Annotated in this window: 59 protein-coding genes and 1 tRNA gene (2 of these 60 running past the window's edge); 33 read left to right on the forward strand and 27 right to left on the reverse strand. The window is 64.8% G+C overall.

The window, feature by feature from the left end; genetic code table 11:
* The 11 genes from WBN46_RS07125 to WBN46_RS07175 all read left to right on the forward strand — a co-directional run.
* Positions 1 to 979, forward strand: the 3' portion of a protein-coding gene (locus WBN46_RS07125; protein ID WP_337730948.1) for a homoserine O-acetyltransferase. Its footprint begins 149 nt before the window's first position; the window shows 979 of its 1128 coding nt (coding positions 150-1128); the start codon falls outside the window, past its left edge; its stop codon occupies positions 977 to 979.
* Between the two features lie 241 nt (positions 980 to 1220).
* Complete coding sequence (locus tag WBN46_RS07130; RefSeq protein WP_192201358.1) at positions 1221 to 1808, forward strand: cysteine dioxygenase family protein; 588 nt, start codon at positions 1221 to 1223, stop codon at positions 1806 to 1808.
* 61 nt (positions 1809 to 1869) lie between these two features.
* Positions 1870 to 1955 (forward strand) — tRNA-Leu (locus tag WBN46_RS07135).
* Positions 1956 to 2040: 85 nt separating this feature from the next.
* Positions 2041 to 3108, forward strand: coding sequence for a site-specific integrase (locus WBN46_RS07140; protein ID WP_337730949.1), 1068 nt, complete (start codon positions 2041 to 2043; stop codon positions 3106 to 3108).
* 2 nt (positions 3109 to 3110) lie between these two features.
* A complete protein-coding gene (locus tag WBN46_RS07145; RefSeq protein ID WP_337730950.1) occupies positions 3111 to 3587 on the forward strand; it encodes a hypothetical protein in 477 nt (158 codons plus the stop codon).
* Positions 3588 to 3668: 81 nt separating this feature from the next.
* A complete protein-coding gene (locus WBN46_RS07150; RefSeq protein ID WP_337730951.1) occupies positions 3669 to 3869 on the forward strand; it encodes a DNA-binding protein in 201 nt (66 codons plus the stop codon).
* Positions 3866 to 4144, forward strand: coding sequence for a hypothetical protein (locus WBN46_RS07155; RefSeq protein WP_337730952.1), 279 nt, complete (start codon positions 3866 to 3868; stop codon positions 4142 to 4144). The genes WBN46_RS07150 and WBN46_RS07155 overlap by 4 nt, the downstream gene beginning before the upstream one ends.
* Positions 4145 to 4385: 241 nt before the next feature.
* Positions 4386 to 4649, forward strand: a complete 264-nt coding sequence (locus WBN46_RS07160; RefSeq protein WP_337730953.1) for a hypothetical protein — start codon at positions 4386 to 4388, stop codon at positions 4647 to 4649.
* A gap of 65 nt (positions 4650 to 4714) precedes the next feature.
* The gene (locus WBN46_RS07165; protein ID WP_337730954.1) at positions 4715 to 6337 is read left to right on the forward strand and encodes a primase-helicase family protein; all 1623 of its coding nucleotides are present in this window, start codon (positions 4715 to 4717) and stop codon (positions 6335 to 6337) included.
* 603 nt (positions 6338 to 6940) lie between these two features.
* Positions 6941 to 7171, forward strand: coding sequence for a hypothetical protein (locus WBN46_RS07170; protein ID WP_337730955.1), 231 nt, complete (start codon positions 6941 to 6943; stop codon positions 7169 to 7171).
* A gap of 17 nt (positions 7172 to 7188) precedes the next feature.
* Entirely contained in the window at positions 7189 to 7782 is a 594-nt protein-coding gene (locus WBN46_RS07175; protein ID WP_337730956.1) for a hypothetical protein, read from the forward strand.
* 46 nt (positions 7783 to 7828) lie between these two features.
* On the opposite strand, the gene WBN46_RS07180 is transcribed toward WBN46_RS07175, so the two are convergent.
* From WBN46_RS07180 to WBN46_RS07200, 5 genes are all read right to left on the reverse strand, one after another.
* Positions 7829 to 7972 carry a hypothetical protein gene (locus WBN46_RS07180; RefSeq protein WP_337730957.1) on the reverse strand — a complete coding sequence of 48 codons (144 nt, stop codon included), beginning with the start codon at positions 7970 to 7972 and terminating at the stop codon, positions 7829 to 7831.
* Between the two features lie 241 nt (positions 7973 to 8213).
* Positions 8214 to 8666 (reverse strand): terminase small subunit, encoded by a 453-nt coding sequence (locus tag WBN46_RS07185; protein WP_337730958.1) that lies wholly within the window; start codon positions 8664 to 8666, stop codon positions 8214 to 8216.
* 84 nt (positions 8667 to 8750) lie between these two features.
* Complete coding sequence (locus WBN46_RS07190; protein ID WP_337730959.1) at positions 8751 to 9926, reverse strand: phage portal protein; 1176 nt, start codon at positions 9924 to 9926, stop codon at positions 8751 to 8753.
* Positions 9923 to 10444 (reverse strand): HK97 family phage prohead protease, encoded by a 522-nt coding sequence (locus WBN46_RS07195; protein ID WP_337730960.1) that lies wholly within the window; start codon positions 10442 to 10444, stop codon positions 9923 to 9925. The genes WBN46_RS07190 and WBN46_RS07195 overlap by 4 nt, the downstream gene beginning before the upstream one ends.
* A gap of 53 nt (positions 10445 to 10497) precedes the next feature.
* The gene (locus tag WBN46_RS07200) at positions 10498 to 11745 is read right to left on the reverse strand and encodes a phage major capsid protein (RefSeq protein ID WP_337730961.1); all 1248 of its coding nucleotides are present in this window, start codon (positions 11743 to 11745) and stop codon (positions 10498 to 10500) included.
* A 156-nt stretch (positions 11746 to 11901) separates the two neighbouring features.
* On the opposite strand from WBN46_RS07200, the gene WBN46_RS07205 reads away from it, so the two are divergent.
* Complete coding sequence (locus tag WBN46_RS07205; RefSeq protein WP_337730962.1) at positions 11902 to 12882, forward strand: hypothetical protein; 981 nt, start codon at positions 11902 to 11904, stop codon at positions 12880 to 12882.
* 356 nt (positions 12883 to 13238) lie between these two features.
* Here the strand turns inward: WBN46_RS07205 and WBN46_RS07210 are convergent, their stop codons facing one another.
* The 3 genes from WBN46_RS07210 to WBN46_RS07220 all read right to left on the reverse strand — a co-directional run bounded on the left by WBN46_RS07210 (position 13239) and on the right by WBN46_RS07220 (position 15683).
* On the reverse strand, positions 13239 to 14042 hold the full coding sequence (locus WBN46_RS07210; RefSeq protein WP_337730963.1) for a hypothetical protein: 804 nt from the start codon (positions 14040 to 14042) through the stop codon (positions 13239 to 13241).
* Positions 14043 to 14337: 295 nt separating this feature from the next.
* The gene (locus WBN46_RS07215) at positions 14338 to 14835 is read right to left on the reverse strand and encodes a hypothetical protein (RefSeq protein WP_337730964.1); all 498 of its coding nucleotides are present in this window, start codon (positions 14833 to 14835) and stop codon (positions 14338 to 14340) included.
* Between the two features lie 575 nt (positions 14836 to 15410).
* The gene (locus tag WBN46_RS07220) at positions 15411 to 15683 is read right to left on the reverse strand and encodes a hypothetical protein (protein WP_337730965.1); all 273 of its coding nucleotides are present in this window, start codon (positions 15681 to 15683) and stop codon (positions 15411 to 15413) included.
* 71 nt (positions 15684 to 15754) lie between these two features.
* On the opposite strand from WBN46_RS07220, the gene WBN46_RS07225 reads away from it, so the two are divergent.
* The gene (locus tag WBN46_RS07225; protein ID WP_337730966.1) at positions 15755 to 16363 is read left to right on the forward strand and encodes a hypothetical protein; all 609 of its coding nucleotides are present in this window, start codon (positions 15755 to 15757) and stop codon (positions 16361 to 16363) included.
* Positions 16364 to 16480: 117 nt separating this feature from the next.
* Here WBN46_RS07225 and WBN46_RS07230 read toward each other — a convergent pair whose 3' ends face one another.
* A complete protein-coding gene (locus tag WBN46_RS07230; protein ID WP_337730967.1) occupies positions 16481 to 16867 on the reverse strand; it encodes a hypothetical protein in 387 nt (128 codons plus the stop codon).
* Between the two features lie 202 nt (positions 16868 to 17069).
* On the opposite strand from WBN46_RS07230, the gene arr reads away from it, so the two are divergent.
* A complete protein-coding gene (gene arr, locus WBN46_RS07235; protein ID WP_337730968.1) occupies positions 17070 to 17471 on the forward strand; it encodes an NAD(+)--rifampin ADP-ribosyltransferase in 402 nt (133 codons plus the stop codon).
* A gap of 156 nt (positions 17472 to 17627) precedes the next feature.
* On the opposite strand, the gene WBN46_RS07240 is transcribed toward arr, so the two are convergent.
* The 4 genes from WBN46_RS07240 to WBN46_RS07255 are packed head-to-tail and all read right to left on the reverse strand — an operon-like array spanning position 17628 to position 19112.
* On the reverse strand, positions 17628 to 17966 hold the full coding sequence (locus WBN46_RS07240; RefSeq protein ID WP_337730969.1) for a transcription initiation protein: 339 nt from the start codon (positions 17964 to 17966) through the stop codon (positions 17628 to 17630).
* 47 nt (positions 17967 to 18013) lie between these two features.
* Positions 18014 to 18232, reverse strand: a complete 219-nt coding sequence (locus WBN46_RS07245; RefSeq protein WP_192201365.1) for a hypothetical protein — start codon at positions 18230 to 18232, stop codon at positions 18014 to 18016.
* A gap of 38 nt (positions 18233 to 18270) precedes the next feature.
* Positions 18271 to 18687, reverse strand: coding sequence for a VOC family protein (locus WBN46_RS07250; protein ID WP_337730970.1), 417 nt, complete (start codon positions 18685 to 18687; stop codon positions 18271 to 18273).
* Complete coding sequence (locus tag WBN46_RS07255) at positions 18684 to 19112, reverse strand: helix-turn-helix transcriptional regulator (RefSeq protein WP_337731886.1); 429 nt, start codon at positions 19110 to 19112, stop codon at positions 18684 to 18686. The genes WBN46_RS07250 and WBN46_RS07255 overlap by 4 nt, the downstream gene beginning before the upstream one ends.
* Before the next feature lie 173 nt (positions 19113 to 19285).
* Between WBN46_RS07255 and WBN46_RS07260 the strand changes: the two genes are divergently transcribed.
* The 10 genes from WBN46_RS07260 (at position 19286) to WBN46_RS07305 (ending at position 29310) form a co-directional block, all read left to right on the forward strand.
* Positions 19286 to 19549 (forward strand): hypothetical protein, encoded by a 264-nt coding sequence (locus tag WBN46_RS07260; RefSeq protein ID WP_337730971.1) that lies wholly within the window; start codon positions 19286 to 19288, stop codon positions 19547 to 19549.
* A 262-nt stretch (positions 19550 to 19811) separates the two neighbouring features.
* Positions 19812 to 19964, forward strand: coding sequence for a hypothetical protein (locus tag WBN46_RS07265; protein ID WP_337730972.1), 153 nt, complete (start codon positions 19812 to 19814; stop codon positions 19962 to 19964).
* Between the two features lie 102 nt (positions 19965 to 20066).
* The gene (locus tag WBN46_RS07270) at positions 20067 to 21215 is read left to right on the forward strand and encodes an ATP-binding protein (protein WP_337731887.1); all 1149 of its coding nucleotides are present in this window, start codon (positions 20067 to 20069) and stop codon (positions 21213 to 21215) included.
* The gene (locus WBN46_RS07275; protein ID WP_192201371.1) at positions 21212 to 21571 is read left to right on the forward strand and encodes a response regulator; all 360 of its coding nucleotides are present in this window, start codon (positions 21212 to 21214) and stop codon (positions 21569 to 21571) included. The genes WBN46_RS07270 and WBN46_RS07275 overlap by 4 nt, the downstream gene beginning before the upstream one ends.
* A 167-nt stretch (positions 21572 to 21738) precedes the next feature.
* Positions 21739 to 21963 carry a hypothetical protein gene (locus WBN46_RS07280; RefSeq protein ID WP_277726553.1) on the forward strand — a complete coding sequence of 75 codons (225 nt, stop codon included), beginning with the start codon at positions 21739 to 21741 and terminating at the stop codon, positions 21961 to 21963.
* Entirely contained in the window at positions 21960 to 22475 is a 516-nt protein-coding gene (locus WBN46_RS07285; protein WP_337730973.1) for a nuclear transport factor 2 family protein, read from the forward strand. The genes WBN46_RS07280 and WBN46_RS07285 overlap by 4 nt, the downstream gene beginning before the upstream one ends.
* 179 nt (positions 22476 to 22654) lie before the next feature.
* Positions 22655 to 27106 carry a PAS domain S-box protein gene (locus tag WBN46_RS07290; RefSeq protein WP_337730974.1) on the forward strand — a complete coding sequence of 1484 codons (4452 nt, stop codon included), beginning with the start codon at positions 22655 to 22657 and terminating at the stop codon, positions 27104 to 27106.
* Between the two features lie 3 nt (positions 27107 to 27109).
* Positions 27110 to 28126 carry an HD domain-containing phosphohydrolase gene (locus WBN46_RS07295; protein ID WP_337730975.1) on the forward strand — a complete coding sequence of 339 codons (1017 nt, stop codon included), beginning with the start codon at positions 27110 to 27112 and terminating at the stop codon, positions 28124 to 28126.
* A 150-nt stretch (positions 28127 to 28276) separates the two neighbouring features.
* On the forward strand, positions 28277 to 28846 hold the full coding sequence (locus WBN46_RS07300; RefSeq protein ID WP_337730976.1) for a hypothetical protein: 570 nt from the start codon (positions 28277 to 28279) through the stop codon (positions 28844 to 28846).
* A complete protein-coding gene (locus WBN46_RS07305; protein WP_337730977.1) occupies positions 28843 to 29310 on the forward strand; it encodes a hypothetical protein in 468 nt (155 codons plus the stop codon). Before WBN46_RS07300 ends, WBN46_RS07305 begins: the two co-directional genes overlap by 4 nt.
* Here the strand turns inward: WBN46_RS07305 and WBN46_RS07310 are convergent.
* The 4 genes from WBN46_RS07310 to WBN46_RS07325 form a co-directional block, all read right to left on the reverse strand.
* The gene (locus WBN46_RS07310) at positions 29279 to 29713 is read right to left on the reverse strand and encodes a nuclear transport factor 2 family protein (protein WP_337730978.1); all 435 of its coding nucleotides are present in this window, start codon (positions 29711 to 29713) and stop codon (positions 29279 to 29281) included. The two genes, WBN46_RS07305 and WBN46_RS07310, sit on opposite strands and share 32 nt — an antisense overlap.
* Before the next feature lie 93 nt (positions 29714 to 29806).
* Positions 29807 to 30229: a GFA family protein gene (locus WBN46_RS07315; protein ID WP_337730979.1), complete on the reverse strand. Its 423-nt coding sequence runs from the start codon at positions 30227 to 30229 to the stop codon at positions 29807 to 29809.
* Positions 30230 to 30245: 16 nt separating this feature from the next.
* A complete protein-coding gene (locus WBN46_RS07320; protein ID WP_337730980.1) occupies positions 30246 to 30617 on the reverse strand; it encodes a YciI family protein in 372 nt (123 codons plus the stop codon).
* Between the two features lie 73 nt (positions 30618 to 30690).
* Positions 30691 to 31914, reverse strand: coding sequence for an HD-GYP domain-containing protein (locus tag WBN46_RS07325; protein ID WP_337730981.1), 1224 nt, complete (start codon positions 31912 to 31914; stop codon positions 30691 to 30693).
* A 104-nt stretch (positions 31915 to 32018) separates the two neighbouring features.
* On the opposite strand from WBN46_RS07325, the gene WBN46_RS07330 reads away from it, so the two are divergent.
* From WBN46_RS07330 to WBN46_RS07345, 4 genes are all read left to right on the forward strand, one after another.
* Complete coding sequence (locus WBN46_RS07330) at positions 32019 to 32423, forward strand: GFA family protein (protein ID WP_337730982.1); 405 nt, start codon at positions 32019 to 32021, stop codon at positions 32421 to 32423.
* Between the two features lie 439 nt (positions 32424 to 32862).
* Positions 32863 to 33555 (forward strand): TetR/AcrR family transcriptional regulator, encoded by a 693-nt coding sequence (locus tag WBN46_RS07335; RefSeq protein WP_298122995.1) that lies wholly within the window; start codon positions 32863 to 32865, stop codon positions 33553 to 33555.
* Positions 33556 to 33630: 75 nt separating this feature from the next.
* Positions 33631 to 34845 (forward strand): FAD-dependent oxidoreductase, encoded by a 1215-nt coding sequence (locus WBN46_RS07340; protein WP_337730983.1) that lies wholly within the window; start codon positions 33631 to 33633, stop codon positions 34843 to 34845.
* 97 nt (positions 34846 to 34942) lie between these two features.
* Positions 34943 to 35125, forward strand: coding sequence for a hypothetical protein (locus tag WBN46_RS07345; RefSeq protein ID WP_337731936.1), 183 nt, complete (start codon positions 34943 to 34945; stop codon positions 35123 to 35125).
* A 1-nt stretch (position 35126) separates the two neighbouring features.
* Here WBN46_RS07345 and WBN46_RS07350 read toward each other — a convergent pair whose 3' ends face one another.
* From WBN46_RS07350 to WBN46_RS07380, 7 genes are all read right to left on the reverse strand, one after another.
* The gene (locus WBN46_RS07350; RefSeq protein WP_337731888.1) at positions 35127 to 35561 is read right to left on the reverse strand and encodes a hypothetical protein; all 435 of its coding nucleotides are present in this window, start codon (positions 35559 to 35561) and stop codon (positions 35127 to 35129) included.
* Between the two features lie 15 nt (positions 35562 to 35576).
* The gene (locus tag WBN46_RS07355; RefSeq protein ID WP_192201385.1) at positions 35577 to 35783 is read right to left on the reverse strand and encodes a PspC domain-containing protein; all 207 of its coding nucleotides are present in this window, start codon (positions 35781 to 35783) and stop codon (positions 35577 to 35579) included.
* Positions 35784 to 35825: 42 nt separating this feature from the next.
* On the reverse strand, positions 35826 to 36203 hold the full coding sequence (locus WBN46_RS07360) for a DUF5329 domain-containing protein (protein WP_337730984.1): 378 nt from the start codon (positions 36201 to 36203) through the stop codon (positions 35826 to 35828).
* Between the two features lie 208 nt (positions 36204 to 36411).
* Positions 36412 to 37482, reverse strand: coding sequence for a class III poly(R)-hydroxyalkanoic acid synthase subunit PhaC (locus WBN46_RS07365; RefSeq protein WP_337730985.1), 1071 nt, complete (start codon positions 37480 to 37482; stop codon positions 36412 to 36414).
* Positions 37479 to 38870, reverse strand: coding sequence for a class III poly(R)-hydroxyalkanoic acid synthase subunit PhaE (gene phaE, locus WBN46_RS07370; RefSeq protein ID WP_337730986.1), 1392 nt, complete (start codon positions 38868 to 38870; stop codon positions 37479 to 37481). Before phaE ends, WBN46_RS07365 begins: the two co-directional genes overlap by 4 nt.
* A 69-nt stretch (positions 38871 to 38939) precedes the next feature.
* Positions 38940 to 39554, reverse strand: a complete 615-nt coding sequence (locus tag WBN46_RS07375; protein ID WP_192201389.1) for a CDP-alcohol phosphatidyltransferase family protein — start codon at positions 39552 to 39554, stop codon at positions 38940 to 38942.
* A 208-nt stretch (positions 39555 to 39762) separates the two neighbouring features.
* Entirely contained in the window at positions 39763 to 41580 is a 1818-nt protein-coding gene (locus WBN46_RS07380; RefSeq protein ID WP_337730987.1) for a 3-hydroxybutyrate oligomer hydrolase family protein, read from the reverse strand.
* 149 nt (positions 41581 to 41729) lie between these two features.
* Between WBN46_RS07380 and WBN46_RS07385 the strand changes: the two genes are divergently transcribed.
* Both WBN46_RS07385 and WBN46_RS07390 read left to right on the forward strand, forming a co-directional pair.
* The gene (locus WBN46_RS07385; RefSeq protein ID WP_337730988.1) at positions 41730 to 42497 is read left to right on the forward strand and encodes a 3-hydroxybutyrate dehydrogenase; all 768 of its coding nucleotides are present in this window, start codon (positions 41730 to 41732) and stop codon (positions 42495 to 42497) included.
* A gap of 121 nt (positions 42498 to 42618) precedes the next feature.
* Complete coding sequence (locus tag WBN46_RS07390; protein WP_192201391.1) at positions 42619 to 43281, forward strand: response regulator transcription factor; 663 nt, start codon at positions 42619 to 42621, stop codon at positions 43279 to 43281.
* Between the two features lie 999 nt (positions 43282 to 44280).
* Here the strand turns inward: WBN46_RS07390 and WBN46_RS07395 are convergent.
* From WBN46_RS07395 to WBN46_RS07405, 3 genes are all read right to left on the reverse strand, one after another.
* Complete coding sequence (locus tag WBN46_RS07395; protein ID WP_337730989.1) at positions 44281 to 44769, reverse strand: 8-oxo-dGTP diphosphatase; 489 nt, start codon at positions 44767 to 44769, stop codon at positions 44281 to 44283.
* 96 nt (positions 44770 to 44865) lie between these two features.
* On the reverse strand, positions 44866 to 48210 hold the full coding sequence (locus tag WBN46_RS07400; protein ID WP_337731889.1) for a PAS-domain containing protein: 3345 nt from the start codon (positions 48208 to 48210) through the stop codon (positions 44866 to 44868).
* Positions 48211 to 48466: 256 nt separating this feature from the next.
* The gene (locus WBN46_RS07405) at positions 48467 to 50713 is read right to left on the reverse strand and encodes a TonB-dependent receptor (protein ID WP_337730990.1); all 2247 of its coding nucleotides are present in this window, start codon (positions 50711 to 50713) and stop codon (positions 48467 to 48469) included.
* Positions 50714 to 50885: 172 nt separating this feature from the next.
* On the opposite strand from WBN46_RS07405, the gene WBN46_RS07410 reads away from it, so the two are divergent.
* The 3 genes from WBN46_RS07410 to WBN46_RS07420 form a co-directional block, all read left to right on the forward strand.
* Positions 50886 to 52289 (forward strand): GntP family permease, encoded by a 1404-nt coding sequence (locus WBN46_RS07410; RefSeq protein ID WP_337730991.1) that lies wholly within the window; start codon positions 50886 to 50888, stop codon positions 52287 to 52289.
* A 98-nt stretch (positions 52290 to 52387) separates the two neighbouring features.
* The gene (locus WBN46_RS07415) at positions 52388 to 54265 is read left to right on the forward strand and encodes a DUF1800 domain-containing protein (RefSeq protein ID WP_337730992.1); all 1878 of its coding nucleotides are present in this window, start codon (positions 52388 to 52390) and stop codon (positions 54263 to 54265) included.
* A 7-nt stretch (positions 54266 to 54272) separates the two neighbouring features.
* Positions 54273 to 54969 carry the beginning of a DUF1501 domain-containing protein gene (locus WBN46_RS07420; protein WP_337730993.1) on the forward strand. Its footprint extends 788 nt past the window's final position, so the window shows 697 of its 1485 coding nt (coding positions 1-697); the start codon lies at positions 54273 to 54275; the stop codon falls past the right edge of the window.

The raw sequence follows: 54969 nt of genomic DNA on the forward strand, positions 1-54969 counted from the left end.
CACCGGGCTGTCGCCGGACGCGCATGCGGCGCGCAATCCGGGCAACGAGGCTGAGGGCTGGTGGGAGGGGATGCTCGGCCCCGGCAAGCCGATCGACACCGACCGCTGGTTCGTGGTCTGCGTGAACTCGCTCGGCAGCTGCAAGGGCTCAACGGGCCCGGCATCGGTGAATCCGGATACAAGCGGCCTCTACCGCCTCGACTTCCCCGAGCTGTCGGTGGAAGACGGCGCCAACGCGGCCTTCGACGTGGTGCGCGGGCTGGGCATCGAGCAGTTGGCCTGCATCATCGGCAACTCGATGGGCGGGATGACGGCACTGGCCTACCTGCTGCTGCACCCGGGCGCGGCGCGGACGCACATCAACATCTCGGGCAGTGCGCAGGCGCTGCCGTTCTCCATCGCGATCCGTTCGCTGCAGCGCGAGGCGATCCGGCTGGATCCGCAATGGAACCATGGCCAGTACGACGACGAGACCTATCCGGAATCCGGCATGCGGATGGCGCGCAAGCTGGGCGTGATCACTTACCGTTCGGCGTTGGAGTGGGATGGCCGCTTCGGTCGCGTGCGACTCGAATCGGACCGTCCGGACGAGGAGCCGTTCGGGCTTGAGTTCCAGGTGGAGAGTTACCTGGAAGGCCATGCGCGCCGCTTCGTGCGCCGCTTCGATCCCAACTGCTATCTCTATCTCAGCCGGTCGATGGACTGGTTCGACCTGGCGGAATACGCAGGCGAGGACCGCGCGGACAGCGACGTGATGAAGGGGCTGGCCAGGATACGCGTGCAGCGTGCGCTGGCGATCGGGGCGGCCACCGACATCCTGTTCCCGCTGCAACAGCAGCAGCAGATCGCTGAGGGGCTGGCGGCCGGCGGCGCGCAGGCGGAGTTCCTGCCGCTGGAATCGCCGCAGGGGCATGACGCCTTCCTGGTGGATTTCGAGCGGTTCGGACCCGCAGTGGCAGGGTTTCTGGCGGAGATCTGAGCCCTCGCTGTTCCCTTCTCCCCGCGCAGCGGGGAGAAGGTGCCGAAGGCGGATGAGGGGCGAGCGCGGCAAACACTCGAGCGCACACCTGTCCGGTCTCCGTTCGCCCCTCACCCGCCCGCTGGGCACCCTCTCCCCGCTGGGCGGGGCGAGGGGGAACGGCCAACCCATCCCGCACCGCACGACGCCCTCCCCGCTCCACGCGGCTAAAATGGGCCCACACTTCCACCGGGCTCGCCCCATGACCCTCGATTTCCCCGGCGCCGACAAGCTGATCGCGTCGCTGGACGCCGCCGTCGCCCTCGGCGACGACCGTGCCGTCACCGATGCGCTGCGCAAGTCGCTGTGCGAACTGATCTGCGACGAGGACGTGCATCTGCCGTCCTGCGTGCTGGAGCCGATCTCCGACCATTACGCGCGCCGCGAGCTGTACACCAGCCCTGAGCATGGTTACAGCGTGATCGCGATGACGTGGGGCCCGGGCCAGGGCACGAAGATCCATGATCATTCGGGTATGTGGTGCGTGGAGGGCGTGTGGCGCGGGCGGCTGGAGATCACGCAGTACGAGCTGGCGGAGCACGATGATGTGCGTTATCGCTTCGTGCCGGCGGGCACCATCGAGGCCGGTACGGGCTCGGCGGGCAGCCTGATCCCGCCGCACGAGTACCACACCATCCGCAATCCGAGCGACAAGGCGATCGCGGTGAGCCTGCATGTGTACCAGCGCACGATGGTCCGCTGCGGGATCTTCACACCGGAGGAAGAGGCTGGCACGGACGGCTGGCAGCGTCGCGGCGAGCGGTTGCTGGGCACGGACCAGGTCAACTGAGACGGTCTGGGTCCGCGCCCCTGTCGGTGGGGCCCCGGGCTCGGCTATACTCCCCATCCGCGCCGAAGTGGCGGAATGGTAGACGCAGCGGACTCAAAATCCGCCGCCCTTAAAAGCGTGTGGGTTCGAGTCCCACCTTCGGCACCAATAAAATCAAGTAGTTACATCGCTTGAGTTGCAAGCTGGCGTGGCCCATGGGACAACTATGGGACACACCAGCCAACTCTAGCCAATGGCGACTATTGAAAAGCGCACCGCAGCGGACGGCTCCACCAGCTATCGGGTGAAGGTCCGACTACGCGGAGAACGCCCCAGGTCGCGCACCTTCAAGCGCATCACAGACGCGAAAGCATGGGCGGCTAAGGTTGAGTCTGACCTTGGTCACGGCGTCTACGTGCCCACGACGGCCGACCGGCGCACCACCCTCGCCGATCTCATCGACCGTTACGTGTCGGACTACCTGCCGATCAAGGCAAACAATCGCGATAGCGCCGGCCAGGAAACGATGCTGGCATGGTGGAAAGAGGCATACGGGTTCGTCACGCTCGACAAGCTGCAACCCGCCGTGTTCGCAGAAGCACGCGGCAAGCTGGCGAAGCGCACTAACCGATATGGCGACCCTCTTAGCGGCGCGACGATCAATCGCTATCTCGCTGCCATTAGCAGCGTCTGCAAGTGGGCTTGGAAGGAATTGCATGCACTGCAATCCAATCCTGTCCTAAGTGTCAGCAAAGCGGCAGAGAGCGAAGGTGTCATTCGCTTCCTCTCCGACGATGAGCGCAAGGCACTGTTCAAGGCGTGCAAGGCGCATCCCAATCTCAACATTCGCACGGCAGTCATCCTCACGCTGGCGACTGGCGCGCGCTATTCCAATATCCGCTACCTGAAGTGGGATGACGTGGACATGGCGAACTGGCGCTTGCGGTTCACCGACACGAAGAACGGTGAGCCTCGCTACATCCCTGTTGTTGGCGCTGCACAGAACGCACTTCAGGAACACTACGACGCCGACCCAACGGGAGAGGGATGGGTTTTCAAAGGACAGCGCGACTCGTCACCGGCCGACTTTGAGAAGCACTGGCGCGAGGTGCGCGACGCTGCTGGCCTTGAGAACTTCCGCTTTCACGATCTACGCCACACCACGGCAAGCTATCTCACGCAGAACGGCGCAGGACTCGCACAGGTTGCGGATGCACTGGGACACAAGACGCTTGCAATGGCTAAACGCTACTCGCACCAGTCCGGCGAGCATGTGCGTGCAACGCTCTCCACTATCGCCGACAAACTACTAGAGGACTGAGCATGCCCGCACGCCTGCAGTTCCTAGTATCGCCGGAAGACTATCGGGCAAACATTCGGCGACAGAAGACAATCGCACGTCTCATCTGGCTAAAAGAACAGCTGGAAGAGCCGCTCGAAGAATGGGAGCACGCCTTCCTTCGATTCCAACGAACGCAGCCCATCCCCAACGAGCCGGGTCGACGTGGACGACCAATGTCAGGCCGGAATCTTAGCGACGCGGATTACACGGTGCTTCGCACCAGCCGTCTATCGGAGAACGTGGAATATCTAAACCCTAGTGGCGACGGCGCACCACGAAAGCACGATAACGCAGCCATCGCCATGCATGTGCAGTCCATGATCCAGTTCAGAGGAATGAACATCACACGCGCCTGGGCCGACGCGCAACGCGTTTTCAAGATCACAAAGGAGCAGGCTCGGTATGCTTGGGAGAAGTGCGGCGAGGACGCGGCAAACTACTTCTTAGAGGTCAAATAAATAGGGTAGTTCCTACCCATACCCCTACATCCATAGCCTGTCCACACCGGCCAATAGCAACGGCCAAGTGAGGACAAGGCAATGAAACGCGAACTCAAAACCGTATCCGCCTTCGCGGACAGCGGCCCTTTCACCGAAGCGCAACTGCGCTGGTGGATCTTCAACGAAGCACACAACGGCATGCGCGACCACGGCGTTACGGTCCGCATTGGTCGTCGCGTCTATATTGACGTGGAAGCCTTCAGCCGTTGGGTTGACTCTCAACAGGTGGTGGCCGCATGAGCGCCAAACTGTTCCCGCCCAAGGTGGGGGCATTTGTTCAAGACATGTCGAACAGCCCCACGCACTGTCGGATGTTGCACATCGGCATGGTGCTCACCAAAGTAAGCGCGATGTTCCAAATATTGCCGGATGGTGATGCACCAGACGAGGCCAAAGCGGTTTTCTACCTATTGCTGGAAGGACTGGAGAGCGGAAGCGCTGCGGAGTACGCAAAGTTGGATTCGCGCGCTATGGCGATCTACCACGCGTGGCTTGCCAGTCGCGAGGTCCACTGACCATGAAGGACATGAAAGACCGTCTACTGTCCCTGAATCCCAGACTCCCACACTCCGAAGTGCAGCGAGCGATTGCCGGCGGAGAGGAGTACAGCCGGCAATTTGACCGCCTTCCGCAGCATGACAAGGAGACGGTCTCATTCTTCTTCGCTGCATATTCGCTTTCGGAGTCTCCGCACTACAAAATGCAGATTCGTCGTGGAATCGACTTCGTGCTTGCCCCATTCTATCCGGGGGCGAGATGACCACTTACACGCCCGACCCGAACCTAGTTGACACGCTCTGTAGGACCTACGGTGAACACCACAGACACGACATCGTTGCATGCCTGAAAAACGCCCACTTGGCGTGGCGCTACGTCAGCCAGGAAGCGATTGACACGGTTCCCATGCTCATCACGGCGCGCGCCTTTCGCGTGCGCTCGGTCTACGCCCGCACTCCCGAGGAACGGGCGTGGGCGAACTACTGCGAGTCCCTGATTTTGGAGCCATACAAAGTGCGCTAGCACTTGCCATTTCCGCGCCCTACACCTTGGCAGGCACACCCACGCGGACAACTCGGCAGGACTACATGGAACACCTCAGAACCGGCACCTCGCTGGCGACCGTCACTCATGCGCAGCGCATCTCTGACGAAACATACAGCCGTGTAAATGAGCTACTTGACTGGATCGCCGAATGCGGCGACGACCAGGAACTGCACAACACAGTGATCCCCTTGATTCAGCAAGCGAGTGTTCCCATCGCCCTGCAAGAAAGGATCGTTACCGCCATCCATCGCAAATTGAAGTTTTGGGACAACCCGCTGCCCATTGGCAGGCTACGCGCGCTGATATTTCCGCCAGCGCTACCGCGCTCGACCGTCGATCCCAGTGCCCTACCCGATTGGGCCAAGCCTTACTGCTTCGTTGCCAACGGCAATCGGTTCTATAACACCGACAACGGCAAGTCCATGGACATGATCGGCTTTCAGGCGATCTATGGCGAGAAGATGCCGGTGAACAGCACAGGCAGACGAGACAACGCCGCCGAACGCTGCCTGCACTTTTGGGGACTTCCGAAGGTGGATGAGGTCGGCTATCGACCCGACTGCGACCCGTACTATGAGTGGGATGGTGCGCAGTACGCCAACAGCTACAGCCCTAGCAGCCTGCCCGCATTGTCAACGCAGTACACCGCGCAAGGCTTAGCCGGCATCACCGCTTTCCAACATATGCTTTACGACATGTGCGGCCGGCGCGATGACGTGTACTTGAACCTCCTTTATTGGTACGCGCACAACGTGCAGCGACCAGGCGTCAAGATTCGCTGGGCACCCATCGTCAAGGGCATCCACGGCGACGGAAAAACGCTCGCCATCATGGTGTTACGTGCGGCCATGGGATTCCGCAACCTTTCCACAACCTCAAACTCCAATATCTCCAACAGCGGTGGTTTCACAGACTGGGGGGTGCGCGGAGCAGTCAACGTGATTGAAGAGATCATGCTGACGGGTAAAGCTAGGCACCAGCTCTACAACGCGATGAAGGAATTCATCTCCAATGACGTTGTGGACGTTAACCCCAAAGGTGCCAAGCCATTCCAGACTTGGAATTGCACGAACCACTATGCCAACACGAACCACAATGACGCGTTGCCGCTGGAGGCCACAGACCGTAGGTGGTTCGTGATTTTCACGCCGTGGCCGGATATGCCGGGGATGCTCGCCTACTGCGGCCTGGACGCCGCCGGCTGGAAGGCACGCACTGACGCCATCGACTATGCGAAGAACCACTGCGCGGGCGAGCTACGCGCTTGGCTGCTATCCATCACGATTCCGGACAGCTTCGACATTAGCGGCAGCGCAATGATGACGCCAGAGAAGCGCCGCATGATGGCGTCAAGCGAGGACGAGGCAGAGAGCGCGGCCAGGTCAATAATTGCAGACGGTGCCCACGGCGTTACGGCGCGCGTGTTCTCCAGCGCGCATCTGAGCCGGCTGCTAGAGGCGCGCTCACGCTTCGACAGCTTCGATATGCCCCAAGGCAAGGCGCTGCACCACATGTTCACGCGCATGGGCTTCAGCAACATGGCCGAACGCGTTAAGTGGAACGGGGAGACTTGCCGAATCTGGATCAAGAACGGCGTAGAACTCACCAACGATGAAATTAGGTGCCAGTTGGACCAATCGTCACCCCAACCGTCACCTCCGTAAACCATTGTCCTAGCTAGCTCTCAGGCCAACGGGTGACAGGTGACAGTTAAAAGTAAGCAGTAGTAAGGAAGGAATATAAGGTTTGAGTAGGTTTGAGTTCGGGACACATGTATGTCTCTCTAAGGGCCGGCCACCCTACTGTCACCCGTCACCTGTCACCCGTTGGCGGCTTCAACGCCTCTCCGTCATCTAGGTACTTCTTCCACCAGTCTTTGCGCCCCTTCCCCCGGCGGCGGTTGTACTCCCGCCGGGTTGTCTCTTCCTCTTCTTCCTTTGTGCGTGGCCTGCTGGTCGCTAGGTGCGCGAACGGACCAGGGGATCGTTTGTCGTCGGGAGTGTCCATGTACGCAGCATCAGACCGCCCCGTCTCCCGGAATGAGACACCCCAGAGAACTCCTACGCGTTGACGCGTCCAACGCTGATTCCGCCAACTGCCCGCCGTGGGCATCCTTTAACCACGGCAACGGACGCTCCCTAGGCAATCCACCGTCCGGGCCCCGTCAGGGATGGCGGGGCTGCCGCAAGGCTTGACTGCCCCACGCGACGTAGCAAACTAGGCCAACAGGGGACCTTCCGGCTACGTTACTCAGATGGGGAGCGCATATGCACGCGATTGCAAACAAGCAGTTCAATTTCCGAAATATCGAGATGGTCATCTGGCACGAAGAGGTGTCAAACGGCCTGAACCCCAATTCTGGAAAATTTGAAGATTTCTTCGGGTTTAGCATCCACTTGGTTAGTGGACGTATTGAGACTTTCTTGTTCTCGACCGATGAAGAGCGCAAAGAGAAGTGGGAGTCACTAATCGACTCGATGGAGAAGGCCGGCTTCTAACCGTCAAGGAGTGACGCATGGACTGGACGATTGATAGCGGGATCGCCGCGCTACTCGGCGCTCTTGTTGGCGGCATCACGTCGTGGCTCGCAACTTGGAGTATTGAAGCGCGACGGGACCGCCGACAAGCGAAGAGCCTCGCCTTAGCGGCAGCAAGTGAGATTGATGCAGTGCTCGCCATCGTCAACGCGAGGAAGTGGAGAGATGGCTTTGTAGAGGCCCTGGAGGAGGCAGAGCAGGGAAACGTCCAGCGCGTGACTGTCCACGTCCGCCAAGATTACTTTCCTCTGACTAGAGCAGCGATGGCCCATGCCGGCGTGATAAACCGCGACCTTTCGGTTCTCTTGGCGAGGTTTGTCATTCTTGCGGATGGAGTTACAGCGGATCTCAGACGCATCGCAGAGAACGATATCGGGACGGATGGATCCTTGTTCGATGACGCGGAGGGAGCAAAAGTTGCGTACGCCGAATTGATAGAAATTACAGATGCAGCATTCCACGTCGGGCGCGAAGCGGTAACGCTGGTTAGTCACATGTACCCAAGGAACCTTCTTGGCTATCTTTCGAGAATCAAACGCTCTTGGAATGTTCTGGTCTCCGGCGCTGCATAAAAACTGCGGCCCCATCCCTGAGACCGCAGCTACTTACGGACCACGGTTACTTCTTCTTTCCGCCTTTATCCGGACGTTGGGTCAGTGCCGAAGCGGCGGCCTTCTTGGCGTCAGCTGCGGTACCCGTGCCACGCAGGGTCTTGGAAGCGGAAGTTCCTGCTGCCTTACCGGTCTTTTCGTTCTTTGCCATGGTTTCTCTCCTGCAGCCGGAGGGCTCCGGCTCCAATAGGCTGCGCCGCCCTACCCCACCAAACAAGACTGTTGCAACTGGCTTTGCAGGTGCGAGAATGTTGACCCGGACAAAAAAAAGGCCCCGGTAGCACCTTGGCAGGCTACCGGGGCCTTTGCAGTTTCGCGGCTTCTGACACCACCTCTGCTGGTGTGGTTTTCTTGAACGCCGGCACTCACACCTAATCCGGCAGCACCGTGCGCTACCCGCTTTGCACCACCGTCAAGCGTGGCGGTGGTGCTTTGGTTGCGAACTTGCTACGCCCACGCGCGATGTCGCGGGCCTTTTCCTTTGCGGACTCTTTCTTGCCAGTCTCACCCATGCGAGCGTGCATGTACGGCATGAGCTTGAACGCAGCATCTGCCCGGACAGCGATGGGCAGGCCGTCCAAGTTCATCACGTCCAACAGGAACGACTTGGGGTCGTTGTATTTGCTACGCGGCATAGCTGGCGCGGAGGTCTTCGTATCCACGCCAGGGCCGGTCTTCGTGGCCGCTGCAATGGCCTTGCGGACAGCCGGATGCTTCGCCAGCCGATCACCGGCCTGCGCCGCGCTGCCAGGCGCGTAGCCTGCCGCGATGGCGGCATCCCGGTTTGTGCATCCCGCCACCTTGTGTGTCACGAACGCCTGCTGCTTTTTGGTCATTGCGGTCATGTTTGTTGAGCCTTCAAGGGGTTTTTAATCTGTCCGTGAGGGAGAGTCCGGTCTACGTGTCAACAGAACGCCAGTGATTTTTCGTCACGTCGCCTGCGGCACATTGGGAGCGTCAACGCGGCGCTGCGGCAGGTTCTCAAAGCGCCTGGCCTCATCCGCGTCCATCACTCCGCTTTCGATCATGGTCTTGTAGAACTCGGCACGTTCCGTAGCCGTGCCGCGCAGCAACGCGTCCACAGCGTGTTCCGCATAGAACCGTTGACGGGCGATGGGGCCTAGCATTTGCTGCGAGATTGCCGACTCCCACAGCGTGAGCCAACGCGTCAGACTGAACTTGACGAATTGTGCGCCCAGGCTTTCAACGTTGTTGTAGCTCGCCTGCTCCAACGTCTGCACAAGGATCGGCGGCACGCGATACATGCGGCACACTTCCGTGACGCTGAAGTTCATGGCCTCTAGCCACTGCGCGTCCTCGTTGGACAGCCCAATGTTTTCCAGCTTCAGACCACGAATACCCATGACGAGCGTCTTGCCTGCATTCACTGGCGAAGCGTAGCCATCCAGTACACCCCGGATTGCCGTCATCTGTTCGCTGTTTAAGTCGGTCTTGCCGTCGTTGTAGAGGACCGATGCTGGCCGTGCCCCACGCCCGAAGCTCGACGCGCCATGCGTGCGCAGTGACAACGCCAGGCCCAACGACTCACGGGCGATGGTCACGCGGGACTTACCCACGATGCTGCCGGGGTCGGTGCGGTCGCGTAGGTGCAACACCTCATCGGCCAGCATCCGCAACGGCCGACCCTTGTCGTCGGTGTAGTCGTACCGATGCCGGCCGCTATCCAGCTGGACAATGGAAACGCGGCCAGGATTGAGGGGATGCAAGGCGGTCATCTCGCCGGCACCGTTGAATTCCTTGCGGGCGTAGCCGTTGCCGTTCAACAGGACGCTAGCGGTCAGCGTCTCCCGGAACTCCATGCCCGACTGATAGTCGTTGGGCCTTTCCAGCACGCGAGACAGCCAATGCCCGTCCGCACGTTCGCGGCTGCCGTCTTCGTTGCGGCGGTAGGTATGCAGCGGCAGGCAGGCCGTGGATTCGCTCAGGGCCTGCACACAGGCGAACACGGTGGAGATGGACTCGGCAGACTTCGCGTCCACGTAGGAGCCGGACAGCGTGTTGTTGCCACCATTCGCCAGTGCGTTCCATGACGGGTCTTCAGCGCGGCGCTCAGTACGTCCACGCAGCATGTCCAGGATTTTCATTTGACAGTCTCCAGCCAGTAGCGCAACAGCGCGACTTGGCTTTGCGGTTGCAGGCTGCGCAGGTGAACTTCGGTGGCACCGTAGGCCGGTCGGCTCTGCACGATCGACACCTCATCCAGCACCACGTTGCGCAGTTCACGGGTGTTGCCCGACCAGCGATCCCCACCGGCCGGCACGTTGAAGGCGAAGGAACAGCCGCCCAGGTCACCACGTTGCGCCAACGCGGCAAGGTCACGCCCGGCCTGCGTGTCGGGCAGTTCCAGCGCGAACGCCAGCCCCGTGTCGTCCTCAGACAGCGTGAGCGTGCCGCTACGGGTCCGCCCCAGCACCCGGCTGGTGTCGTGGTCGGCCAGGGCCAGGATGTCCGCACCGGACGCCAGAGAGGCCGCAAAGGCTCCCCGCCGGATTACCTCGGTGAAGTCGCCAATGGTGGTGGGGCTGTCGAACTTGGCGATGTAGCCCGTCAGCTTGCGGCCGTTGGCGGTCACGCCGGTCGTAGCGCGTTTCTCGGTGGTCATGGGCGTCTCCAAAGACACAGCCCGCCACTAGGACGGGCTGCGCAGGCTGGCAGTTACAGGGTGATGTCGGAAGCGACGACGAACGCCTGCGGATGGCGTACGCCCACGTCCACAGTTGACATGGCGCGGACCAGCACGCCGCCGCGACCGTAGGCCGGCTGGGCGTAGGGGTTCACCAGGATGTCGATTTCCGACCAGATGCCGAGCAGCACCTGCGACCAGTCGCCCAGGATGGCGATGCCGGCATCCGGGTCGGGCGTGGCGTTGTTTGGCACCTGATTCGTGCTGTACGACTGGATGCCCGCCATGCGGCCGTCATCGCCCAGCAGATAGATGCCCGTACCGGTGGACTTCTCCGTGCCGGCGAACTTGGCCGCGACGCTGGGATTGAACAGCCAGGACGACGCGTCCACGTTGGCAAGCTCCGCCTTGGCCTTCATCGCCAGCACGTTCGCCCAATTGAGCGTTGCGAGGTTCGCCGTCTGGATGCCCACGGTGGAGAGGACACCCACGGGCTCATTGGTGCCGCCGCCCTTGATAAGCGCCGAGTCGATGGCCTGCGCCAGCACGGCCGCGAAGTCATCGCGCACCAGCTGTTCCACATCGGGGCTGGACTGCATGATGAGTTGCCGGGACAGTTCGGTGACTCCACCGGCATGACGCGGCGTCAGCGTGATGTTGGAGGGGTTCACGTCCGAATCCGGCACCGCGCCGTTCTCTGCCACCCAGCCAACGGACACGCCGGTACCGTGCTTGGGGATGGTGACGTTGCCATGCAGACCGGACAGCACCCGCACGCCCAGGCGACGCGCCAGCAGCTTGTTGCGCAGCGGCTGGATGTACAGGTCACCACGGTGGTCCGTGGGCACCAGTTCCGGCGCGCTGCCAGTGGTGTTGACGCGACGTTCCAGCGCGGACATCGGCACGAACGCGCCCTGCGCCTTGCGGCCGGTACGGCGTTCGGTCTCCTGCGCATACTCGGCTTCAGCGCCGGACAGCGCGCGGCCTTCCACGCCCGCCTGCAACACGCGCATGAGCGAGACACGCGATTCCAGCGCGGCGATGGTGTCAGCACCGTTGCCAGCGATGACGGTCACGCCAGCGGCGCGGCGCTCGGCATCGTCCAGGAACTGTTGCCGCTGTTCGGCCTGTTCCAGCGATTCGATGTCAACGCGGATGGTGTTGAAGTTCGCCGACTCTTCGGCGGTCAGTTGACGCTTCTCGCTTTCAGCCTTGGCGACGATGGCGCGGGCTTCAGCGGTGCGGACAGCTTTGCGCTGCCGGATTTCCTGCAAGGTCATGAGTGCTACTCCGGGTGTTGGGGAACGTTCCCGGAGGTCTAATTACGCGCACGCGCGCGCACCTCAAAACACTGCTATTGGCTGAAATTGAACAGAATTGATTCCTACTGAACTTCAGGCAAGAATGCGCAAAATCAAACGCTGGAGCGCTCGACAATGAGGAATTACGCAAGAGCCGCACTAACAGTCGTATTGCTTTCAGTGTCTCTGAGCTCAACTTCGCAAACCAATACACCAAACACAGTGCCTTCGCACAATCCTGCTCCTGCTCCTGCTCCTGCTCGCGCTATACCTGCGACTAATCAAGCATCAAACCTTTCTGCTGCAAGCCTAAGCGCAGAAGATTCCGCTCTTGAGAAGGCACACCCCAAAGCTGGCACAACCTCTTCGAGCATTCCGGACAGGGCGGCTCTTTATCAACTTCTGTACGAAAACCAGAAAGAAGCTAACAAGGACCTTAACCAGCTCATGCAATGGAGCATAGCTCTCGTAGCAACTTTTCTTGTCGGAATTGCCGGAAGCCAGATCTTCTTCAACTATCGATTGCGGAAATCGGACATAGAAAAAATTCGAAAAGCGAACGACGCTCAGATCAAGTCAGAAGTTGATAAAGCTCTCGATAAAACTACAGACCTGGTAAGGGCCATCGAGAGCAATGAGCGGAGTGCGCGCGATCAACTATCAAAATTTGTCTCGGGACGAATTGACACCATCGACGAGAACCTGAAATCCCTCAAACAGGATGTCGAGCCGCTTTTGAAACTACCTAAGCAATTGTCCTTGCTGGATGTCCGCTTGCACGACAATGAAGGGCAGGTATGGAAGTTGCGCGGCGTGGAATCTAATGCTCTAACAAGATTTATCAAGGCCGCTGAGCTGCTGTTAAAAGCAGATCAACCGGATCGCGTTAAGCACAGGCTTAGCGAAATAGAAAAGATTCTTAGCCAATCCAAAGACATCTATTCGCGTGACCTCGGCCGTTTGGAGAAGCTCATTGAAATGCTTCCTGATGCGTACGCAGAGCGACGCGACAAGATCGTCGAACTCTACAAGGACCTTCCGGTGTTTGACTTCCTTGATGACAAAGATCCAGACAACACTGACTGGCACTACATCAAGAATGCACCTGCCGAGTAGAGGACGCTCTTGGGACACTCATGGGACACAGCGGGCAAGAATGGCCCCCTCCACCCCACACCAGCCCATAGCTAAGCCATTGAGGCCATTGGAGCCAACAAGAGCCAGCAGCCGGCTCATGGGACTCAAAATCCGCCGCCCTTAAAAGCGTGTGGGTTCGAGTCCCACCTTCGGCACCAAGATTAGACCCCGGACCTCCGGGGTTTTTTCGTTTCCGGCGCCGAAACATCTACGTAGGATGGGTTGAGCTGCAGGCGATACCCATCAATCGCGGCATGCCGACATAGCGATGGGTATCGCTACGCTCAACCCATCCTACGTGCTGCGTTCTCCATTTAATGCCCTCCATGTAGAGACTAGGGTGGCGAGGGCACCGATACGGAAACGGAGTGCATTGTGGTTCCGTAAGTGCTCGATTGAAGCTGGTGAAGTAGGTAACCGCTGTCACGTAGGACGAATTCAACCTTCCTCTTGGAGGTGTCCAGCCGCGTGAAGCTGAAAGAAAGGCGTACGTCGTCGCGAGAGTCAGCGGAACCAAGTGGAATGGTGAGTTGGACTCTGCCGCCTTTGGGCCAGTGCGAAATTGTCCTGCCGCGAATCGTTCGGCCACCACCGGTTCCGGGAGTCATCCAAATGTGCGTTGCTTTCTGGTCTTCCCCGGTAAGAACGTCCAGGACATCACATCCGCCGTTGTCGATGAAGATCGTGATAAAGCTATCCGAAGCAAGCATTCCCTGAACTCTGTAAACGACAAAAACCGGCTCATACGTTGCGGTAGCTTGTGCTTCCAGAAGTTTCGTATGCGCAGTGAGTGCCGCGACCTGTGCAGCCATCTCATTCTTCTGTTCAAACTGCGCGTCGCTGTTTCGCTTTAGCTCCGCTCGGGTCAGTACAAGTTCGTCTCTTTGAAGTCTTAGCTGCTCTCTCTGAAGTCCCAGCTCTTCGCGCTGAGACAGAGAAGCGAAAATAAGCCAAAGAAACGCAAGAGGAGAGAAGACGCCAGCTAGCACCGTGCCCCACTCGTCGGGTTCCATATGCTCTCGACCCTCGCTGTCGAAGTAGCCGAGTAACAATGACCCTATCACTACAATTGCGATGTAGATCGTCGTATACGCCCAATACGTGCTTGCTTTAACTTTCTTCTCCGTGGCTTCGGTCATCGAAATCCCCTCCTTATTTGCCCCTTCCAGGAGTGTGAAGGGAACAGAACGGCAGTCAAGCCTTGAAGGCAGCCTCGCCATCCCTGACGAGACCCGGACGGTGGATAGCGAAAACAGGGGTCAGAGTGCAATTTTTTCTGAACTACCGGTGAAGCCCACCATCCCGCGCTTTCCGACATCCCGATGTTGAGCTTCGCAAGCTCACCCCAACCTATCTCGGATCGTGAAAGACAAAGGGGGCCAGTTCAAGACAGCCCCCTTTGCTACGCGCATACACAACACCTCACGGCCTCCCTTACGCCGATGCCTCACCCTCCACGGCTGGTTCTCCGTCCTCCGGCTCACCCCTCGCCCGCTTGCTCTTGAACCGCACCGACAACTGCTTGCGCGGCGTATCCAGGCCGCCGCTCTTGCCGGCCAGCTTGAGCAGCTGATAACCCTCCACGCTGTTCGACATGATGTCGCTGCCCAGGGCCATCTCGGTGTCCAGCATCCGCTGGTACAGGCGCATCACCATCACCGTGCGCGCCCGCAGTGCATCGAGTGCCACCACATCGCGCTGCAGGGCGGCCAGGTCGAAGGTCGGGGGCAGGATCTGCGGATTACTGGTCAGCACGTCGACCGCCAGCCGGCAGAACGCCTCTGACTTGTCGCCCATCTTGTGCAGCCGGCGCCGCTTGACCGGGTCCAGCGCCACCAGTCCGCCGAACTGTGCATTTAGTGTACCCAGCGCGCCGTCGATGTCCGCCAGCGTGGCCTCTTCGAACGTGATGTCTATGATGTTCTGACTCATGGTGCGTCCTTGTCTCCTTGTCGTTGAAATGCCCGCCCTCTGGCGGACACGTCGACTGTAGGACGCCACACGAAGAAAAACCTCTAACATTTCATCCGTCATGCACGCGCGACGCTTACATCATCTGTTGCGTGATACGCCGCGCATTCGTGCGACACCCCCTCTCCCCTGCACCGCCATACCAACCGGTATCACCACCGATACCAACCGGCTTCGTGCAACATATCGACGGATATCGTTCGTCATGTCGCGCGCCGTCCACGCCGATATGCGCTGCTATCGCGTGCCATGGCACTGCTCATGATGGTGCGTGTGACAGAAGGGATACGTGGATACCCTGCGATATCGCGCGCGCCATCCGTGGATATCGCTGTTCATACGCATGCTTGTCGTGCGCCACGTCACGCCCGGTCGCGAACCGGCTGCGGAGATATCGCGCGATATTTCCGCGGCATTCAACCGCGTTGCTATCGAAAACAGGGGTCAAATTGCAATTGCTTCTGGACAACCGGTGAAGCCCACCATCGCGCGCTTTCCGCTATCCCTATCTTTGGGCTTCGCAGGCTCACCCCAACCTATCTCGGATCTGAAAAACAAAGGGGGCCAAACGGCCCCTTTGCTATGCACTTACGCAACAACTGACGGCTTCCCTTATACCGCCGGCTCACCGTCCTCCGGCTCCCCCTCGCCCGCCTGTTCTTGAATCGCACCGACAACGGCTTGCGCAGCGAATCCAGGCTGCCGCTCTTGCCCGCCAGCTTGAGCAACTGATAACCCTCCACGCTGTTCGACATGATATCGCTGCCCAGCGCCACCTCGGTGGCCAGCATCCGCTGGTACAGGCGCATCACCAGTACCGTGCGTGCCCGAGGCGCCTCTGCCTGCTGGGCGTATGGCATCCCGAGTCCCCCCTTTCGAGATGCGCCACTTCGTACCGGGGCAGCGGCTGCGGGTTAAGTTCGCGAACATCGGGTTCATCGCCACGGGAGATATCGCGCCCATCGCCATAGGGAAATGGCCCCGCCACACGTCTACCGTAGTGGATGGGCGCTATTCGCGGCCCGTGCACTGTCGGACGATGATCAAAGACCACCCGAATCCGTACATCCAGGCCTCGCTCCATGAGCTATCCGCTGCCCTGCATCGGTGTGCAGGCCAACTGCAGACGGCGAATGGGACCGTAGATCGCCAGGACGTGGCACACCTGCTCCTCGCCGTCGCCAAGCGCCTCGCTCCCAAGGACAAGCGCCTGGGAGAGCCGGCCAATCGCGTGCGTGCGGGTGCAGACGTCCTTCCAGAGTTCTGGCCGCGCTACGAACTCGAGAAGCGCGCCATTCGCTGGCACCTGTTCCACCAAGCCGCCGAGGCCGCCGGACTCACGCTTGCGGACTTCGGTGCGTACTTCACACTGACAGGGCGGCCACTGACGGACCGCGTCCTGGAAAGCGAAGACGGCTACCGCGAAGCTCTGGATTGGATTGAAGAAGCCCGCCGTGCAGGTGACTGGGCCTCTCGCCAAGCTGAGTAGAACCCCAGGTTGGGCCAGGAAACTGGAGTCAGCGTGCAATTGCTTCCGGACGACCGGTGAACCTCGCGACGCCGTAGCACCGCGCAGGCCGGGTGTCAGTCATCAGCCAAGCGCCCTCTAAGGCTCGCCCTGGAACACCAGCGTCACCTTGGGCCTCGCCGGGTCACCCGCGCTGTACTGCGTCTGCGGAAAGTCGGGATAGTCCGGGTAGCTCGCATGCAACGTGTCGTTGGACCGCCAACGCAGCTTCAGCGGTGCGTGGTCGAAGGGGGCATCGAACCCGGCAACGCCGGTGGAGGCCATGCACTCGGCCTTGCGCGAAGACTCCAGCACCGTCACCTGCGTGCGCCGGTAGGTGGTCAGGCTGCAGCCGCAATGGCGCAGCTCGGCCTTCAGCGTACCGTCGGGAGATGGCAGCGTGTCGACGTATTCGTCCACACAACCGCAGGCGGTCAGGCCGCACAGCAACACACACGAAACCACGACGCGGGACAGCTGCTTCATGACTGACCGACTCCCAGGCGACACGACATTCCCGTCCCCATCCTGCCAGCCATTCGCGCCATCGCAAAGCGCACAAAAAAGGGAGACGCGCTGCGCCTCCCACCCTCAATTTATATAACGCCCGGGGGCTTGCGGCAAGGCCTGTCGCGGGCTGCAGTATCGCCGGCCTGTCGATACGGCAGGCCACCGGAACACCACTCCCATGCGCGATACCGAGATCTATTACCACGGCACCAAGGCGAAACTGGCTCCCGGCGACCTGATCGTCGCGGGCTGCACTTCAAACTTCGGAAAGCGCCGCATCGCCAGGTACGTCTACTTGACCGCGATGCTGAAAGCGGCCACATGGGGCGCAGAGCTCGCGGCCGGCGAAGGCCGCGGGCACATCTACATCGTCGACCCGACCGGCCCGTTCGAGGACGATCCCAACCTCACCAACCAGCGCTTCCCGGGCAATCCCACCCGGTCGTATCGCACACGCGATCCGCTGCGTGTGGTCGCCGAAGTGAAGGGCTGGATCGGCCACACCCCCGAGCAACTCACCACCATGCGCGATCGCCTGGCGGAACTGGATCGACAGGGCGTGGAAGCCATCGAGGACTGAGGGCGACTGCCTCCGCATAGTGCGCAGCTAGCGGAAAACACCCGCCATAGCCTGTGCTGAACGAAGTGAAGCCCAACATCGCGCATCGTCCGACGCTCCGATGTTGGGCTTCGCAAGCTCAGCCCAACCTGTCCCGCTGACCGCGCGCCCAACGCCTCACGACGCCGGATCGAACATGAACACCCGCAGCTCCTGCTCGCATCGGCACGCCTTCGCGATGCGCGCCGCCCAGGCGATGGCCTCCTCGCGGGATGGCAGTTCGAGTACGGTGAAGCCGCCGTTGAGCGGCGGCGCCCACGGGTATCCGCCTTCGGCGAAAGCGCCATCGCCCGACACGAGCACCGGCGCCACGCTCTCGTCGATGCCTCCGCCGAAGACGTACACCCCCGCAACTTTCGCCTGCTCGATCACCGCGCGCGAATCGCGGCCGGCCGCTTCAAGTTCGTCGCCGGATACGACCATCGCAGCACTGGGAAAGGAAATCAGATACTTCATCGGGCGTCCTCTGCTGGGCGAGGTGATGGAACCGGTCGCACGTCGATCTACCCGCTGCGTGCACCGCTGCGGCGCTTGCCGAGATACGGCAGCGCGAACAGATACAGGCCCGTGAGCAGCAGCAACGCCAACGGCAGCAACGTGAACAGGCCGACATACAGTGCGATCTTTTCCTGCCCCATGACCAGCAGGTTGGCGATGACGGCCAGGGTGAAGGTGATGGACAGCCAACGATGGAACTGACGAATCCAGGCGTTCCCGTTCATTGCGATCTCCTGTGCAAGCGACACGATGGCGTGGACGCTCAGTGCGCCGCGCGCCGGGACTCGATCATCTTCCAACCGTTCCCCGAGGGGTCGCGGAAGTTGGCATCGACATTGCCATAGCGCGCTTCCGGCGACTGGGTGAACTCCACGCCGTTGGCGCGCATGCGCTCGTACTCGGCGTGGCAGTCGTCCACGTTGAGCACCAGCGGCGGCATGGCGCCCTTGGCGACGATGGCGTTGACCGCCTGCGCGGTGGCGTCGTCCAGCACTGGCGGCTGCGCCTTGAACAGACCGAGCTGCACGGATGGCTGGTCGGGATGCTGCACGGTCAGCCAGCGGTAGTCGCCGTTGCGTACGTCGGTATGCACGCGGAACCCGACCTTGCCGACATAGAACGCCAGTGCTTCATCCTGATCGCGGACATACAGACCGACCACCCCGATACCCTGACTCATGGAACCTCCTGCCTGGTTGAGGGCGCTTTTGTATCACCGCCCTTCTGCCGCCGCTTCTCCGAAACTGCGGTGGTGAGGCCGGGCCGGTAGGCAGCGCTGATATAGCAGTGCGGAACGTATTCCAGCGCGTGACGGCTGGCCTGTTCGCGTGCTCGCAATTCACCCGGGCTTTCGCCGGTGATGTCGCGGAAGGTGCGGCCGAACGTGCCCAGGCTGTTCCAGCCGGTCTGCAGGGCGATGTCGAGGATGGGCGTATCGGTATCGCGCAGCAGCGCCTTGGCGCGCTCGATGCGGCGCGTCAGCAGGTAGCGGTGCGGTGGAATGCCGAAGGCTTCCTTGAACGAGCGCGCGAAGTGCGCTTCGGACACATGGCTCACGCGCGCGAGGCGTTGCACCGGCCACGTCTCGTGCGAGGCGGCATCCATCCGGTCCTTCGCGCGCAACAGGCGGCGCAGCAGATCGGGGTCCTGGCCCGTGCGGCCTTGTACCGGCGTGCTCACGTGTCGTATTCCATGGCTGGCGGTTCCCTTTCCGGCGTTTCCGGGCGCACGATACTCCACCCCGCGCCCTGCGCGCCCACCTGCCCAGGCGCCACGCCATGACCCGGCCCGCCACGCCCTACGCACCGATCAACTGCGAATTCCACGACGTACTGGAAGCCACGGCGACCCGGCGCAGCACGGCCTCGATCCGGTTCGTGGATGAAGACGGCGCGCAGCAGCAACGCAATGCACGGATCATCGCGCTGTATGCGAACGGGGGCAGCGAATACGCCGAACTCGACACCGGCGAACGCATCCGCCTGGACCGGCTGGTCTCGGTGGATGGCGAAGTGCTGGCGGACTACACGCCGCCGACGTGAGCGGGAGCGCGCGTTCAGGCGCGCGGGGCTCAGGTGAAGCCCGCGTTCCTGTGCGGTGCTGCGTGCTCTGCGGTGTGCGTCGTCACGCGTCAGGAACGCCATTCATGCGAGGGTGACGCACACCTGAGGGGAAATCACCGTGTCCACGCGCATATCAGCACCTTTGCCGGATGGCTTCTCGTGGCGAGTGGAGGATCAACGACGAACCCTCGTCTGCCACGGCCAACCCATCGTCGAGATCGGCCCCGAACGACAGGGATGGATGGCCAGGATCCTGATCTCCGGCAAGGGCATTTCGCAGGAGCAGGTCGCGGTACGCTCGCTGGATGCCGGTTCGGGCTGGGCCGCACGCTGGATGCTGGAACGCCAGACCGCCCTGCTCCGTGCGGTCGCGGAACTGCCCCCCGCGTCCTGACGCCAGTGCTCGCCGGCCATGCCCGACACGTCGAAATCCGCCGCCCGAACCGATCAGCGCGATGCTCCCGATTCCTATCGCGACTCCGCGCATATGGATCCCATGCCGGACAGCGGGACCGCTGACCAGCTTCCGGACATCGAAGAAAGGCAACTCAAGCGCCTGATCGATGGCGTCGTCGACTTCGCCATCTACATGCTGGACACCGAAGGGTATGTGCGCAGCTGGAATACCGGTGGCGAGCGCATCAAGGGCTACACCCGGGAGGAAGTCATCGGCACCCACTTCTCGCGCTTCTACACCCCGGATGACATCGCCAGTGGCGCACCCGCGCGGGGACTTCGCATCGCACGGGCGGAAGGACGCTTCACCGCGGAGGGCTGGCGCGTGCGCAAGGATGGCTCCGCGTTCCATGCCAGCGTGGTGATCGACCCCATCTGGCAGGACGACGTGCTGGTCGGCTACGCGAAGGTCACGCGCGACATCACCGACCGCCTCGAACACCAGGAACGGCTGGAGCAATCCCGCGACGCCCTCCTGCAGTCGCACAAGCTTGAAGCCATCGGCAAGCTGACGCTAGGTCTGGCGCATGACTTCAACAACCTGCTCAACATCATCATCAACAGCCTGGAACTCGTGGATCACTACACGATGCAACCCAAGGCGAAGAAGCATCTGCAGGGCGCGATGCGGGCGGCGGAGCGTGGCGCGCTGCTCACCCGGCAGTTGCTGACCTTCGGCACCGGACGCGTGCTGGTATCGGAACGGCATTCGGTGGCCACCGTCATCCACGATGCGATGGATACGTTGCGGCGCGCATGCCACGACGGCGTGACCCTGCATGCCCGCTTCGATGACGACCTGCCCGGGATCGATGTCGACCGCGAACAACTGGAAGCCGCCCTGCTCAACCTGGTGTCCAACAGCCGCGATGCGATGCCCGCCGGAGGTCACATCGCGATCACGGCGACGCTGCGAGACTGCGCGCTCCCGCACGCTGCGGATGCGCCACCCAGTCGCTTCATCTGCATCCAGGTCAGCGACAACGGCGAAGGCATTCCGGTGGAAGACCAGGCACGCGTGTTCGAGCCTTTCTACACCACGAAGGAGGTGGGCAAGGGCAGCGGGCTGGGCCTGAGCCAGGTGTTCGGGTTCGCGCGCCAGTCCGGCGGATTCGCGGAACTGAAAAGCGCTTCCGGCGAGGGCACCACCGTTTCCCTTTGCCTTCCCGTCCCACGAGATTCCGAATGACCGACGCCAGACGCCTGCTGCTGATCGACGACGAAGCCGACCTGCTCGACATCCTCTCGGATGCGTTCGAGATCGCCGGGTTCGAGGTCGTGACGGCCATCGATGGCCAGAAGGCCATGGCATGCCTGCATGACGGGACGCACTTCGATGTCGTGATCTCGGACGTGGCCATGCCGGGCCACATCTCCGGCATCGATGTGGCCCGGGAAGCCGCTGCCCTGCATCCCGATGCCCGCGTGATCCTTGCCTCGGGCCATCCGCGCGCGGAACTGCCGCCGCTGCCGGACCGCGTGCGCTACCTGCCCAAGCCCTACCGGGTCACCCAGCTGCTGCAGACGATCAACGCTGCGGACTGAACACCGGGTCGCGGAGGCGCGCCTGCACGCAGGCTTTCGTCCAACGTACGCCGGACTTGGTCGCCCGTGCCGTGCTTTCGTCGCGCGCGCATTGTCCGCCGCACCCTGCCCCGGCACGCTGTCCGCATGCCGCCCGTTGGTGGCGCGCCGACAGAAGGAGCCTCTCCATGAAGACCCTCATCGCCCTGCTCGCCTGGTGCCTGCTGTTCGTGCTGTGCTGGCCGCTCGCCCTGCTGGCGCTGGTGGCGTGGCCGCTGGTGTGGCTGCTGTCGCTGCCGTTCCGTCTGGTGGGCATCACCTTCTCCGCCCTGTTCTCGTTCCTGCACGCCGTGCTGATGCTGCCGGCGCGGCTGCTGGGCGGACGTCCGCGCGCACCGTTGGTGTCGGCATGAGCATCGTTCGGTCACGCATGGCGAAGGCCGCGCTGTCCGGCTCGATGGGCACCGTGCTGCTGTTCGGCGCGGTGGAATCCGCCGCTGCGGCCGAGCGCACGCCCGAACAGCTCACCCAGGTGATCGATGCACTGGATACGGCGGTGTTCGATACCTTCAATACCTGCGCCGACCCCGCGCAACTGGTGAAGCACGCCGGCTACTTCGACGAGGCGGTGGAGTTCTACCACGACAACGGCGGCGTCACCTGGACGCGCGAGGACATGATCGGCCGGACCCGCGACAACGTATGCGGCCACTATCGGCGCGAACGAGTGCCGGGCACGCTGGAGGTATTCCCGATCAAGGGCTTCGGCGCGATCGCACAAGGCACGCACCGGTTCTGCGCGCTGTCGTCCGGCACCTGCGAAGGCGAAGCCGACTTCGTGATGGTCTGGCGCGAACGCGACGGCCAATGGCAGGTCACCCGGGTGCTCAGCTATGCGCACCGTGCGACTGACGTGTCGCACTGAAGCCCACGCTGCGCGGTCGCCCCCTCCCCCCCCCGACCGGGTGCTTGTGACTCAAGTCACACTGCCCTAGAGTGCCCGGGTCGTGCTTGTCCGGGCCCGTACAGCATCCGCGGGTCCGCCCATGTCAGGGGACATGAGGTGGGTACATGCCAGAAGGAAGTGGAAGTCGCCCCGCGCTCATGCGGCCGATCGTTCGCCGCTGGGTCCTCTGTGGACTGCTGCTTGCCGTCATGGGCCTCGCCCTGCTGGCGGCGTGGGTCTGTCAGCGTGCGAACACCGAACGCCAGTCGCACCGTTTCCGACAAGTGGCAGACCAAGTGTCAGGCACATTGTTGGAGCGGATGGGCGCCTATGAGCATGGCCTGCGAGGTGCACGCGGTGCGGTGATCGCTGCCGGCCCGCAGCTCAGCCGTGCACGCTTCCTCGCCTACAGTCGTTCGCGGGATTACGCGCGCGAGTTTCCCGGGGTCCGCGGCTTTGGCTACATCCAGCGCGTCGCGCCCGGTGACGAGGCGGAATTCGTACAGCTGGCCCGCGAAGACGGTATGCCCGGCTTCGACATACACGCGCTCGTGCCGCATCAGGATGACCGGTTCATCATTCTGTACATCGAGCCGTCTGCTTCCAATCGCGCGGCGATCGGCTTCGACATTGCGTCCGAAAGCATGCGCAGGCAGTCGGCCATTCTTGCGGCGCGGACCGGAAAGGCCACGCTCACGCCACCGATCACCCTTGTCCAGCAGGAAGGCCTGGTCCGGCAGGGATTCCTGCTGTTGTTGCCGGTATACCGTGAAGACGCGCACCCCGCCAGCGACGATGAGCGCTGGGAAGCCACGCGAGGCTGGGCCTATGCCCCTTTGACGATCGATACGGTACTGGGGGAGCTTGGAAGCGAGGCGCAGCCGTACGCCCTCTCGATATCGGATCCGGGCGAAAGCGGCCAGTCACCGCCGTTTCTTTCGACGCACGGCTTCGATGCGCTCGCGGACTCCCCGCTTGCGGCCGAGCGCCGACTGGATGTCCATGGGCGCGAGTGGCGCCTGCAGGTGCGGGCACGACCGGGCTATCCGGCCAGCATGGCGTTCGCGCCACCATGGCTGGCAGGCGCGGTGACCGCCTTCTTTGGCCTGTTGACCGTTGCGCTGTGGTACATGGCGTCCCAGTCACGGGAGCGCCGCCGCACCGCCTTCCTCGACCATGCCAAGCTGTCGGCGCTCGTCTCCGGGTCAACGGACGGGATCATCGCGTGCGGTGCGGATGGCCGCATCACCCTCTGGAATGCGGCGGCGGAACGCATGCTGGGATATGCGGAATCCGAAGCGCTCGGCCAACCCTTGCAGGCGTTGCTGGTGGATGACCAGGCGCGCCCCGCGATTCCCGCGCTGACCGCGGAGGCGTCCAGTGCCCCGTGTCGCGTGCGCCACAAGGACGGGAGCGTGCTGGACACGGTGGTCAGCGTGTCGAAAGTACGGGATACCAGCGGCGACACCCACGGGTTGTCGCTGTTCCTCCACGACATCACGCGTCACGTCCGTGCGGAGGAGCAGTTCCGCCGCGTGGTGGAAGCCTCGCCCAGCGCGATCCTGATGGTCGACCACGCAGGAATGGTCCAGCTGGCCAACGCCAAGGCGGAGGAACTGTTCGGTTATCCGCGGGAAGCGCTGCTTGGACAGCCGATGGACCGCCTGTTGCCGAACGACGTGAAGCAGCACCATGCCGGTTACATCGAACGCTATTTCAACCTGCCGGAGGCCCGGCCCATGGGCGCCGGCCGCGATCTGTACGGGTTGCGCCGCGATGGCACGCGGGTACCGGTCGAGATCGGATTGAACCCGATCAACATGGCGGATGGGCGTTACGCACTCGCATTTATCATCGACATCACCGAACGCAAGCGGCAGGAAGAGAGCATCATGCGCCTCAATGCCACGCTGGAGCAGCAGGTGCTCGAGCGTACGGCGCAGATACGTACGTATTCGTCTCGACTCGGTGCGATTCTCGAACATGCCGGGTACGCGATCATCGCCATCGACCTGGAGGGAAGGATCACGCTGTTCAACCCCGCGGCCGAACGGATGCTGGGCCACGCCGCCGCCGATATGACTGGCGGCGCCGGCATCGATGGATTGCATGACGATGCCGAACTATGGTCGCGCTCGCTGGCCTTGTCGGCGCTGCTGGACCGGCATGTCCCCGCCTCGTTCGCGCAGATCGCCTCCATCGCGACACGTAGCGGCAGCGATATCGCGGAGTGGACCTATGTGAGGAGCGATGGCACGCACCTGCCGGTCGCGTTGAATGTCAGCGCCCTGCGCGACGAGCAAGGCGAGGCGTCGGGATTCCTGATCATGGCGTCAGATCTGACCGAGCAGAAACGGCGGGATTCCGAGCTCCACCAAGCGATAAGCGCAGCCGAGCAGGCCAATCGGTCCAAGAGCGACTTCCTGGCCAACATGAGCCACGAGATACGCACCCCCATGAATGCGATCCTGGGCATGCTCTATCTACTGGACAAGGTGGAACTTCCTGCGATGGCCATGGACATGGCCCGCAAGATCAACGTTGCCGCGCGCTCGCTGCTCAGCATCATCAATGATGTCCTGGATTTCTCGAAAATCGAGGCCGGGCGCATAGAGCTGGAGGAAGCGCCGTTCGATCTGGCGGAAGTGCTCGACAACGTCGCCGCCCTGATGGCGTCGGCGGTCGACATCAAGGCCGTGGAAATGCTGGTGTCGCCCGCGCCCGAGGGCGCACGCTATCTCCGGGGCGATGCCCTGCGCCTGGGCCAGGTACTGGTGAACCTGGTAAGCAATGCGATCAAGTTCACCGAGCGTGGGGAAGTCGCCCTGACGGTACATCGGCTGGCGCACGAGGACAGCGGTGTCGCGCGCCTGCACTTCACGGTCGTCGACACTGGCATCGGCATCCCCGCAGTGAAACGGAAGATGATCTTCTCTCCGTTCTCGCAGGTCGATTCCTCGACCACCCGCAAGTACGGCGGTACGGGCCTGGGCCTGAGCATCTGCCATCGACTCGTCCAGCTGATGGGCGGCACGCTGGTCGTCGACAGCGAGCAGGATGAAGGCAGCCGGTTCCATTTCGAGGTCGTCTTCCCCATCACCGACGTGCCCGGCACCGATACGGCGCCAAGGAACGCCTATCACGTGCTGGTCGTCGACGACCACGAGGTGGCGCGCGACAACCTGGGCCTGATCATCAAGGGCTTCGGATGGACGGCGGAAGCGGCGGACTCGGGCGAGCGTGCGCTGGCCATGATCGCTCACCCGGATGCGGTCGACTACGACGTGGTGCTGATGGACTGGCAGATGCCCGGCGTCGACGGACTGACGGCTGCGGCCGACATTCGACGCCGGCTGAGGACTTCGCGCCAGCCCATCATCATCATGGTCACTGCATTCGAGAGGAAGCTGGTGGATCACGAGGCGCATCGCGCATCCGTGGACGCCGTGCTCACCAAGCCCGTCACAGCCTCGGTGCTCTACAACGTGATCAACGAGGTGCTGGCACGCCGTGATCCGGGACTGGCCGTCCTGCGCGCGCCTGTGCCGGGCAGTCGGCGCTTGGCAGGCTACCGGCTGCTGGTGGTCGACGATAGCGAAATCAACCTGGAAGTGGCCCACCGTATCCTCGAAGGCGAAGGTGCGCTGGTGGAGCAGGCTTCCGATGGTCGCGAAGCGCTGGCGAGACTGCATGCCGACGCCGATCGCTTCGACGCGGTGCTGATGGATGTGCAGATGCCGGAGATGGACGGATACGAGGCGACCAGGCGCATTCGCGCCTCGTCCGCGCTGGCCGGACTGCCCGTGATCGCCTTGACTGCCGGCGCCTTCAAGCCACAGCAGGACGCCGCGCTCGACGCCGGCATGACCGCCTTCGTCGCCAAGCCTTTCGAGGTCGATGACCTGATCGCAACCATCGTGCGCTGCACGCCGGGGCGGTACGGCATGCAACCTGATGGCGAGGTGACCGTAGGCCCGACGACGCTTGTCGGGTCTGCGCCCGAGGGACTGGATCCGCAACTTCTGGATGTAGAGAAAGGCCTGGCTTACTGGCGCGACGAGACGCCGTACAAGCGATATCTCCTGCAGTTTTCCCGCCGCTACGGAGGAGCGGCAGATGCGCTGCAGGCAAGCCTGGAGCGGCACGACACGATGCAGGCATGCTCGGACATCCACCGCATGCGGGGTGCGGCGGCGTCGCTCGCCCTGCCCGGCCTGGTGGCGATCAGCGCGCAGATCGAGGAGCAGTTGCGCCAGGGCAGCGGCGTAGCTGACCTGCTGCCGAGCCTGCGACTGACCTTGAAGGAGACGCTGGAAGATGTCGCGCAATACGTCTCTCACGGCGGGAACGCCGGGGACATGGCGCCGGCCGGGCCGGATGTGGACCCGGTGGCCTCGTTGCACGACCTTCTCCGCAACCTCGACGGCGATGATCCCCAAGCCATCGAAGCATCGCTCGCCTGCCTCTCCGTCCGCCTGCCACCGCTCGAGCGCGAACGGCTGACGCTGCTTGTCGAAGAGTTCGACTATCGTGCGGCGGAACAGCATGCCCGCGTACTGCTGGAGGCCTGGCAGCGCGGCGACATCCCGCCGAACATGCCAGAGGAATGATGCATGCCCACCGGACCTATCCTGTGCGTCGACGACGAGCCGAACAATCTGGCGCTTTTCCGGCAGATCCTGGGCGAGGACCATCGCCTCGTGCTCGCCCGTGATGGCCTGCAGGCCCTGCGTGCAGCGGAAAAGCACTCGCCCAGCCTTATCCTGCTGGACGTCGAGATGCCTGGCATGGATGGGTACGAAGTCGCGTGGGCATTGAAGGCGCACAGCAGCACCGAGCACATCCCGATCATCTTCGTCACTGCGCTCGATCGGGAAGTGGATGAACGCACCGGCTTCGCCTCCGGCGGCGTGGACTACATCACCAAACCTGTGTCGCCTTTCATTCTGCGCGCACGCGTCAACACGCATCTCTCGCTGGTGCGCACCTCGGCATTGAACAGGAGTTACCAGGATGCGATACAGATGCTCGGCATCGCAGGCCACTACAACGATTCCGATACCGGCGTGCATATCTGGCGAATGGCGGCTTACGCCCGCGTGTTGGCCGAGACGGTAGGCTGGGACCCCGAGCGTGCCCGACTGCTTGAACAGGCCGCCCCGATGCACGATACCGGCAAGATCGGGATACCCGATGAGATCCTGAAGAAGCCGGGGAAGCTGAGCCCGCGTGAGTGGAACACCATGAAGCGACACACCGAGATTGGCTTCGAGATCCTGAGTCGCAGCAAGGCCCCGCTGTTCCAACTCGCGGCGGAGGTCGCACTGAACCACCACGAACGTTGGGACGGATCGGGTTATCCGCGCGGCCTGTCCGGCAGCCAGATCCCCGAGTCCGCACGCATCGTCGCTGTCGCGGATGTCTTCGATGCCCTCGCCACACGACGCCCTTACAAGGACCCCTGGCCGCTCGACGTCGTGATCTCCAAGATCACCGAGGACAGCGGCAGTCACTTCGAGCCGCAGATGGTCGACGCGTTCCTGGCATGCATGCCACGAATCCTCCAGGTCAAGACGCATTGGGACCAGCGGGAGGCACCCGATGGCGATGTGCTGCCCGAGACTCCCTGATCCCGCGGATCAGAAGACGACACCTCTTGCGCCGGCGTTTCGATGATCTGAATGTCGACTTCGCACTGGCTTCACACAGCCTCCGCCAGCTGCCCATCACCCGGGCCCAGCATGTCCCCGCGACCTCGACAGGGTCCGGGAGACATGACGATGACAAGCGACACCCTGCCTGACGCGACACACTGGATCCGCCTGCTGCGATCCCTGGCGTGGGGTGGTGCCGCTGCACTGTTGCTGCTGCCCTGGGTGGCGATGCAGTTCACCGCCGACGTCGTGTGGACGGCATTCGATTTCGCACTGTTCGGCGCCATGCTGCTGACCGCCTGCCTCGCCTTCGAAGCCATGGCGCGGGTCGCGCGCGTGCCGGCCTACCTGGCCGCGAGCGTGATCGCGATCGGTGCAGCGTTCCTGCTGGTGTGGGTGAACCTGGCCGTGGGCATCGTGGGTGAACCGGAGGACCCGGCGAACCTGCTGTTCATGGGAGTGCTGGTGATGGGGGGCGTGGGCGCTCTCCTGGTCCGCCTGCAGCCACGAAGGATGGCGCGCCTGTTGGCGGCCATGGCCCTGGCGCAGATGGCGGCGGGCGCCATCGCATTACTAACGCAGGCGCATGAGTCCGCAGTGTCCCTGCTGGCGGTTACCGGCCTCTGCACGGCCAACTGGCTACTGTCGTCCGCACTCTTCAGAAAGGCCGTGCGCTCGCCCATCGGCGCACCATGATCCCGGCCACCGGCATGGCGCGCGTGCTGATGGCCATTGCGATGATGGCATGCATGGGATGTGGTCGAGACTCCGCCTACATCGAGTACCACCCTGATGCGAATGGCGACAAGCCGGACATCTTCGAGTTGGGCCATGTGCAGGTCTGCACGCTTGAAGCACGCGACCTCCCTGCCCTCTTCGATCAGGTTGACGCGTTCGCGCGGAGCCGATCGATGTACCTGCACGGGATCGCGGCCCCGGATGACCGTGTCCTCCTGGTCTACACGCGGGGTACGCCCATGCGGATCCACCTGATGGTCGAACGGCTCACGCAGGAACACTACCGGGTGGGAATCTCTTCGCACCTGGGCGCCGGATGCGACGACGTCTGCCACCATGCCGTGCGGCACGATCTCTGTCCCTCCAACGCATCACCGCGCACGCCCGTCATCAGCGCGGCTTCGAATGCCACAGCGCATTGACGATGATCCAGCGTCCATCGAACCGGCCCATGTGGAAGTGGTCCACGAACCACGGGGTCTCCAGGCGCACGGCGGCCGTCTCGGCGGTGATGTCGAGCACGCGGCAGGTGCGGTTCCACGCATCCTTCGGCGTTTTCAGCACGCCCTGCCGGGTCAGGCTGACCAGTTCTTCCTTCGACATGCGGCGCAGGCCGAGGCGCTCGTCCGGCGTATCGCCGATCACGGCGCGCTTGGCCAGGTCCGGATGCAGCGCGCGCGCCACGCGCGCCGGATCGCCTTCCAGTTGGCCGTCGACGTAGTCGAAGCAGGTCGCCTCGATGGCGGCGAGCGTGGCGGGATCGGCTGCAGGCGCGGCCGGGGCGGAAGCACTGGCGGCAGCCAGGACGAGGGACAGCAGTGACATGGCGTTCGCCTTCGGTCGCGTCATCGATGGAAGGCGATCATGGGGGGAGTCTGCGCGCGGGACACGTGCCGGAAGTCCACGGCGGGCCGGCACTTACAGGTACGACGGCGATGCCGGCGGATGGTCCCAGTCGTCGTGGCGCCCATCCTCGTACTGCACGGGGATGGCAGCGAACCGTGCATCGTCCATTCCGTCCAGGGTGGCGACGTTGACCGCGTGGAACCAGCCGTTGAAGGGCGCCATCTCCAGGTATCCCCTGCTGAAACCGCGCACGCCGCAATGGCGGCAGAAGTAGTGGTGCACATGGCCGGCGGGCCATTCGGAAGTGTGGGCCTGGTAATCCGACAGGGCGTCGGCGCCGTGGAGCAGGCGGAAGCCCTCGCCGAGGGCGAACACCTTCCACATGCGCGTCTTCAGGCAGAAGCTGCAGTTGCAGCGACGCGTGCCGGCGGCGAGGTCGAGCTCGCACTCGAAGCGCACGGCGCCGCAATGGCAACTGCCGGTGTAGGTCTGCATGGGGCTTCTCCTCCGGTCAGCCGGCGATGAGGGCGTCGGCGGGCGGTTCCTCGATGGGGCGCACTTCGCACTCGATGTCCCATTCATCGCCATGCACGTCGAGGAAACGGCGGGTGTGGGCGATGGCGTCGTCGAGCGAATCGGCACGCAGGATGGCATAGCCGCCGATGACCTCCTTCGCCTCGGTGAACGGGCCGTCGGTGATCCGGATGTCGCCGAAGCGCGAGCGGACGCGGGCACCTTGCGCGGTGGGCAGCAGGCCTGCGGTGTCAAGCAGGATACCGGCGGCGGACATCTCGCCGATCAGCGCCATCATGTCGGTCATCAGCCGCTCGCTGGGCTGCTGGCCGGTGGTTTCGTCGATCCGGATCATCGAAAGGAATCGCATGGTCTGCCTCCCGGGGCATTGGACACTGACCTTGCGACGAACGGGCGCGGCCGGGATCGACAACGACAGGCGATCAGGGCAGCCAGAGTTTCTCCAGGTCGCGGAAACCCCACTTGGCGGGCGACTCCACGCCCACGATGCGCTCGCGCTCACCGGCCGTGGCCAGGTCCACGTCGACCCTCAGCAGGTGCGTGCGCGACTTGGCGGAATAGAACACCCGCACGCGCGGCGCCAGCAGCGTGGCCGGGTTCTGTTCCACCACCACCGCCAGCCGATCGCTGGACAACCGCACCAGGGCGCCGATCGGGTAGATGCCGATGCTGCGCACGAACGCCTTCATCAGCATCTCGTCGAAATGCCCCTGCCAGCTGGCCATGCGGCGCAGCGATTCGGCCGGGTCCCAGCCGGCCTTGTACGGGCGGTCGGAGGTGATGGCGTCGTAGACGTCGCAGATGGCGCTCATGCGGGTCAGCAGCGGCAGCTCCGCGCCGGACAGGCGTTGCGGATAGCCGCCGCCGTTGATCTTTTCGTGATGGTGGCGGGCGATATGCAGCACCGCTTCCTGGCTTACGCCGCCCTCGCGCAGCAGGCGTTCGCCGTGCACGGGGTGCTGGCGGACGATGTCGAACTCTTCGTCGGTCAGCTTGCCGGGCTTGTTCAGCACGTCCTGCGGCAGCATGGCCTTGCCCATGTCGTGCAGCAGCCCGCCCAGCGCCGCATCGCGCACCTGCTCCTCCGGCAACTGCAGCTGCCGCGCCAGCATGGCCATCAGCGCGCCGACGGCGACCGAGTGCAGGTAGGTGTAGCTGTCCGCGTCCTTCAGCCGCGCCACGCTGACCAGCGCCGTGGGGTGGCGATCAACGGAACCGGTGATCTCGTCCAGCAGCGGCAGCACGCGGCCGGCATCCACGCCGTTGCCCAGCCGCACTTCACGGAACATGGCCTCCACGGCCTCGCGCCCTTCGTCGCAGATGCGGCGTGCGCGGGCCAGCTCCGAGGCCAGACTGACGGTGCTGTCGTGCACGACGGGGCGGCGCCGCGCTTCCGCAGGTTCGGCGACGGGTGGGGCGTCGACGGTCCCGGGAACGGCCTCTTCTTCGCCTCCGTCCTCTCCGTCTCCCTGACTGCGCGACAGGTCGACCACCACCTGCTCCACGCCGCTGTCCTGCAGTTGCGCCAAGCGTGCCTCGTCCAGGACGAACGAGGTGCGCCAGAACGGGTGCTGCATCCACGGGCCGAGCAGCTTCTGCACGTACATGCCGGGCCGCAGCTCGGCAACGTCGACGGTTTGCAGCATGCACGGCTCCGGGAGTGGAGGGGTCCGGTATGCTCCCGCCCATCGGCCAGGCACGGCGGGGCGACCCCGTCAGCCCCCGGAACGATATCGGCACGGGAGGCCGCATGCTGAAGACCTATCGGGGAAGCTGCCATTGCGGCGCGGTCCGCTTCGAGGCGGACATTGACCTGACCCGGCCCACTTATCGCTGCAACTGCTCGGTGTGCCGGCGCAACCGGTTCTGGCCGGCCATCGTGATGCCGGACGCCTTCCGCCTGCTGGCGGGCGAAAGCGAGCTGGTCGAGTACCGGTTCAATGCGTTGCGCAACTCGCACCATTTCTGCCGCACCTGCGGCGTGCGGCCGTTCGGGATCGGCAACAACGTGCCGGACGGGCAGCGGATCTACGGCGTCAACCTGGGGTGCCTGGAAGACGCCACACCCGAGGAACTGGACGCCGCGCCGATCACCTACGTGGACGGGGCGCACGACAACTGGCAGCAGGCACCGGCGATCACGCGCTACCTCTGAGCCGAGCGCGGCTACTCGGCGGCTTCGTACTGGATCTCACCCGCGCGCATCACCCGCACCACGTAGGCCAGCGCCAGCACATCGGTCGCGGGGTCGTGCCCCGGCAGCACCAGGTCCGCATCCACGCCCGGCGCGATGCGGCCGTCGGGCTAAGCCACCTCGGTCGCCTGCTCGATCACCCAGGTCTGCGCCCGCGCCGGCTCCGTGGTCACGCAAATGCCCCACAGGCAGCCCAGCACCCATCCCGATATCGGCCGCATCTTCCCTCCCGTCTGTCGACCCGTCGGCCCCGGCACCCCGTCCAGGTCAAGCGCGCGAGGCGTCGCGCCCGCCGACGGGTGCCGGGATGCCATGCCGATGTCACGCGGTTGCAACAGTCGCATGACCTTTTTGCTAGGCTGCGAAGATCGTCGCAACCGGACGTGCGCAGGGAGTTCCCATGAGCATTTCTTCCGAATATCTGGAAAACGTTTTCAACGATGCATCCTCGACGGCTTCGCCGTTGCGTCCCCGCCCACAGGTGGACCTGTGCCGGCGTGGCGAGATCCGTGCGGAGAAGTTCCTCGACGCCGCCACCGAGGTCTTTGCCGAGAAGGGTTACCAGCATGCGCGACTGAGCGAGATCGTCGCCCGCGCCGGTGGCTCGCTGGCCACCCTGTACCGGATCTTCGGCGACAAGGAAGGCTTGGCCAGCGCGATCCTCGAGCGCCGGCTGGACATGCATATCCACCTGCTCAGCGACCTTAACCTGACCGAGCTGCCCCCCGAACAGGCGCTGCGCCGGGTGGCGATCCGCATGGCGCAGGTGATGGCGCGTACCGATTCGCAGGTGGTCTACCGCATCGTGATCGGCGAGGGACAATCCTTCCCCGCCCTGCGCGACTGGTTCCTGGACCACGCGGTGGCGTCCATCCGCGCCACGCTTGCGGACTATTTCGAACAGCAGGTGGCCGCCGGACGCATGCAACTGGCGTCGCCCAAGGCGGCGGCGGCGCAGTTCTACATGAGCCTGTTCGGCGACCAGATATTCCGGCTGGCGGCCGGCAGCCCGCAATTGCCGGATGTCGACACGCTGGAAGCCCAGGCGCTCGCGTCGGTGGAGCTGTTCCTGCAGGGCGCATTGCCGCGCTGACGGAACACCACGCCTTCACCGTTCCGTCCCGCCTTGCCTGCCAGCATGGCGTCGTCGTCACGGCGCGGGACAGGCATGGATCTCAAGAGCGGGTACCCCTTCTGGGCAGTCAGCAATGGCCTGATGCAGGCGTTCCCGCCGCTGGCGTCCGACCATCGCTGCGATGTCGCCGTGCTGGGTGGCGGCATCACCGGTGCGCTGATTGCGGATGAACTGGCGCAGCATGGTTTCGATGTCGCGGTGCTCGAGCAGCGGGACATCGGCTGGGGCAGCACGGCCGCCAGCACGGCGCTGCTGCAATACGAAATCGACACCCACATGGTCGACCTGGCCAAGCGCTATGGCGAGGACGATGCCGCCCTCGCCTACCTTGCCTGCGCCAAGGCCATCGACCAGCTGCGCGAGGTCGCCGCGCCGTGGCGCGATGTCGGCTTCGCGCGCAACAAGAGCCTCTACTACGCCAGCCGGCGTCGCGACGTGCGGCCGATGGAAGACGAGCATGCCCTGCGCCTGCGCCACGGACTGGAGGTGGAACTGCTGTCGGCGGACCGGGTGCGGGAAGACTACGGCTTCGAGGCGGCAGCGGCATTGCTGAGCACCCAGGCCGCGCAGGTGGATCCGTACCGCCTGACCCACCGGTTGCTGCAACGCCTGCATCGCCAGGGCACTGCGGTATTCGACCGCACGCGCGTGACCGACCTGCATGCGACGTCGCGCGGCGTGACGCTGCGCACGGTGACGGGTTTCAGCGTACGCGCCGCGCATCTCGTGGTCGCGGCCGGGTATGCCAGCCAGCACTGGTTGCGGCAGAACGTGGCGCGCAACCACAGCAGCTATGCGGTCATCAGCGACCCCTTGCCCGACGAGCAGCTCGGCTTCCTCCGGGACACGCTGCTGTGGGAAACCGCACGCCCCTATCTGTATGCGCGCAGCACCGCTGACGGTCGCCTGCTGCTGGGCGGCGAGGACGATGCCGTGGACATCCCGGCCAAACGCGATGCGCGCGTCGAGAAGAAGGCACGGACGCTGCTGAAGCGGCTGCACCATCTGTTCCCGGAGTGGGAGGTCACGCCGGCTTTCTCATGGGCCGGCACGTTCGCCGAGACCGCCGACGGCCTGCCCTTCTTCGGCCCGCACAAGCAATGGGGGCCGCGCGTGCACTTCGCCATGGCCTACGGTGGCAACGGCATCACCTACAGCATGCTCGGTGCCGGCCTGCTGCGCGCGCTGATCGAACGCCGCAAGCATCCGCTATGGCCTTTGTTTTCCTTCGAACGCCTGGAACGGTGACCCGGGGCAGCGATGTTGCGCACCGTTGACGTGGCCGTCATGCAGCGATTACGCGGGAAGCCGCACGCTGGCCATTCATCCACACAGGAGCACCGTCATGCCCCGTGGCGACAAATCCGCCTATACCGGCAAGCAGAAACGACAGGCGGAACACATCGAGGAAAGCGAACGCGAACGCGGCCGTTCAAAGGAAGATGCGGAACGCATCGCATGGGCCACCGTGAACAAGCAGGACGGTGGCGGCAAGAAGTCCGGTTCCGGTCGCGCGAAGCCCCACTGACCTAGGGAGAACGCGAAGGCCACCAGCCCTCGCCGGTCAGCGCGTAGCGGTCGGCGGCACGCTCGAAGGGATTGCGTACGCTGACGCCGCCGCACAGCAGGTACACCGGCAGGAACAGCGGGCCCAGCACCATGTACTGGTAGACGTGCGCGCGCTCGTGGTCGCCCAGGCGGATGGGCGGATGCTGCATGCGGCCGGCGCGGTGTTCGTAGGTGATGCATTCCGCCTCCAGCGTGTCACCGGTGTGCAGGATGCTGTTGCCGAAGGTGATGGCGCCCCCCGGGCCCCACGGCCAGCGGTGGAACACCAGCGCGAAATCACGCCGACTCCATTCGACACGTGCCCCGAATGCCATGCCGACAACGCCGGCAACGGTCCCGATGAGCGTGTTGGGAACGGCCCAGACGATGCCGAGCGCGCGCGCGACCCAGAGCATCGTCGAGGCCACGGTTCAGTCCTGTTCGTTGGGCATCAACAGCCAGAGGATCAGGTAGACCAGCATGCCCGGAAACGCCGCGGACGCGATCGACACGATCACGAAGATCACCCGCAACAGCGTGGGGCTCCATCCATAACGGTGCGCAATGCCCCCCATGACGCCCGCGATCATGCGATCGTTCAGCGAGCGCGCGAAGGGCTTGGAAGTGGTGTTGTTCATCGCCGGCAACTCCCCACGGTTGTTCGCGGCCAGTCTATCGCGTCAGCGGCCGGGGCCGCCTGAACCACGCAGCGCGTCCAGCTTCAGCCTGAACCACGTCGCCGCCGGTAGCGCCGGTTGTCCCGGACAACGCACCTGGTAGGCACGCCCGCTCATGCTGCTCTTGCTGGCGGCGCGCTCGATGAACTGCTCGGCGGTATCGACCAGGTCACGCTTCAGCAGGTAGTCGTACTTGCGCTGCAGGTGCTTGCGCGCTTCCTCGCGCCCATGCCACGCGCCATTGCGCTGGAATTCGCAGGACGAGGCCGACAGCGCATCCATCAATCCCTGGATCTCGCGCTTGGCGGTCGCCGAAGGCGCAGAGAGTGCCGGGCCGACGACGACGAGCAGAACGGCAGCGACGGTGAATCGTGACAGCATGTGGTTACCCTACCGCAAGACAAGTGAAGCGAGCACGCCGTTTTCTTTTGTGGGAGCAACGTAAGTTGCGACCGCACGGCCCGATGCCCCAGCATCCCATCGTTCGCCCACCGGGCGCGTTGCGACGCGTTCATCATCGCGACACCCGGGATCCATCGGGGCGCGGTCGCGACTTGCGTCGCTCCTGCGAAGAACGCAGCGCGCGCGGTCAACGCGCGCGCTGGCCGAGCCAGTGATGGATGGCCGAAGGCACTTCGCGTTGTGCACGACTGGACACGTAGATGCCGATGTGGCCACCCTTGAAGCTCAGTTCGGTGTAGTCGGCGGTGCCCACCACGTCCTTCAAGGCACGCGACGCATCCGGTGGCACCAGATGGTCCTGTTCGGCATAGATGTTCAGCACCGGCATGTCGACGAAGCCCAGGTCCACGGCCTCGCCACCGATCTCGATGCCGCCCTTGATGAAGCCGTTGCGCTGGTAGAACTGCTTGATGAACTGGCGGAAGGCCTCACCCGCCAGGTCAGGCGAATCGAAGATCCATTTTTCCATCCGCAGGAAATCCTCGATGGCGCGCTTGTCATCGAGGATGTCGACCAGTCCGACGTACTTCTGCAGGTTCAGCCGGAACGGTTTCAGCATCAGGTAGCAGGCATTCATCATGTCCGCCGGCACATTGCCCAGCGCATCCACGAACAGGTCCACGTCCAGCTCGCGCGTCCAGTGCGAAAGCATGTTGTCCGGCGTATGGAAGTCCACCGGCGTGACCATGGTGATCAGGTTCTTGACCTTGTCCGGGTGCAGCGAGGCATAGCACAGCGAGAAGGCCCCGCCCTGGCAGATGCCGAGCACGTTGACGGCATCGCGTCCGCTGCTGTCGCGCAGGTGGTCCACCGCACCGTCGATGAAGCGGTTGATGTAGTCGTCGAGTTCGAGATAGCGGTCCGAGCGGTCCGGATAGCCCCAGTCGATGACGTAGACATCCTCACCCTGCGCCAGCAGGCCCTTCACCAGCGAGCGGTCGTGCTGCAGGTCCACCATGTACGGCCGGTTGACCAGCGCGTAGACGATCAGCAGCGGGACCTTCGCGGTGGGGGCCTTCTCGCCTATGAAGCGGTACAGGACCACTTTGCCATCGCGCCAGACTTCCTGCTTCTGGGTGGCCCCGTAGTGCACATCCTCCACCTCCGGCAGCGTGTGCAGGCCGGCGGAGAGCTTCTGCGTCAGTGTGGTGGCTTCGTGGGCCAGGGCCTCGGCGGTGAAGTTGAGCGGTCCGTTCACTTGCGGCTACCCCGCTTGGTCTTCCTGCCGGTCTTGGGCGCGTCGACGGTCGCGTCCCGCGCGGCGTTGCGTGCCACCCAGTCCTTCATCGATACGACCGAGGTCGACGGTGGTTTCGCACGCGCCGTGGGGGCAGGTTTTTGGGGGGCAGGTTTCGCCGCGACCGTCCTCGGTGTTTTCCTGGCGGGCGCCTTCTTCGTCCTGGCTGGCGTCCGCGCGGCCGCCTTGGCCACCGCGGGTACGGGTTCCTTGCGGGTGGGGGCCGGCGCCGCCGCAGCGACGGCCCGGCGTGCGCGTTTCTTCGGCGCCGTCTTCTTGGCGACGACGCGTTTTTTCGGCGCGGCCTTCGCTGGCGTGCGGCGGGGAAGCGTGCGCGCCTTCGCGGCTTTCGGCTTTGCGGGCGCGGGCGCTGGGGCCGGTTCCGCGGTGACGGGGGCTTCGACCGGCGCAGGCACATGCCGTGCCTCGGCACGGCGCGCGGGCGAGACCTGCGCGCGCGTCAGCTTGCGCAGCGCGCGCTCGAGTTCGACGATCTTGCGATGCGCGGAATCGACTTCCGTCCGCGTCGGCATGCCGAACAGCGTGCAGACCTGCTCGACTTCGCGCTGCACGCCCAGTCGCAGGCGCGCCTGCGCATTCGCCAGTCCACCATAGACGTGGCGGAAATCATCGGACATCGCGACCTGCGCATAGGCCTCTTCGGCCGCATCGATCCAGAGGTCGAACAATGCGCGTGCATTCTGCAACTGGCGGCCGGGCTCGGCATGCTGCTCCAGCTTGCGCTCGAAGCGCACGAACGCATCCTGCGCCACCTTCAGCATCAGCTGGTCGTAATCGCGCAGTTGCTGCTGGTAGTCCTTCTGCGCCTGCGCCAGGTGCTGCCAGCGTTCCTGGTGCTCGCGCGCCAGGCCGAAGGTCGGCAGGTGCAGCCAGCGGTCGCCATCGCGCTGCAGGCCTTCCAGCCAGGGCTGCATCTGCTGCATCCAGCCATCCATGCCATGCGCGCCACCCTGCATGCTGCGGAAGATGTCCGCGAACGGATTGCCGGCAGGCGTGGGCGTGGCCATGCCCAGCGCCTCGCGCCAGGCACGGCCGATATCGGTAGCGTCGTGGTCGCGGCCGGTGAACTGCGCGGCCACCTGCTGCATCTGGCCGAACCACTGGCTGGCCTGCCGCTGGAAGCGGCCGACCGCTTCGTCCACCTGGGGCTGGCCACCCGGCACCAGTTTCGACCACCAGTCGACGGTCTGCTGCCAACCCGGCACGGCGCCCGGCATGGACATGGTCGGCGCACCGCCGGCCTGTCGCAGGGCATCACCCCAGAGACTCCAGTACTGCTGGGCCACCGACTCGAAGTCGCCCGGCCACGGTGGAACGGAATTCGTCATGTGCCCTCCCTTCCCGACCGATTCTAGCCGCGGCAGGCGGCGCGTGCATGACGCACCTTCACCTCACGATCAGGGCTTGGGGATCCGCAGCGTCTTGCTGATCATCAGCGTGCCGGAAATGGCGTACAGCAACACCAGCGGATGCAGCTGCCACGGACCGAGCTTCAGCGCACCCAGCCACAGGTCGGGCCCCACATGGCCCAGGTATGCCGCGACCGCCAGCACGATGACCAGCGCCAGGCTGGTGGGAATGGGCGTGCCCTCGAAGAACTTCACCTTGTCGCCACCATCGGCGAGCGTCTCGGCGGTGACGTTGTAGCGCGCGAGCCGGCTGACACCGCAGGCGACGAAGTACGACAGCACCAGCCAGTCCCAGCCACCCTGCATGCCGCAGGCATAGGCCAGCGCCGCCGGCGCCACGCCGAAGGAGATCACGTCGGCCAGCGAGTCCAGTTCACGCCCCAGCACCGAGGCCTGCTTGCGCCAGCGGGCCACGCGTCCATCGAGGGCATCGAAGATGAAGGCCAGCGGGATCAGCGCCATCCCGATCATCAGGTCGCGCAGGATGCCTTCCTGCAGGAAACGCATCGACGCGAACACCGCACCGGTGCCGCAGAAGGCATTGCCCAGCGTGAACCAGTCGGCCAGTTGGAAGTCGCGGATCATCGAGAAGTGTCGGGACATGGCGGCGTACGTGTCGGGCCAGTCTCAAGAGTAAGGCCAAGCGGGTGAAGGCGCCGCAGCATTCCCTCTCCCCGTGAACGGGGAGAGGGTGCCAAAGGCGGGTGAGGGGCGAACGGAGACCGGATGCGCGTGCGCCAGGATTGTTGCCGCGCTCGCCCCTCATCCCCCCTCCGGGTACCTTCTCCCCACATGCGGGGAGAAGGATTCATCAGCGCGGAATCGCCAGCTGACTGAGCTCGACGCTGCCCGCGCCCCGCGGATTGGCATTGATCAACGCATTCGCCGGCAACTCCCGGCTTCCATCCAGCGTGGCGTTGACCTGGTCCAGCGCGGCATAGACGTAGGGCAGCAGCGGCACGTAGCGAGTGCCGTAAGCCGGCAGCGCCAGGAAACCGTCGAAGTGCTGCGCATGCCGCACCTGCCAGTAGCGCACGTCGGGATTGGCGGCACGCGCGGCTTCCACATACGGCGCGCTGGAGAACGCCGGCGGCACCAGCCCGTCGTCCAGTCCATGGATCACCACCACCGGACGGCGCGTGCGCGGGAAGCGCGCGGCGGTCTGCGCGATGCCGGCCTGCACGCGATGCGCATCCTCGCCGGTACCGGTCTGCAGCGCACGCAGGCATTGCAGCCCCGGCAGAGTGAAGTCCGGCGCGGCCAGCTTCGTGTCGACGATGCCCACCCCGGCACCCGGTGGAATGCCGCTGCCATCGGACCACCACGCGGCCCGCTCGGCGGCGCTGGCCGTGCGCGCCATGAAGTCGGCGTTCTGCGCGGAGAACGCGAAACCGCACGGATGCTCGGCCACGCCATAACGGCCGTACGCGGAGGCATACGTCACCGCCACCGCCCGCCACAGGTCGAAGCCCACGCTGAGCGCGCCGGCCAGCAGCGCCTCGTCAGTCCAGCCGTTCGCCTTCAACTGCGCATGCGCCGATGCCGCCTGCGCCTTCGCATCCGCGCCACTGACCAGACCAGCCGCTTTCAGCGTGGCGCAACGCGCCGTCCACACCGGTTCCACCTGCGCGCGCAGGGGCGGCTGCGGCAGGGTGTCGGCCGGCAGGTGCAGCAGCGCGCACGGCATCAGCAGTGCGGCTTCCGTGGTGTAGTCGTACAGCGAACGAGCGCCCGGTGCATCCGCCGCGAGGATGTTCGGCTCGCCCGCGACCACCGCATCCAGCCACTCGCCTTCTTCCTCGCTGGCACGCAGCACGGCACCACCGCCATTGGAAATGCCGACGGCGATGACGCGTGTATTGTCGAAGCGGAATGGCGCTGCCTGTGGAAACGCCTGGTCCAGCGCTGCGAGCGCGAACTCCGCGGCCTGCTTCACGTGGCGGCCCCAGTCTGCTTCCGGGTTGTCCTTGGAATGCGCATGCTTGACGGCAACGCCGCTGGCACCGACCGGCGCATCCGGCACGAACGCCAGCGGATCGACGCCAAGTTCGCCAACGGTGCCGTCCTCGCGCGCGCCCTTCTGCTCATCCAGATCGAAGTAATCCGTGCCGGCGCCCTTGTCGGTGTAGGCCACGGCGCAGCCCTTGGGCAGGCCCCACGGCGCGGCGACCGCGATGGCGCCGTAGATGCCGCGCGAGCCGGACGAGGCGGTGACGACAACGCAGCGCCTGGTGGCATCGAAATCGTCCGGCACCTGCACCAGCACGCGGTGCGGCTGCGCGGCGCCGGGGACCTTCGCCAGCGCCGAATACTCGCGACCGGGTACTGCAGCCACGCTGCCATAGGCCTGGCCGTAGCCGCCCGTCAGCGAGAGGTCGGCGATGCCACGCCAGTTGCCCCAGATCGCGCGGCGGCGCAGTTCGGCGGGCGTGGGATTGGCGGGATCGGCGAATGCCGGCGCCGCCATCGCGCGCAGGCCGTCGAGGCCCAGGCCCGCCGTGAGCAGGTCGTCGGTGCCACGGTGCTCGGTGACGCGCTGCGGTTGGATCATGTGGGCCACGGCCTCGGGCTTGGGCGGCGTGCTGCTGCAGGCGGTCAGCGCCGCGCCGAGCAATAGTCCGCAGGACATTCGCAGGTTCGCATTCATGCGTGGAGGGCGCCCATGGTTCCGGTCATTGCCACGAAACTACCCTGTGCGGGAATCCCCGTCATCGTACTTTGGTACCACGAACCCGTCGCGCCTGCCTGCTACCCTAGCCGCAGCACGCAGGAGCCCCCATGCAACAGACCCATACCCTCCTCATCACCGGTGCCGCCAGCGGCATCGGCGCCGGCATCGCCGCGCAACTGGCCGAAGCCGGACGCCACGTGATCGTCAGCGACCTCAATCTCGACGCCGCCGAAACCGTGGCCACGCAGATCCGCGCCGACGGCGGTTCCGCCGAAGCGGTCGCCCTCGACGTGACGTCGCAGGAGAGCATCGATGCCGCCCTGGCGACAATCTCGCGCCCGGTCGATGTGCTGGTGAACAACGCCGGCCTGCAGCATGTCTCGCCGCTGGAAGACTTCCCGATCGAGAAGTGGGACTTCCTGGTGCAGGTAATGCTGGTGGGCGTGGCGCGCCTGACCCGTGCGGTGATGCCGGGCATGCGCGAACGCGGTTTCGGCCGCATCGTCAACATCGGCAGCATCCACGCACTGGTAGCCAGTCCGTACAAGAGCGCCTACGTGGCCGCCAAGCACGGCCTGGTCGGTTTTTCGAAGGTCATCGCGCTGGAAACCGCCGACACCGACATCACCATCAACACGGTCTGCCCCAGCTACGTGAAGACGCCGCTGGTCGACAAGCAGATCGCCGACCAGGCGCGCACGCGCGGCATCTCCGAGGCCGACGTGGTCAGCCAGGTGATGCTGAAGCCGATGCCGAAAGGCGTGTTCATCGGCCTGGACGAACTGGCCGGCATCACCGCCTTCCTCACCTCGCCCGCCGCGCGCAACATCACCGGCCAGACGATCGTGGTGGACGGCGGCTGGACGGTGCAGTGAAAGCCGGGAGTCGTGGACCGGAAGTGGAGAAGGGAAGCGCCTGTATCCGTTTTGTTGCCCCGCTCAAGGCAACCCGCTCGCTCGATCCACGATTGCCCCTCCCCGATTCCCAGCAACCCCCATGCCCAACCTGCTGATCGCCGATGACCACCCGCTGTTCCGCGCCGCATTGCGTGGCGCGGCGGCGGATGCCGTGGCGCAGCTGTCGGTGCGCGAAGCCGAATCGCTGGACGGCGTCATCGCCACGCTGGAAGCGCACGACGACATCGACCTGGTGCTGCTGGACCTGCACATGCCCGGCAACCACGGGCTCGCAGGCCTGGCCGCGATCCGCGCGCAGTTCCCGGCGGTCGCGGTGGTCGTGGTGTCGGCCAACGACGACCCCCGCGTGGTGCGGCGTGCGCTGGACCACGGTGCGGCCGGCTACCTGCCGAAGAGTTCCGGCCTGGACGAACTGCGGGATGCGATCCGCAGTGTGCTGGCCTGCGAGCAATGGCTGCCGGCCTCGCTGCGCGGTGCGGTCGCCCGCGCCCAGTCATCCGAACACGACACCGATCTCGCCGGCCGCCTGGCCAGCCTGTCGCCGCAGCAGTTCCGCGTACTGACGCTGGTGGCGCAGGGCCTGTTGAACAAGCAGATCGCGGATCGCCTCGACGTGCAGGAACGCACGGTGAAGGCACATCTGTCCGCGATCTTCGACCGCCTGGGCGTGCGCAACCGCACCCAGGCCGGCGTGGTGCTGCGCGAGCTCGAGCTGGCGGATCCGGCGCGGCATATCGAGTAGTCCCGTACGTAGCATGCGGAGACAATCCCTTAGTCCCCGCCGTCATCCCAGCGCACGCTGGGATCCATCCCGACTCCGCAGTTGCTTCGCCTCGGCGTGCTGCCCGGCAAAAGCAACATGGGTCCCAGCGTTCGCCGGGACGACGAAACCCTCCGCCGCCCTGGCCGTCATCCCAGCGCATGCTGGGATCCATCTTGACTCGGCAGTTGCTTCGCCTCGGCGTACTGCCCGGCAAAAGCAACATGGGTCCCAGCGTTCGCCGGGACGACGAAACCCTCTGCCACCCCTGGCCGTCATCCCAGCGCATGCTGGGATCCATCTTGACTCTGCACTTGCTTCGCCTGGGACGTACTGCCAAGCAAAAGCAACACGGGCCCCAGCGTTCGCCGGGACGACGAAACCCTCTGCCACCCTTGGCCGTCATCCCAGCGCATGCTGGGATCCATCTTGACTCTGCATTTGCTTCGCTTGGGCTGTACTGCCAAGCAAAGGCAACACGAGTCCCAGTGTTCGCCGCGACGACGAACCCCTTCGCGTGGAACATGCAGCTGACGCGAGCCCCGACGAGGTGCGGTCATTTTTTCGCCACACACCTTGACAGCATTGTGCCGCAACGCGTGCCACCGCTTATCCACATGTTGATCGACAGACCATCCACACCGGGTGTGGACAACCCGGACACCGACCCGTCACCGCCTGGTCAAAAATTCGCCACACATCTTGACAGGCTTGCGGTGCAAGGCGCCGACGCAGTTATCCACATGGTTTCCCAAACCCGATCCACACGGCATGTGGACAAGCCGGAGCGTGGAACATGCGACCGCCCTCTGTAGGAGCGACGTAAGTCGCGACCGTGGACCCTAACCTCCTGTGTTCCATGGATAACAGGAACGAGGAGGAACATGCGTCGTAGGAATCAGCGCTCATCCAAGGTGCAGTGACCCCTTCGCATTCCGGTCGCGACTTACATCGCTCCTACAGGGTCAAGCAGCGAGGCCTTCAGATCCGCGAGTAGTCCCACGAGACCATGCGACCCTCGTGGTACGGCATGACGCCGTGGAATCCGCGCGGGTCGTCGTCGAACACCAGCGGCAGGAAGTGGCGGTCGCCGTCCCACAGCGGCAGGTCCAGGATCTTCTCCACCGGCACCCATTCCAGCGTGCCTTCGGGATTGGAGGCGAAGGGTATGCCGCTGTAGGCCGTGATGACGAAGACGAATCCGAGCCAGTCCTCGCCATGCTTGCCGAAGCCCGGCCAGCTGATCGTGCCGCGCAACGCCATTTCCTCGCAGTCGATCCCGGCCTCCTCGTGGATCTCGCGACGCATGCCGGCCACTACGTCCTCGTCCCGTTCGATCTTGCCGCCCAGGCCGTTGTACTTGCCCAGGTGCTGGTCGTCCGGACGCGCATTGCGATGGATCAGCAGTACCTGCGAACGATCCGGCGACAGCACATAGCCGAGGGTGGCGACGATGGGGGTGTAGGGCATGCGCGGGTTCCTGTGCAACGGCCGTGCATTCTAGCGTTGGCTGTCGTGGGAGCGACGTGAGTCGCGATGGCCGCACCCGCAAACCCACTTCGCGAACTACGTCGCTCCCACGGCCGCGGACGCCCGCGCGGCCAACAACCGATCCAGCACCGACTTCAGCGCCAGCGGGCGCACCGGCTTGGCCAGCAGCGGCAATTCCGCATCACGGACGGCACGGCGCACGGCATCGGTCTGGTCGGCGGTCAGGATCAGGCATGGACGGTGCCCATGCGAGACACGCAGGCGTTCGACCAGCGCGACGCCGGTATCGCCCGCATCCAGGTGGTAGTCGAACAACCAGAGATCCGCATTCCGTTCGCGCAATGCGGCATCGGCTGCTGCGCCATTGCTGGCGGTCGCCACGCTGCACCCCCAGCCTTCCAGCACCTGGCGCAGCGCAGCCAGTGCCGCGGGATCGTTGTCGACCGCCAGCACATGGCGACCGGCCAGGCCGGGCTTGCCGGCCAGCGAGGGCATCGCCGCAGGCGCCGCCACGCGCACCAGGTCGACCGCGAAGACGGCGCCGCGCCCCACCCGGCTGCGCAGCGACAGCGGTGCATCGAGCAGCACGGCGATGCGGTCCGCGATCGACAGGCCCAGGCCCAGGCCCTGCCCGGGCACATCGTCGCCGCGGCGGAATTCCTCGAAGATCCGGCGCTGGTCGGATTCGGCAATGCCCGGTCCCGTGTCCCACACCTCGATGCGTACATGCGTGCGGCGCCAGCGCACGCCGAGGCGCACGCCGCCGCGTGCCGTGTAGCGCACGGCATTGGCCAGAAAGTTCTGCAGGATGCGGCGCAGCAGTTGCGGATCGGTATGCACCCACGCGCGCGTCGGCACGGCGTCGAACGACAGGCCGCGCTCATGCGCGAGCACGCGGAACTCGGAGGCCAGCGGCTCCAGCACTTCCATCAGCGGCAGGTCGCGCGGCTCGGGCAGCAGGCCGCCGGCTTCCAGCCGCGACATGTCCAGCAGGCCGGTCAGCAGATCGGTGGTGGAATCCAGCGCACCGCGCACCTGCTGCGCCGTCTCGCGCTGCCGTGCTTCCGGCAGCTGCTGCGACAGCGCGTCGGTGAACAGCTGTGCCGCGTGGAGCGGCTGCAGCAGGTCGTGGCCGATCGCGGTCAGGAAGCGGCTCTTCGCATCGTTCGCATGCTCGGCCTCGCGCTTGGCGGTCTCCAGCAGCGCGGTGCGTTCGACCACGCGCTGCTCCAGCGTCTCATTGGCCTGCTTGAGTTCGCGCTCGGCCTGGCGTGATGCGGTGACGTCGGTGTAGGTGGCCACGAAGCCGCCGCCCGGCATGGGATTGCCGCGCACCTCCACGATGCTGCCATCCGGGAACACGCGTTCGGTCAGGTGCGGCGTGCCGGCGCGCATGAAGGCCAGCCGCCGGTCCAGCGCACGCTCGTCGTGTCCGCGCTGCGGCATGCGCTGCAACGCCCAGCGGGTCAGGTCGGCGATGGGACGCCCGACCTGCAGCAGATCGGACGGGAAACCGAACATCTGCGCATAGCGCCGGTTCCATGCCACCAGCCGCTGCTCGCGGTCGATCACGCTGATGCCCTGGCTCATGTTCTGCAACGCGGCCTCCAGCACCTGCTGGTTGAAGCGCAGGTCCTGCGATGCTTCGCCGACGATGGCCGCCACCGTCTCCAGGTCGCCGGTTTCGCGGCGTGCCGCATCCAGCAGGAGCCGTGCGGACGCAGAGCCCAGCACCGCCGACAGTTCACGCTCGAGCCGGGCTTCGATGATCGTCGGCACCGGTCCGTTGCGCGGCGCGTCGGCCAGCAGTTCCTCCACACGCTCGCGCGGCAGGAAGCGCCTGCCGGCATCGCGCAGCGTCTTCGCATCGAAGCCCCGGCTGTCGGCGCGGCGCGGCGCCGCACCGCGCCAGCTGGCCACCAGCAGCGTGACCACGGTACCTGCGAACAGGCTGACACCCACGGCGCGGCCCAGGCGGCTCCACCCTGTGAGGCCGAAGAAGCCGTCGGGCGACAGGCCAGCCAGACCGAACGGCCCCGTCTGCAGCCATGCCGGCGAAACGCCGCGTGCGTCCATCGCCACCGGCAACAGCAACAGCCATGCCCATACCAGGAACCCGGCCACGATGCCGGCAATGACGGCCCGCGGCGATGTCTGCGGACGCCAGATGGCAAATGCGAGCGCGGGCGCCAGCGTGGCCAATGCGGAGAACGACACCGCGCCCACATCCGCCAGCGCGTCGTTGCCCGCGATCAGGCGGCTGTACGCCCACGCCAGCAGCATCACCGCCACGATCCCCACGCGCCGTTGCGTCAGCACGGCCCCGCGCAGGTCGCGTCCGGTACCGCGCACCCAGCCGCCCCGCAACAGGCCCGGCGCCAGCCAGTGGTTGCCGATCATCAGGCTGAGCGTGAGCGTGCTGACCACCACCATGCCGGTGGCCGCGCTCAGGCCGCCAAGGAACGCCAACAGCGCCAGGCCCTGGTGCCCCTGCGACAGTGGCAGCGCCAGCACGTAGAGGTCGGAGGGCACCGCATCGCCGAACATCGCGCCGCCCGCGCGCGCCAGCGGCAGCAGCGGTGCCGCCATCAGCACCATGTACAGCGGAAACAGCCAGCGCGCGGTACGCACGTGGCGTTCGTCCCGGCACTCCACCACGCCCACGTGCACCTGGTGCGGCAGGGTGAACATCGCCAGTACGCCCAGCGCCACCAGCGGCAGGAAGCCGTAGGTGGTGGAGGCAGGCGCCGGTGCCGGTGGCGGCACCTCCAGGTCGGGCAGGCCGAACCACACGAACAATCCCAGCGCCAGCATCGCCGCCAGCTTGAACAGCGACTCGAACGCCATCGCCAGGATCAGGCCGCGATTGTGCTCCACCGCGCTCGCGCGGCGCGTGCCGAACAGCATCGCGAACACCGCCATCGCCAGGGCCACGTACAGCGCGCTGTCCTGCCACGCCGGCAGCGCATCGTTGCCCGGCGAACGGGTCAGCAGCGCGAAGCTCATCGCCACCGCCTTCAGCTGCAGCGCGATGTAGGGAACCAATCCGAGCGCGGCGATCAGCGTGACCGTGGCCGCCAGCCAGCCGTCCTTGCCCAGTCGCGTGGCGATCAGGTCGGCCAGCGACGTGGCATTCGACTCGCGCGCCATCCGCACCAGCCGCACCAGCAGGAACGCACCGAACACGTACAACAGGATGGTGCCGACGAAGGTGGGCGGCAGTGGCCAACCGTAGCGGGCGGCCTGGGTCACCGTGCCGAAGAACGTCCACGAGGTGCAGTACACCGCCAGCGACAGCGCATAGATGTACGGCCACTGCACCGCCAACACGCGCGGATGACGCTCGGCATACAGCGCGGAACCGAACAGCACGCCGAGCCACAGCAGGCCGGCCAGCACCACCATGCCGACGCTCAGCATGAGGCCCCCCGTGGCAGCGGCCTCAGCCGCGACCGTGGAAACGAAGCGTCCGGGAAGACGACCCGCCGCGCGGGCGGGCTGCGGCATGTCATCTGCCGCAAGGCGACGCGTTCATCGAGCATGCGGTCACGGCTGAGGCCGCTTCGACAAGAAGATACGGATGTCGGGCGAAGCATCGGCATGGGCCGGAGCATAACGCAGCAACGGCGGGCCTTCGCCCGCCGTTGCCGTTCCCGCATCATCGCCGGTGTCGCGCTCAGAAATCGTAGCGCGCGGTCAGGCTGTACTGGCGCGGCGGACCGTAGAAGCCGGTCAGCACGCCGTAGGCCCCGATGTTGTAACCCGTGGTGCGGTATTCCTCGTCGGCCAGGTTGGAACCCTGCAGCGACAGGCTCCATGCATCGTTGACCTTCCAGATCACGCCGGCATTGACCAGGCCGTAGCCCTCCTGCTTGATCAGCGGGCTCAGGTCGGTGGTGGGCCAGACTTCCGACTGGTAGGAATAGCCCACGCGCGCCGACAGGTTGCCGCCGTTGGCCAGGTCCGTGCGGTACTCCACGTTGATCGCACCGGAGAACTCGGGCGCGTTGGTGAAATGCTGCGAGTCAGCGACATCGACCAGGACTGGCGGACGCGTCGTGGTGTACGTCAGGAACTCGTCGTACTTGGCATCCAGCCACGCGAGATTGCCACTGATCAGCCAGTTTTGGGTCGGCAGGAACTGATACTCGATCTCCACGCCATTGACGGTACCCTTGCCGGCGTTGGTGAAGTCACCGAAGAAGTTGTCATCGGTGCCATCCCCGTTGCTATCGAACGCAGTAAAGATGGAAAGCTGGATGTCCTCGTACTTGTTGTGGAACGCCGAGAGATTCAGGAACAGGCGCTGGTCGAGGAACGACATCTTGCTGCCGACTTCGAAGCTGTCCACCTGTTCGTCGTCGAACGGCTCGCCCGAACGCGGCACCGACGTGGTGTTGGCGCGGATGTTGTAGCCGCCCGACTTGAAACCGCGCGAGGCCAAGCCGTACACCATGATGTCCGGAGTGACCTGGTAATCCAGCGAGATCTTCGGCGAGGTGTTCTTGAAGTTGATCGTCTTGTCGAAATTGGCTGCAGTGCCCCACGAGGTGGCGTAGTCCAGGCCGGTGTAGAACCGGTTCAAGGCCACCGCATGCTTGTCCTCATCGGTGTAGCGCACACCCACGTCCAGCTTCAGGCGGTCGGTCAGGTCGAAGGTCCAGTCCGCGTACAGCGCGATGCTCTTGGTGTTGACCACGCCCTGGGTGTCGCCGAACAGCGGATTGGTCAGGCTGTTCGCCAGTGCCGGGTTCCAGAAGTGGTTCAGCACCTGGCCGCCGGCATCGCCGTTGAACCAGTACAGGCCCATCACGCCGCGGGCACGGCCGCCGCCGTCGTAGTTCGCCTGCAGTTCCTGGCTGACCTGGCTGTCGCTGTAGAACGCACGCACGTCCACCAGCGTCAGCGGCGTGGTGTCGAAGTCGATGTTGGTCTCGGTATCGGACTCGCGCTTGGCCGCTACGTATTTGAACGCCCAGTCGTCGTTCGGACGCCAGTTGACGGTCGCCGAGGCGCCCTTCATCTCGGTGTCGTTGATGTTCTTCATGCCGCTGCGGATGTCGTAGCGGTCGCTGGTCGGCGGATAGGCCGGGGCCAGCGGATTGGGGGCTAGCATCTTCGCGCCGCGCACGCCGGACTGGTCGTCCATGTAGTCGAAGGCGAACTGCACGTCGAAATCATCCTGCGAGAACGCACCCAGCTGCATGCGGAGCGCGTTGATCTCCTTGTCGCTGACTTCCTGGCCGGTATAGGTGTTCTCGCCGAAGCCATCGCGGTTCATGCTGGCCACCGACACGCGGCCACGCAGGCCGCTGTCCTGGCCGCCGATGGACCCGCCCAGTGCCGCCTTCACGTCCAGCTGGTTGTAGTTGCCCACGGTGACCGAGGCGAAGCCGGTGGTTTCCTCCGGCAGGCCGCGCGAGATGTACTTGATCGCACCGCCGATGGTGTTCTTGCCGTACAGCGTGCCCTGCGGGCCGCGCAGCACTTCGATGCGCTCCACGTCGAACACGTCCAGCAGCGCACCCTGCGGGCGGGCGATGTAGACGTCGTCCAGGTAGATGCCCACGCCCGGGTCCACGCCCCACAGCGGATCGGCCTGGCCAACGCCGCGGATGTAGGCGGTCACTGTGCTGGTGGAACCGCGCGCGGCATAGATGGTCAGGTTCGGCACCTGCGCGTCCAGGTCGCCGATGTCCTTGATCGCCATCTTGTCGAGGGTCTCCGCAGTGAAGGCGGTCACCGCCACCGGCACGTCCTGCAGGGTTTCCTCGCGCTTGCGTGCGGTGACCTTCACCGCATCGAGCGTGGTGGCGGACGTGGCTGGCGTTTTGGCGGCCGTGGTGCCGTCCTGCGCCCACGCCATTGGCGCGGACGACAACAGGACACAACCGATGGCCAGGCTCAGGTGCTTGCGCTTCATGGGTCTCCCCTCCTCCCGGGTATGACATGGCGGCGGACGGATGCCGCCGATTGAAGCGAACACTAGGGGGCGGGCCGCGCGGGCGGCATCGTACCTTCGTACAGTGGGCCGCCCGGCGTGCGGCTGCGGATACTCGCCGCACTTGCAAGCGGCGCTGGCCGAGGAGTTGTGGATGTCGTTCCTGATCGTGCTGGCCGCGCTGTGCTTCCTGATGTTCGTGGCCTACCGCGGCTACAGCGTCATCCTGTTCGCGCCCATCGCGGCGCTGGGCGCGGTGCTGCTGACCGATCCATCGCTGGTCGCACCGATGTTCACCGGCCTGTTCATGGACAAGATGGTCGGCTTCCTGAAGCTGTACTTCCCGGTGTTCCTGCTGGGCGCGGTGTTCGGCAAGCTGATCGAGATATCGGGTTTCTCCAAGGCGATCGTGCAAGGCACCATCAAGGTGGTCGGCGCGCAGCGCGCGATGCTGTCGATCGTGCTGGTGTGCGCGCTGCTGACCTACGGCGGGGTGTCGCTGTTCGTGGTGGTGTTCGCGGTGTATCCGTTCGCGGCGGAACTGTTCCGCCAGAGCAACATCCCCAAGCGGCTGGTGCCGGGCACCATCGCGCTGGGTGCCTTCACCTTCACCATGGATGCGCTGCCCGGCACGCCGCAGATCCAGAACATCATCCCCACCTCGTTCTTCGGCACCACCGCATGGGCCGCACCGGTGCTGGGCATCCTCGGCGGCGTATTCATCCTGACCGTCGGCATGTGCTACCTGGAATGGCGCCGCCGCGTGGCCGCGCGCAACGGAGAGGGCTATGCCGGCAACGACGATCTGCGCAATGAACCGGAACCCTTCAAGGGCGACAGGCTCGCGCATCCGCTCATCGCCATCCTGCCGCTGCTGCTCGTCGGCGTGGCGAACTTCTTGTTCACCCGATGGATCCCCGGCTTCTACGGCGAAAGCCAATCGTTCGTGCCGGCGGTGATCGGCAGCCCGGCACCGGTGGTGCAGGACGTCTCGAAGGTGGCCGCCATCTGGGCCGTACAGGGCGCGCTGCTGGTCGGCATCGTGGCCGTGATCGCATTCGCGTGGAAGCCGGTGTTCGCCAGTTTCGCCGAGGGCACGAAGAGCGCCATCGGTGGCGCGCTGCTGGCGTCGATGAACACGGCGTCGGAATACGGCTTCGGCGCCGTCATCGCTGCCCTGCCCGGCTTCCTCGTCGTAGCCAACGCGCTGCAGGCCATCCCCAACCCGCTGGTCAACGAGGCGATCTCGGTGACCGCGCTGGCCGGCATCACCGGATCGGCGTCCGGCGGCATGAGCATCGCACTGGCCGCGATGGCGGACAGCTTCATCGCCAATGCCAACGCGGCCGGCATCCCGATGGACGTGCTGCACCGCGTGGCCTCGATGGCCTCCGGCGGCATGGACACCCTGCCCCACAATGGTGCCGTCATCACCCTGCTGGCCGTCACCGGCCTCAGCCACCGGCAGTCGTACAAGGACATCTTCGCCATCACCCTGATCAAGACCACCGCCGTGTTCGTGGTGATCGGCGTGTTCTACGCCACGGGTCTGGTCTGACGCCACGCATGGCGTGACCGGCCTGTGCGCGCGGTCGCAAACGCCGGGCGGCGCTTGGCCAATACTTCCCGCATTCCGGGGAAGGCAGGGAAATCCGCATGGCGTACTACACCGTCCCGTGGCGTCGGCTGTTCGCGCGTGGCCCGTGGCGACGCAAGGCCGTGGGCACGCGTGCACGCCTCGACGCCCGCGTCCAGGCAAAACCGTACGTCGCAGCACCCGATCTTGGCGTCCAGGTCCGGCAACGCCTGAACCGCCTGTACGGCTGGAAGGGCGGCGAACGCGCCAGTCCGAAGGACACCACGCCCGCACCGGAGGCGGCAGCCGTCGCCGCACCCGGCGGTGGCCGCGTGATGATGGGGCAGTCGAACCCCACCCTGATGACGATGGCGCGGCCGCCGTTCGCCGTGCAGGCGCTCAACAACCTCAGCTACGGCGCCACCGCCGCCAGCATCGCCGAATTCAACGCGCTGGGCAGTAGCGATCGCCAACGCCTGGCCAACTACGTGGACTGGCAGCTCAACTGGGACGCCATCGACGACAGCGCCGTCACCAACCGGCTCACCGCCGGTGGCTACATCACCCTCAACAAGTCGCTGACCCAGCTGTGGGCCGACCACGTGGTGACGGACCCCGAGCACAACATCCGCATGCGCCCGGCCAATGAGGTGCAGCGCGCGGCCTTCGTGCGCGCGGTGTACTCGCGCAGGCAGTTGCGTGAAGTGCTGGTCAACTTCTGGCACGACCACTTCAACGTGCTGGGTACCGACTTCAGCGTCGGCCCGGTGTTCGTGCACTACGACCGCGACGTGATCCGCGCCAACGCCAAGGGCAATTTCCGCACGATGCTGGAAGGCGTGGCCCAGAGTACGGCGATGCTCTACTACCTGGACAACATCAGCAATTCGCGTTCGGGCCCGAATGAAAACTTCGCCCGCGAACTGCTGGAACTGCACACCCTGGGCGCTGAGAACTACCTGGGCTTCATGGACCCGTTCCAGGTGCCGCCCTGCCCCGAGGATCCGGCGTATCCCATCGGCTACACCGACATCGACGTATACGAAACCTCGGCCGCCTTCACCGGCTGGTCGGCGAAGAACGGGCACTGGCAGTTCCCCACCGAGAACGACGGCACCTTCGTCTATCGCCAGTCCTGGCACGATGCCGGCCCGAAGTTCCTGCTGGGCATGCTGATCTATCCCGAACAGCCCGCACTGAAGGACGGTCGCGACGTGCTGGACCGGTTGGCCAGCCATCCGCGCGTGGCCAAGTTCATCTGCAAGAAACTGATCCGCCGCTTCATCAGCGACACGCCGAAGCAGGCGCTGATCGACAGCGCGGCGGCGATCTTCCGCGCCAACTGGCGCGCGCCGAACCAGATCGAACTGGTGTTGCGGCATATCCTGAATTCCGACGACTTCATCAACAGTTTCGGCCAGAAGAACCGGCGCCCGTTCGACTGCGCGGTGGCCGCGATGCGCACGCTGGGAGGCGACTGGACGATCCGGCTGGACCATGGCCGCAGCGGCGACTTCATGTGGCTCTACGGATTCACCGGCCACACGCCGTACAACTGGCCGGCGCCGAACGGCTACCCCGACAGTGGCCTGGCGTGGTCGGGGTCGAACTCGTACGCGATGACGTGGCGCCTGCTGGGCTGGCTGACCGAAAGCAAGGACGGCGAGGTGCCGCTGCATCCCATCGTGGACACCACGCGCGCCAACGTGCCGGTCGCCAACTGGACCGCGAACACACTGGTCACCTGGTGGTGCACGCGCCTGCTGGGCTACCAGCCCGAAGCCGCGCGCAAACAAGCGCTGGTGGCCTTCATGGCGCAGAACGGCGATCCGAACACCTATGTCATCACCGATACCAACACGTGGCAGGGCAGCGACCTGAAGCGGCACTACAACCACGAGCGCCTGCGCAGCCTGGTGGCGCTGATCCTGATGACTCCCGAATTCATGAGCCGCTGAGGCCCCGATGACCGACTTCCGACTGACCCGACGCGAATTCGTCAAAGGCTGCGGCGCAGCCGCCATCGTCGGCACTGCGGGCGGCAGCCTGATGTTCGCCGATCCCGTCGATGCCGCCGTCAACAGCTACGATACCGTCGTGCATCTGTTCCTGCGGGGCGGCATCGATGGCCTGAACCTGGTCGTGCCGATCGACGGCGTGGACCGCGGCTTCTATGAGGAAGCGCGTCCCAGCCTGAAAATCGAGACCAGTGGTGCCTACGGCGCCTTGCCGCTGACGCTGTCCGGCGGTGCCGGCACCGGCTTCGGCCTGCACCCGTCCGCCACCGGCCTGCGCGACCTGTGGAACGACGGCAGGATGGCCATCGTGCATGCCTGCGGCATGGCGACCACGGTCACCCGCAGCCACTTCGACGCGCAGCTGTACATCGACTTGGGCACGCCCGGGAAGTACGGTTCGCCGACCGGTTGGATGACGCGCGCCTGGGAGACCCGGCCCAACGGCACCGGTACGCTGCCCGCGCTGGGCGTCAGCGGCACGCAACCGGCGGGCCTGATGGGCGCGGTGGATGCGCTGACGATGAGCAGTCCGTCCGACTTCTCGCTCAACACCACGGCGTGGAGCTGGCAGCGCACGCGCAGCGATTCGCCCAGCGGCCTGCGCGGCGTCAGCGAAACCGTCGCGTCGCTGTGGAACGGCCAGA

The organism is Pseudoxanthomonas sp. CCNWLW251, from assembly GCF_037402255.1.
Lineage (GTDB): Bacteria > Pseudomonadota > Gammaproteobacteria > Xanthomonadales > Xanthomonadaceae > Pseudoxanthomonas_A.

Coding starts and splice junctions, on each gene's coding strand:
- WBN46_RS07130 (WP_192201358.1), top strand. CDS start 1,221: ATGACCCTCGATTTCCCCGGCGCCGACAAGCTGATCGCGTCGCTGGAC.
- WBN46_RS07140 (WP_337730949.1), top strand. CDS start 2,041: ATGGCGACTATTGAAAAGCGCACCGCAGCGGACGGCTCCACCAGCTAT.
- WBN46_RS07145 (WP_337730950.1), top strand. CDS start 3,111: ATGCCCGCACGCCTGCAGTTCCTAGTATCGCCGGAAGACTATCGGGCA.
- WBN46_RS07150 (WP_337730951.1), top strand. CDS start 3,669: ATGAAACGCGAACTCAAAACCGTATCCGCCTTCGCGGACAGCGGCCCT.
- WBN46_RS07155 (WP_337730952.1), top strand. CDS start 3,866: ATGAGCGCCAAACTGTTCCCGCCCAAGGTGGGGGCATTTGTTCAAGAC.
- WBN46_RS07160 (WP_337730953.1), top strand. CDS start 4,386: ATGACCACTTACACGCCCGACCCGAACCTAGTTGACACGCTCTGTAGG.
- WBN46_RS07165 (WP_337730954.1), top strand. CDS start 4,715: ATGGAACACCTCAGAACCGGCACCTCGCTGGCGACCGTCACTCATGCG.
- WBN46_RS07170 (WP_337730955.1), top strand. CDS start 6,941: ATGCACGCGATTGCAAACAAGCAGTTCAATTTCCGAAATATCGAGATG.
- WBN46_RS07175 (WP_337730956.1), top strand. CDS start 7,189: ATGGACTGGACGATTGATAGCGGGATCGCCGCGCTACTCGGCGCTCTT.
- WBN46_RS07180 (WP_337730957.1), bottom strand. CDS start 7,972: ATGGCAAAGAACGAAAAGACCGGTAAGGCAGCAGGAACTTCCGCTTCC.
- WBN46_RS07185 (WP_337730958.1), bottom strand. CDS start 8,666: ATGACCGCAATGACCAAAAAGCAGCAGGCGTTCGTGACACACAAGGTG.
- WBN46_RS07190 (WP_337730959.1), bottom strand. CDS start 9,926: ATGAAAATCCTGGACATGCTGCGTGGACGTACTGAGCGCCGCGCTGAA.
- WBN46_RS07195 (WP_337730960.1), bottom strand. CDS start 10,444: ATGACCACCGAGAAACGCGCTACGACCGGCGTGACCGCCAACGGCCGC.
- WBN46_RS07200 (WP_337730961.1), bottom strand. CDS start 11,745: ATGACCTTGCAGGAAATCCGGCAGCGCAAAGCTGTCCGCACCGCTGAA.
- WBN46_RS07205 (WP_337730962.1), top strand. CDS start 11,902: ATGAGGAATTACGCAAGAGCCGCACTAACAGTCGTATTGCTTTCAGTG.
- WBN46_RS07210 (WP_337730963.1), bottom strand. CDS start 14,042: ATGACCGAAGCCACGGAGAAGAAAGTTAAAGCAAGCACGTATTGGGCG.
- WBN46_RS07215 (WP_337730964.1), bottom strand. CDS start 14,835: ATGAGTCAGAACATCATAGACATCACGTTCGAAGAGGCCACGCTGGCG.
- WBN46_RS07220 (WP_337730965.1), bottom strand. CDS start 15,683: ATGCGCCTGTACCAGCGGATGCTGGCCACCGAGGTGGCGCTGGGCAGC.
- WBN46_RS07225 (WP_337730966.1), top strand. CDS start 15,755: ATGCGCCACTTCGTACCGGGGCAGCGGCTGCGGGTTAAGTTCGCGAAC.
- WBN46_RS07230 (WP_337730967.1), bottom strand. CDS start 16,867: ATGAAGCAGCTGTCCCGCGTCGTGGTTTCGTGTGTGTTGCTGTGCGGC.
- arr (WP_337730968.1), top strand. CDS start 17,070: ATGCGCGATACCGAGATCTATTACCACGGCACCAAGGCGAAACTGGCT.
- WBN46_RS07240 (WP_337730969.1), bottom strand. CDS start 17,966: ATGAAGTATCTGATTTCCTTTCCCAGTGCTGCGATGGTCGTATCCGGC.
- WBN46_RS07245 (WP_192201365.1), bottom strand. CDS start 18,232: ATGAACGGGAACGCCTGGATTCGTCAGTTCCATCGTTGGCTGTCCATC.
- WBN46_RS07250 (WP_337730970.1), bottom strand. CDS start 18,687: ATGAGTCAGGGTATCGGGGTGGTCGGTCTGTATGTCCGCGATCAGGAT.
- WBN46_RS07255 (WP_337731886.1), bottom strand. CDS start 19,112: ATGGATGCCGCCTCGCACGAGACGTGGCCGGTGCAACGCCTCGCGCGC.
- WBN46_RS07260 (WP_337730971.1), top strand. CDS start 19,286: ATGACCCGGCCCGCCACGCCCTACGCACCGATCAACTGCGAATTCCAC.
- WBN46_RS07265 (WP_337730972.1), top strand. CDS start 19,812: ATGGCCAGGATCCTGATCTCCGGCAAGGGCATTTCGCAGGAGCAGGTC.
- WBN46_RS07270 (WP_337731887.1), top strand. CDS start 20,067: ATGCCGGACAGCGGGACCGCTGACCAGCTTCCGGACATCGAAGAAAGG.
- WBN46_RS07275 (WP_192201371.1), top strand. CDS start 21,212: ATGACCGACGCCAGACGCCTGCTGCTGATCGACGACGAAGCCGACCTG.
- WBN46_RS07280 (WP_277726553.1), top strand. CDS start 21,739: ATGAAGACCCTCATCGCCCTGCTCGCCTGGTGCCTGCTGTTCGTGCTG.
- WBN46_RS07285 (WP_337730973.1), top strand. CDS start 21,960: ATGAGCATCGTTCGGTCACGCATGGCGAAGGCCGCGCTGTCCGGCTCG.
- WBN46_RS07290 (WP_337730974.1), top strand. CDS start 22,655: ATGCGGCCGATCGTTCGCCGCTGGGTCCTCTGTGGACTGCTGCTTGCC.
- WBN46_RS07295 (WP_337730975.1), top strand. CDS start 27,110: ATGCCCACCGGACCTATCCTGTGCGTCGACGACGAGCCGAACAATCTG.
- WBN46_RS07300 (WP_337730976.1), top strand. CDS start 28,277: ATGACAAGCGACACCCTGCCTGACGCGACACACTGGATCCGCCTGCTG.
- WBN46_RS07305 (WP_337730977.1), top strand. CDS start 28,843: ATGATCCCGGCCACCGGCATGGCGCGCGTGCTGATGGCCATTGCGATG.
- WBN46_RS07310 (WP_337730978.1), bottom strand. CDS start 29,713: ATGTCACTGCTGTCCCTCGTCCTGGCTGCCGCCAGTGCTTCCGCCCCG.
- WBN46_RS07315 (WP_337730979.1), bottom strand. CDS start 30,229: ATGCAGACCTACACCGGCAGTTGCCATTGCGGCGCCGTGCGCTTCGAG.
- WBN46_RS07320 (WP_337730980.1), bottom strand. CDS start 30,617: ATGCGATTCCTTTCGATGATCCGGATCGACGAAACCACCGGCCAGCAG.
- WBN46_RS07325 (WP_337730981.1), bottom strand. CDS start 31,914: ATGCTGCAAACCGTCGACGTTGCCGAGCTGCGGCCCGGCATGTACGTG.
- WBN46_RS07330 (WP_337730982.1), top strand. CDS start 32,019: ATGCTGAAGACCTATCGGGGAAGCTGCCATTGCGGCGCGGTCCGCTTC.
- WBN46_RS07335 (WP_298122995.1), top strand. CDS start 32,863: ATGAGCATTTCTTCCGAATATCTGGAAAACGTTTTCAACGATGCATCC.
- WBN46_RS07340 (WP_337730983.1), top strand. CDS start 33,631: ATGGATCTCAAGAGCGGGTACCCCTTCTGGGCAGTCAGCAATGGCCTG.
- WBN46_RS07345 (WP_337731936.1), top strand. CDS start 34,943: ATGCCCCGTGGCGACAAATCCGCCTATACCGGCAAGCAGAAACGACAG.
- WBN46_RS07350 (WP_337731888.1), bottom strand. CDS start 35,561: ATGCTCTGGGTCGCGCGCGCGCTCGGCATCGTCTGGGCCGTTCCCAAC.
- WBN46_RS07355 (WP_192201385.1), bottom strand. CDS start 35,783: ATGAACAACACCACTTCCAAGCCCTTCGCGCGCTCGCTGAACGATCGC.
- WBN46_RS07360 (WP_337730984.1), bottom strand. CDS start 36,203: ATGCTGTCACGATTCACCGTCGCTGCCGTTCTGCTCGTCGTCGTCGGC.
- phaE (WP_337730986.1), bottom strand. CDS start 38,870: ATGACGAATTCCGTTCCACCGTGGCCGGGCGACTTCGAGTCGGTGGCC.
- WBN46_RS07375 (WP_192201389.1), bottom strand. CDS start 39,554: ATGTCCCGACACTTCTCGATGATCCGCGACTTCCAACTGGCCGACTGG.
- WBN46_RS07380 (WP_337730987.1), bottom strand. CDS start 41,580: ATGTCCTGCGGACTATTGCTCGGCGCGGCGCTGACCGCCTGCAGCAGC.
- WBN46_RS07385 (WP_337730988.1), top strand. CDS start 41,730: ATGCAACAGACCCATACCCTCCTCATCACCGGTGCCGCCAGCGGCATC.
- WBN46_RS07390 (WP_192201391.1), top strand. CDS start 42,619: ATGCCCAACCTGCTGATCGCCGATGACCACCCGCTGTTCCGCGCCGCA.
- WBN46_RS07395 (WP_337730989.1), bottom strand. CDS start 44,769: ATGCCCTACACCCCCATCGTCGCCACCCTCGGCTATGTGCTGTCGCCG.
- WBN46_RS07400 (WP_337731889.1), bottom strand. CDS start 48,210: ATGCTGAGCGTCGGCATGGTGGTGCTGGCCGGCCTGCTGTGGCTCGGC.
- WBN46_RS07405 (WP_337730990.1), bottom strand. CDS start 50,713: ATGAAGCGCAAGCACCTGAGCCTGGCCATCGGTTGTGTCCTGTTGTCG.
- WBN46_RS07410 (WP_337730991.1), top strand. CDS start 50,886: ATGTCGTTCCTGATCGTGCTGGCCGCGCTGTGCTTCCTGATGTTCGTG.
- WBN46_RS07415 (WP_337730992.1), top strand. CDS start 52,388: ATGGCGTACTACACCGTCCCGTGGCGTCGGCTGTTCGCGCGTGGCCCG.